Genomic DNA, 57,059 nt, shown 5'->3' with positions numbered 1-57,059 from the left:
CAACGCGGTCGCCTTGTCGGGGCGGCGCGGCCGGGGGCCTCGTGCGCTGCGCGGTCGCGCTGTCGGTGCCGTGCGGCATGATGCGCGATGTGACTCAGCGAACTCGACGGCTCATGCTCCTCGACACGGCGTCCCTCTACTTCCGGGCCTATTTCGGCGTCCCGGAGTCCGTGAAGGCTTCGGACGGCACTCCGGTCAACGCCGTGCGCGGACTGCTCGACTTCATCGCCCGCCTCGTCCAGGACCACCGGCCGGACGACCTTGTCGCGTGCATGGACGCGGACTGGCGCCCGCACTGGCGCGTCGAGCTCATCCCGTCGTACAAGGCGCACCGCGTCGCCGAGGAGGTCGCGCAGGGCCCGGACGCCGAGGAGACCCCCGACACCCTGGCCCCGCAGGTGCCGGTCATCGAGGCCGTCCTCGACGCGCTCGGCATCGCCCGCGTCGGCGTCGAGGCGTACGAGGCGGACGACGTGATCGGCACCTTCGCGGCCCGCGCCACCGGCCCGGTGGACATCGTCACCGGCGACCGCGACCTCTATCAGCTGGTGGACGACAAGCGCGGTATCCGCGTCCTCTATCCCCTGAAGGGCGTCGGCACCCTCCAGACGACGGACGAGGCGTGGCTGCGCGAGAAGTACGGCGTGGACGGGCCCGGCTATGTGGACCTCGCGCTGCTGCGCGGCGACCCGAGCGACGGCCTGCCCGGCGTGCCCGGCATCGGCGAGAAGACGGCGGCCAAGCTCCTGGACGCGTTCGGCGACCTGGCCGGGATCATGGCCGCCGTCGACGACCCGAAGTCGAAGCTCACGCCGTCGCAGCGCAAGCGGCTCGACGAGTCCCGCGCGTATGTGGCGGTCGCGCCGAAGGTCGTGCGGGTGGCGCAGGACGTGCCGCTGCCGGAGGTGGACCTCGCACTCCCCCGCGAGCCGCGCGACCCCGCCACCCTGGACGAGCTGGCGGCCCGCTGGGGCCTCGGCGGCTCACTGACGCGACTGCTCTCCATCCTGGACAACACCTGAGGTGTTAGCTTAGGTAAGCCTAAGTAATTGAGGATCATCAGGGGAGGCCGTCGCCATGACAGAACGTCCGGCACGCAAAGCACCGAAGGCCCATGTCGCGCAGGTCGTGCGCACGGAGCGGCTGACCCCGCACATGCAGCGCGTGATCCTCGGCGGCGAGGGCCTCGCCGAGTTCACGGCGGGCGAGTGCACCGATCACTACGTGAAGCTGCTCTTCGCCGCCGAAGGCGTCACTTACCCGGAACCCTTCGACATACAGCGCATCCGCGAGGAGTTCCCGCGCGAGCAGTGGCCTGTGACGCGGACGTACACCGTGCGCTGGTGGGACGCCGAGACCCGCGAGCTGGCCCTCGACTTCGTCATCCACGGCGACGAGGGCCTCGCGGGACCGTGGGCGCGCGACGTCGAGCCGGGCGCCACGGTCCGCTTCCTCGGCCCCGGCGGCGGGTACGCCCCGGACGCGGCCGCCGACTGGCACCTCCTGGCAGGCGACGAGAGCGCCCTCCCCGCCATCGCCGCCGCGGCCGAAGCACTGCCCCCGGGAGCCGTCGCCCGCATCTTCATCGAGGTCGAGGGCCCCGAGGAGGAGCAGAAGATCGCGACGGACGCGGAAATCGTCTGGCTGCACCGCGGCGACCGCCCGGTAGGCCGCCTCCTGGTCGAAGCCGTCCGCGCACTGGAGTTCCCCGAGGGCGACCTCCACGCCTTCGTCCACGGCGAGGCAGGCTTCGTGAAGGAACTGCGCCGCTACCTCCGCATGGACCGCGAGGTACCCCGCGAGCGCCTCTCCATCTCCGGCTACTGGCGCCTCGGCCACAACGAAGACGGCTGGCAGGCCTCGAAGCGCGAGTGGAACGCCCAGGTGGAGGCGGAGCAGGAGCGGGCGTAACCCCGTTTCGCGGGGTGCCGCGTGAGCGAGCCCGTACCCGGCCGGCGGGCCGGCCGCCGTCGGGGGCCGCCGCCGGCAGGCGCGTCTGCGCCCCTGGGACAGCCGACTCCCGTCACCCCGGCGGGGGCGCCTCCCCGGGAGATGCCGCGTCACGGTGACGCCGTCGGCCCGTCGTCCCTGATCCGGGCATGCAAATGCATGTCGTGCCAGCCGTCCTCGTGCAGCAGTGCGCTCCGTTTCGTGCCCTCCGGTGCGAAACCCGTTTTGAGGGCCACCCGGCACGACGCCTCGTTCGCCGTCGAGTGGGTCAACTCCAGGCGGTGCAGGCCCACTTCGTCGAAGGCCCAGGCCGTGAGTGCCGTGACGGCGCGTGGGGCGATACCCAGGCCGCGTGCCGACGGCATCGTCCAGTACGCGATCTCCGCCTGGCCGTCGCCGAGGACGATGCACCGCAGGGCGACCCGGCCGACGACCTCGCCGGTGCCTGCGTCGGCGACCGCCCAGTACGCGTCGCGCTCGTCCGCCCAGGCCTTGCGCCAGCCCTCTATCCAGCCCCGCGCCTCGCTCTCCGAGTCGGCCACGCGCGCGTGCCAGCGCTGCATCACGGGGTCCTGGAACGCCTCGTACACGGCGGGCGCGTCCTCCGTCTCCCAGGGACGGACGACCAGGCCGCCCCCCGCGACGGGAAGCGTCGGTTGCGGGCGGCGGGCGAGGGTGCCGGCCGCGACGATGTCGGAGATCTTGAAAGGCATGGGCGCATCGTGCCAGTGGGGCCCAGGTGACGGCAGTGGATTTCCGGGGCGCACATGAGCCCCCGGATCCCGCACCCGCGCGCCCGGCACACCATCCGCCCCCGAAGCCCCACGAACACACCCCGCCACCACCGCCCGCCCCCGTGACCTGCGCCGTCCCCCCTCGTACGCCGCCCCGTACGCTGACCCCCTGATGACACGCAAGCCCCGCATCCCGCCCGCCCCGCTCCCCCAGCGCGACGGCGTCGACCCCACCCGGGTCAGACTGCCGGCCGACGGGACGTGGCCCACCGTGCGCGACCACCTCGTGGAGCGGCTCGCGGCGGGGCCGGGCGTCATCGACGCGATGCTGCGGGACGGCAGGATCGTCGGCGAGGACGGCGCACCGGTGTCCCCCGACGCGCCCTACGCACCGGGAGCCTTCGTCTGGTTCCACCGGGACCTCCGCCCGGAGGTCCCCGTGCCGTTCCCCCTCGACATCGTCCACCGCGACGAGCACATCGTCGTCGTGGACAAGCCGCACTTCCTCGCGACGATGCCGCGCGGCAGCCACGTCACCCAGACCGCCCTCGCCCGGCTGCGCAAGGAGCTCGGCATCCCGACGCTCGGCGCCGCACACCGCCTGGACCGGCTGACCGCCGGACTGCTCCTGTTCACCGTGCGGCCCGAGGAACGCGGCGCGTACCAGACGCTGTTCAGCGACCGCCGCGTACAGAAGGAGTACGAGGCCGTGGCCCCGTACGACCCGGACGTACCGCTCCCGCGGACCGTGCGCAGCCACATCGTCAAGGAGCGCGGAATCATCGCGGCGTACGAGGTTGCGGGCGCGGCGCCGAACAGCGAGAGCCGGATCGAGCTCGTCGAGCACCGCGCCGGCCTCGGCCGCTACCGCCTCACCCCGCACACCGGCCGCACCCACCAACTCCGCGTCCACATGAACGCGTTGGGCCTGCCGATCCTCGGCGACCCGGTCTACCCCGTGGTGGCAGGACCCGTGCCGCCGGACGACTTCCGGCGGCCCCTGCAACTCCTGGCGCGCGTCCTGGAGTTCACGGATCCGGTCACGGGCGTCGCCCACCGCTTCGTCAGCGGGCGGACTCTGAGCGCCTGGTCGGCGTACGACACCTGGGCGCGGTAGCCGTCAGTAGCCGCGCCACCAGCTGAGGAAGCGCTGCCAGACCCCCTTGGGCCGAGCGGCCTCGGGGCTCGCGGCCGGAGCGGCGGCCGCCGGCCGGGCCGCAGGGGCAACGGCCTCCGGCTTGCGCGGCGGCGGGGACGACACCTGCCAGTCCCTGCGCGGCGCCGGCATCTGCGCCGAGGGGCGGGCCGTCACGTCCTGCGGGGGTCGCGGCGCGAACTTGACCGGCAGCTCCACCAGATGCCGGGACATGATCGACGCCGTCCACCGCAACTCGCTCTCGTCGATGTCCAGTTCGACGTCCGGCAGCCGCATCAGGAGCGCGTCGACACCGGTGTCCGCGATGGCGCGGCCGATGTCCTGGCCCGGACACTCGTGCGGCCCGCCGCCGAACGCGAGGTGCGAGCGGTTGCCCTGCATGTTGGCGGCGAGATCGGGCCGTACGACCGGATCGACGTTGCCCGGCGCGATGCCCATGATCAGGCCGTCGCCCGCCCGGATCCGCTGCCCGCCGAGCTGCGTGTCCTGCTTGGCGAAGTAGCCGATCATCGCGCTGAACGGCGGCTCGTCCCACAGCGACTGCTCGACCGCCTCGGGGACCGTCATCTGGCCGCCGCTGAGCTGGGCGCGGAAGCGCGGGTCGGTGAGGACCATCCGCAGGACGTTCGCGATGAGGTTGGCGGTGGCCTCGTACGCGGCGATGAGCACCAGGCGCAGATGCGCGCCGACCTCGTCGTCCGTGAGCTGCGCCGGATGCGCGATGAGATTGCTGGTGAAGTCCTCCTCGGGGTTGGCGCGGCGCCGCGCCACGAGCCCCATCAGGACCTCCATCACGTACGCATTGCTGGCGATGGCGGTGTCGGTGCCCTTGATCATGTCGCGGGCCGACTGCACCATGCGCTCGTTGTACTCCTCGGGCATGCCGAGGACGTGGCACATCACCATCATCGGCAGATGCTCGGCGAACCGGCTGACGAGGTCGGCGCGGCCGTCCTGGCAGAAGTCGTTGAGGAGGTGGTTGGTGTAGCGGTTGATGTAGCGGCGGATGCCGCGGTGGTCGATGCCCGACATGGCGCCGGTGACCGCGCCGCGCAGCCGCTGGTGCTCGTCGCCCTCGACGAAGCTGCACATCGGCTGCCAGGTGAAGACGGGCGCGAGCGGGTGGTCGAGCCCCGCCGAGCCGTCCTGCACCGCCCGCCAGCGGCGCGAGTCGCGCGTGTACTGCGAGGGGGTGCGGACCATGTGGAGGTTCTCGCTGTGGCCGAGCACCGCCCACATCGGCACGTCGTTGTGGATCAGGACGGGCGCCACCGCGCCGTGCTCGGCGCGCAGCTTCTCATACAGGCCCGCCAGGTCGGCGTCCGCCTCGGGGCCGTACAGCCGGCGCAGGCCGCCGGGGCCGAGTCCGTGGGCGGGACAGCCGACGGGGGGCTCGGCGGCCGGGTCGCCGGTGCCGGGCCAGGAGGGGGAGGCAGGAGTCGTCACGGTCGTCGCTCCGGGTTTCGCTGAAGGGGTCCGGGTTGCTGGATACGGGGGTGCGGGTGCGGTCAGACGCGGGTCGCCGTCAGGGAGTGGAGATAGCGCATCAGGGTCATCAGGACGTCCCGGCTGGACTCCCTGCGGCGGGCGTCGCACGCCATGATCGGCACGGCCGGTTCCAGGTCGAGCGCCCTGCGGAGCGTCTCGACCGGGTGGACGGGCGCGTCCGGGAAGTCGTTGACGGCCACGACGAACGGCACACCGCGCTCCTCCAGGCGGCCGATCACGTCGAAGCTGACCTCGAGGCGGCGGGTGTCGATGAGCACGACCGCGCCGAGCGCGCCTTCGAAGAGGCCGTTCCACAGGAACCAGAAGCGTTCCTGGCCCGGGGTGCCGAAGAGGTAGAGGACGAGCTCCTCGGAGATGCTGATGCGCCCGAAGTCCATCGCCACGGTGGTGGCCGTCTTGGACTCGGAGCCGTAGTTGTCGTCGACCCCGATGCCCGCCTGGGTCATGGTCTCCTCGGTGGTCAGCGGGCGGATCTCGCTGACCGAGCCGACCATCGTCGTCTTGCCGACCCCGAAGCCGCCCACGATCACGACCTTCACGGCGGCCGTGGCGGTGTGCGGCAGGACGTCCTCACTGCGCGGGCCGGAGATCGTGTCGGTGGTCTCAGAGTTTCTGAAGTCCATGCATCACCGCTTCGAGGAGGGATCGGTCGGGGAGCGCGGAGCGGACGATGGGGGCGCGCGCCTGGACGAGCTCGGTCGCCAGTAACTCCGTCAGGACGACGGTCACGACGCTGAACGGCAGCGCCATGTAGGCCGAGAGCTCGGCGACGGACAGCGGAGTCGTGCACAGCCGCAGGATCGCGGAGTGCTCCGGCTGCGCCATGGGGGACGCCTCGCCCTGCGCGACGATCAGGGTGACGAGGTCGAGCGGGGCCCGCTCGGAGTCCTCGCCGGTGAGGATGTACAGCCGCTCCGGGTTCTCGGGGCTGCGGCGCTCCCGCTGCGGGGGCGTGCCGTGGTCCGGCGGGCCCGCGCCCCGCTCCGAGCCGTGGGAGGAGTCTTGCGGAGGAGTCATACGGCCTGCCCGTCACGCCTGGGCGGACTCGTCAGGTGCGCCCCGATACGGACGACGAGGTCGCGCATGCGGGTGCCGATGAGGCCCGCGTCGACGGTCTCGTCGGCGAGCACGGCGAGGTAGGCGCCCGCGCCCGCTGCCATCAGGTAGAAGTAGCCGCCGTCGATCTCGATGATGACCATCTTCATGCCGCCGTCGCTGTGCGGGATCTCGGTGGCGACGGCGGCGGCGAGGGACTGGAGCCCCGCGCAGGCCGCGGCGATGCGGTCGGCCGCGTCGGGGTCGCCGCCGTAGCGCGCGATGCGCAGGCCGTCGGCGGAGAGCACCACGATCTGCCGGGTCTGCGGCACCCCGTCGGCGAGTTCCTTCAGCATCCAGTCGAAGTTGGCGCGTTGCTGGATCACTGCCAGTCCCTCTCGTCGGCGCTGCCGTGGTTGTTCTGCGGAGGCACCGGATCGGGGCCGTCCGGCTGGTCGTCTCCCTTGACGCCCTTCATGAACGCCTCGATCCACAGGCCCGGTTCGGGATCGTCCCGCTTGGGCGCGGGCGGGGGCGGCGCGGTGGCGGCGGCGTGGGCCTCGGCGATCCGCTGGGCCTCGGCCTCCTGGGCGTACCGCTCCTTGAGGGAGATCTTGACGCGGCTGCGGCGCTGCGGCAGGCCGCCCGAGGTCCACTCGGTGACCTCGGGGACGTCGTCCTCCACGGTCGCGGTCGCGGTGAGCGGGGAGCGCAGCGGCGGGCCCGCGGTGACGACGCGCGGCTTCTTGCGGCGGATGTTGCGGGCGGGCTCCTCGATGGTCCGTCCCGCGTTGTCCACGCGCGGCACGGCGGAGGCGCCGATGCCGTGGGCGAGGCCGGGCGCGGGCCCGGTGGTCATCATCTCGCGCGGCACGATGAGCACCGCGCGGACCCCGCCGTACGCGGACTGCCGCAGGGAGACCTGGAGGTTGTACATCTGCGAGAGGCGGCCGACGACGGCCATGCCGAGGCGGGGCGTCTCACCGAGGTCGTTGAGGTCGATGCCGGCCTGTGCCTGGGCCAGCATGCGCTCGGCGCGGGCCCGCGCCTCCTCGCTGAGGCTGACGCCGCCGTCCTCGATCTCGACGGCGATGCCGGTCTGCACCTCGACGGCGGTGACGTGCACCTTGGTCTGCGGGGGCGAGTACCGGGTGGCGTTGTCGAGGAGCTCGGCGCAGGCGTGGATGAGCGGCTCGACGGACGTGCCGTGGATGGCGACGTCGGCGATGGAGTGCAGTTCGACGCGCGGGTAGTCGAGAATCCGGGACATCGCGCCGCGCAACACGCTGAACAGCGGTACGGGCTTGGGCCACTGGCGGCCGGGGCGGGCGCCGCCGAGCACCGCGATGGAGTCGGCGAGCCGGCCGATCAGGGCGGTGCCGTGGTCGATGCGCAGGAGGTCGTCGAAGACCTCGGGGTTGCGGCCGTGGAACTCCTCCATTTCGCGCAGTTCGGCGGCCTGCTGGTGGACGATCGACTGGACGCGCCGGGCGATGTTGACGAAGGCGCGCTGCGCGGACTCGCGCATCGCTTCCTCGTGGTCCAGGGTGTCGAGGACGGAGCGCAGCAAGTCGCGCTGCGAGTCGGGGAGTTCGCGGTAGGCCTCGCTCTTGTCGACGACGTTGCGGATCACTTCGGCGGGCGCTTCGCCCTGCCGCAGCCGCCAGACCGCGTCGGGCAGGATCTCCCGGCCGAGGCGGACGGTCTCGTCGTCGTGGGACGCGACGCGCCGTTCGAGGTTGGCGAGTCGCTGTGCGTACTGCGTGCGCTGCCTCCGGATGGTCCGGCCGCGGCGTACCGCCTCGGCGCCGACCGCGACGACCATGAGGGTCGCGACGGCGCCGCACCAGCCGACGGCGGTCCTGGCCGGCTCCGCCACCGAGGCGACGGCGGCTCCGGTCGCCGCCGCCATCAGCATGGCGGGCAACAACAACACGCGCGCGTAAGGGACTTCTCGGCCACCGGGAGGCGATTGAACACTCACCATGTATGCCCTCTGAACACTCGTCTTGGGGGATATGACGTCTTTAGGGGATGACGGAACATGTTTTTGGGGATGACGAAACGAACGATCGGAAGATTTGGGAACAAGCGCGCGAATAATGCCGCAACTCGTTTCAACTCGCCGCGCTCCGGGCGAGCTTAGTCCGCCGAAATCATCGCCGAGTCATATTCGGCAACCCCCTGCAAAGGGCTCGTCGAGGGGCATACACTCTGCCCTTTTGCACGCGTCGCAACCCTTCGAACACATGGAGTAACGCCGAGAGGGCATACGGAACGGGCGCGTCCGCCGACCGGTCGGTCGAGGAACGCGCCCGTGTTCAGCCGCTGAGGCGGCCCGTCTTCAGCCGCTGCCGCGGTCTCAGCCCACCGAGCTGTACGCCACGACGCCGCGCAGGAGTTGGTCGACGGCCTTGCGGGCGTTCTTCGCGACCGTGCTGCCCTCGCGCGGCGCCGCCGCGGAGATCTGGCCGAGGACGTCGATGACCTGCTTGGACCAGCGCACGAAGTCACCGGCCGGCATCTCGGCCTCGCGCAGCACCTCGTCGAGGCCCTTGTCGCTCGCCCACATGTACGCCGCCCAGGCGAAACCGAGGTCGGGCTCGCGCTGCCCCACACCCTCGGTCTGGCTGATCTTGAACTCCTCCTCGAGGCCGTCGAGCCGGCCCCAGATGCGCACCATCTCGCCCAGCGCCGCCTTCGCCGCACCGGACGGCAGCTTGGGCGCGAGCGCGTCGTCGCCGACTCGCGACTCGTAGACCAACGCCGAGACGCACGCGGCCAGTTCCGCCGGGTTCAGCCCCTCCCACACGCGGGCGCGCAGGCATTCGCTGGCCAGCAGGTCCAGCTCGCCGTACAACCGGGCGAGCCGTTTGCCGTGCTCGGTGACCTCGTCACCGCGGAGGTAGTCGAGCTCGGTGAGGAGCGCGACGATACGGTCGAAGGTGCGGGCGATGGTGTTCGTCCGCCCCTCGATGCGGCGCTCCAGCTGCGCGGTGTCGCGCTTGAGGCGGTGGTACCGCTCGGCCCAGCGGGCGTGGTCCTCGCGCTCGTCGCAGCCGTGGCAGGGGTGGGCGCGCAGCTCGGTGCGCAGCCGTGCGATCTCCTGGTCGTCCGCGGCCGCCGCGCGCCCCTTGCGGTGCCGGTCGGGGACGATGTGCCCGGCCTTGGTGCGCAGCGCGGACGCCAGGTCGCGGCGGGACTGCGGCGAGCGGGCGTTGAACGACTTGGGGATGCGCATCCGCTCAAGCGCCTCGACGGGCACCGGGAAGTCCATCGACGCGAGCCGCTTGACCTGCCGCTCGGCGGTGAGCACCAGCGGCCGCGGCCCGTCCACGTGGTCGAACCCGCGGTGGCCGTTGGCCCGCCCGGCGGGCAGACCCGGGTCGAGGACGAGCGCGAGGCCCGCGTACTTCCCCGTGGGGACGTGGATGACGTCCCCCGGCTTGAGCTTCTCCAGCGCGGCGGCGGCAGCGGCCCTGCGCTGGGCGGCGCCCTGCTTGGCGAGCTCCGTCTCGCGGTCCTTGAGCTCGCGGCGCAGCCGCGCGTACTCCTCGAAGTCGCCCAGGTGGCAGGTCATGGAGGCGTGGTAGCCCTCCAGGCCCTCTTCGTTCTTCTGCACCTGGCGGGAGATCCCGACGACCGACTTGTCGGCCTGGAACTGCGCGAAGGACGTCTCCAGGAGCTCGCGCGAGCGGTGCCGCCCGAACTGCTCGACCAGATTCACCGCCATGTTGTACGACGGCTTGAAGCTGGAGCGCAGCGGATACGTCCGCGTGCCCGCGAGGCCCGCCAGATGCTCGGGGCTCATGGCGCGCTGCCAGAGCACCACGGCGTGGCCCTCGACGTCGATGCCGCGGCGACCGGCACGGCCGGTCAGCTGTGTGTACTCGCCCGGGGTGATGTCGGCGTGCTGCTCGCCGTTCCACTTCACGAGCTTCTCGAGGACCACGCTGCGCGCGGGCATGTTGATGCCGAGGGCGAGGGTCTCGGTGGCGAAGACGGCCTTGACGAGGCCGCGCACGAACAGCTCCTCGACGACCTCCTTGAAGGTGGGCAGCATGCCCGCGTGGTGCGCCGCGATGCCGCGCTCCAGCCCCTCCAACCATTCGTAGTAGCCGAGGACATGGAGGTCCTCGTTCGGAATGGAGCTCGTGCGCTCCTCGACGATCTCGCGGACGGTCATCCGCGCCTCGTCGTCGTTCAGCCGGAGGCCCGCGTACAGACACTGCTGCACCGCGGCCTCGCAGCCCGCGCGGCTGAAGATGAACGTGATCGCGGGCAGCAGGCCCTCGGCGTCGAGCCGCTCGATGACCTCGGGGCGGCCCGGCGTCCAGATCCGCGACCGCTGGCGGCGCTCCCGCTCGCGGTCGGCCTCGCGGATCATCTTGCCCTTGCGGCGGTCGCGGGGGTTGTACGAACGGCTGGCCTCCATGCGCGCCATGCGCGTGAGGTCCGGATTGACCGCCTTCTTGTGGCCCTCGCCCTCCTCGAAGAGGTCGTACATCCGACGGCCGGCCAGGACGTGCTGGAAGAGGGGCACGGGCCGGTGCTCGGAGACGATCACTTCTGTGTCGCCGCGGACGGTGTCGAGCCAGTCGCCGAACTCCTCCGCGTTCGACACGGTGGCCGAGAGGGAGACCAGGGTCACCGACTCCTGGAGGTGGATGATCACTTCCTCCCAGACGGCGCCGCGGAAGCGGTCCGAGAGGTAGTGCACCTCGTCCATGACCACATAGCCGAGGTTCAGCAACGACTGCGAGCCCGAATACAGCATGTTCCGCAGGACTTCGGTGGTCATGACGACCACCGGGGCGTCGCTGTTGACGCTGTTGTCGCCGGTGAGCAGGCCGACCTTGTCCGCGCCGTACCTCTTGGAGAGGTCGGCGTACTTCTGGTTGGAGAGCGCCTTGATGGGCGTGGTGTAGAAACACTTCTTGCCCTGGAGCAGGGCGAGGTGCACGGCGAATTCGCCGACGATCGTCTTGCCCGAGCCGGTGGGGGCGGCCACGAGCACGCCCTTGCCCGCCTCCAGCGCCTGGCAGGCCTCGATCTGGAAGGGGTCGAGGCCGAATTCGTACATCTCGCGGAAGGACGCGAGTGCGGTGGCCTGCTCGGCAGCGCGCTTGCGCGCCGCCGCGTACCGCTCGGCCGGTGAGAGGTCCTCTGTCATCGTGCTTTCGAGACTACCGGCCACCACTGACAACGGACGATCATTATCGTCGGCTCATGTGGCCAGGACCCGCACCGCCCCCGGCACGCACTCGGCGCTCAGCGGCAGCGCGCCGAGCGGCTCCCCGTCGGCGTACCCGGTGACGCCGGGCGCGGACAGCTCCACCGCGGCGGCCCGGTACACGGTGACCTTCGGATGGTCGAGGTGCGTGCCCCGGTAGACCCGCGGGAAGACCTTCAGCAGCGTCGTACGGCTGCAGCGGCCGACCACGGTGATGTCGAAGAGACCGTCGCCCAGGTCGGCACCGGCGCAGATCCGCATGCCACCGCCGTACGACGATCCGTTGCCGACCGCGACCAGCGTGGCCTCGACTTCGTGGACGTCACCGCCGTCCAGGGTGATGCGGTACGGGATCGGCTTGAGGGCGGCCAGCTCGGCGACCATCGCGAGGTCGTACTTGAAGCGCCCCGTGGGCCACCGCATCCGGTTGCCCCGGTCGTTCACGCGTGAGTCGAAGCCCGAGGCGAGCACCGTCCCGAACCAGGTCCCGCCGGACCTGCCCAGGTCGACATCGCGGGTGCGCGCCCCCTTGAGCGCCTCCGCCACGACCTCCCCCGCGGCGGCGGGATCGCGCACCGGGAGGCCGAGTGCCCGCGCGAAGTCGTTGCCGGTCCCCACCGCGATCACCCCGAGCGGGGTGCCCGTCCCTGCGACGGCCTGCAGCGCGAGGCTCGCCATGCCGTCGCCGCCGACGGCTATCAGCGCGCCCGTGCCGCCGTCGACGGCATCGCGGGCCCGCCGCAGCGCGTCGGGGGCGTCCTCACCGATGACGGTTCGCACGGAGAAGCCGCGGGCCCGCAACGCGGAAGCGGCCGGCTGCGCCGCGTGGGCGCCCCGGCCGCGGCCCGCGGTGGGATTGACGAAGAGGGTGATCTCGCTGGTCACGGCCGGACCCTACAAGGTCAGGTCACGTCATCGAAACCGTTCACACGATGATCGGCCCGACCGGTGCCCGCCTGTTCCGGCAGCGCCTGCGGCGACCGCACCGATTCCACCTCGCCGACGGCCTCGGGCGTGAGGTCGATGTCGGAGGCCTCGTCGTCGTCGAGCTCGGCGTCCGGGTCGTTGCGACGGCGGCGGGCGTCGTTCAGGAAGGAGATGCCGACGGCCATGAAGTACAGGACGACGATCGGTCCCGCGAGCGCGATCATGCCGACGGGGTCGGTGGTCGGGGTCGCCACGGCGCCGAAGATGAAGACGCCCATGACCACGCCGCGCCACCACGTGAGCATGCGGCGGCCGGTCACCATCCCGGTCATGTTGAGCATCACCAGGAGCAGGGGCAACTCGAAGGAGATGCCGAAGACGAGGACCATCCTGACGGTGAAGTCGAGGATTTTGTCCATCGGCAGCAGGTTCTCGGCGCCGTCGGGCGTGATGCCGAGCAGGACGCGCATGCTGACCGGGAGGATCGTGTACGCCAGCCAGGCGCCACCGAAGAAGAGCGGCACGGCGGCGGAGACGAACCAGTAGGTGTACTTCCGCTCGTGCTTGTGCAGGCCGGGCGCGACGAACGCCCACAGCTGGTACAGCCAGACCGGGCTCGACACGATGATGCCGACCATGAGGCTGACCTTCACCGTGGTGGTGAAGGGCGACAGCAGGTCGTTGAACGTGACCTTCGCGCAGTGGCCGCCGGTCTCCTTCATGCCGGGCTCGCAGCGCGGCACCGGATCAGCCAGGAACTCCATCAGCTCCTGGCTGTAGAAAGCCGCCACGATCGATACGACCGTGATGGCGAGGAGCCCCTTCGCGAGCCGGTTGCGGAGCTCGCGCAGGTGCTCCGCGAGGGACATCCGCCCCTCGGGGTCCTTCTCCTTCTTGCGGGCAGACTTGAGCAACCCACGTCCTCATCTCGTGCGGCAGGCCGGCCGTCGTCGCCGGCCTTGGATCAGCGCTGCGTCGTGCGGTCGGTCGGCTCGGTGACCGGGCGCGAGCTGGTCACGTCGCCGGGGGCAGCCTGGATCGTGCGCTTCTGGAGGGCCGGGTCGCTCGGCGGGTCGGCCGGGGCGGCGGCGTCGTCCTTGCTCTCGGACTTCATGGCCTTGGCCTCGCTCTTGAGGATGCGGGCCGACTTGCCGAGGGAGCGCGCCATGTCGGGCAGCTTCTTGGCTCCGAACAGCAGGACGATGATGACGAGGATGAGAATGATCTCGGTGGGGCCGAGCCTACCCATAGCTGTATACCTTCTTCACCGAGGCGACAGGAGTCTGGTTGCCCGGCAGACCGGACATACATCCGATCTCCCGCGCTGACAGCGATCGTAACCCCCCGGGGTAAACGCTCGGCAATCCCCGCGCATACTCCGAGTGCGGCCCCCGCCTCGATCCCGGGCCGTGTCCGCAGCGTACCCGCCCCCCTCGGGGAGTTGACAGGTCGCGGACGCTAAAGAGCCCCTCGTCCCGCATCGGCCACACGGGCCGCCGCCTTCTCCAGGTCCTCCGCGGCCCGGTTGATCTTGCGTGTGGTCTCGGTCACTTGACGCGCGAGGCGCTGCGCCTCCACGAAGACCTTGACCGCCAGTACGCCGAGGACGGCGAGGCCCAAGAAGCCCGCCGCGATCGCGAGCATCGCCCAGAACATGCGCCGAGCCTAGACGGTCGAGTGCAGGCGCAGCGTCCGCACCCCGCCGCGGGTGAGGAGTTCGACGATGCGCTCCCCCGCGGGCTTGCGCACCGCGGCCCCGCACTCGGGGCAGGTGAAGGAGTAGAAGGTGGTGCGGCGGCTGGCGCCGATCGCGAGCCGCAGTGCCCCGGCGGAGAGCTCGAAGCGCGCGCGGCAGTCCGGGCAGGCGGCCGTGAAGAAGACGGGGGCGGGCCGCGGCTGCGCCGGAACCCCGGGCAGCCCGGACATCGTCGGTGTGCTCAACGCCCATGCTCCTGACTGTCGTGGTCCCTCTCGTACGCCGCCACGTCGCTCTCGTACGTCTCGGCATCCCTGTCGTACGCCTCGAGGGCTTCCCGTGCCGCCTGCCGTGCGCTCTCCGCGAGCTGTACCGGGGAGACGATCCGGCCGTCCCTGCCGAGCCGCAGCGCGAGCCGGCGCAGCGAGGCGGGCTCGGGGGTGCGCAGCGTGATCCGCAGACCGCCGTCGGGCAGCTCGTCGGCGCTGTCGTGCGGGTAGTACTCGGCGACCCAGCGGCCGCCGGGTCCCACCTCGACGACGACCTCCGGGTCCTCGGCGGCGGGCTGCACGAGGCCTTCGGAGAGGTCGCGCAGCTCCACCTCGGGCGGCGCGGACGGCTCGTCGAGGATCTTGATCTCGGCGACGCGGTCGAGGCGGAAGGTGCGCCGCGCCTCGGAGCGCCGGCACCACGCCTCCACATAGGTGTGGCCGACGCTCACCAGGCGGATCGGGTCGATCTCGCGCTCGGTGACCTCGTCGCGGGCGGGCGAGTAGTAGCGGATCCAGAGCCTGCGGCGCTCGGAGATGGCCCGGTCGACGTCGGCGAAGACGCCGCCCTCGGACTCGAAGGTCACCGAGAGGCGCGAGCTGGCGCCCGCCGCCTCGCCCGCCGCGGTCTCCAGCTTCGCGGTGGCGCGCAGCAGCGCGAGGCGGTCGCTCTCGCGCAGGCCGGGCAGCGTGGCCACGGCGCGGGCGGCGACGAGGAGGGCGGTCGCCTCGTCGGCGGCGAGCCGCAGCGGGGCCGCGACGTCGTCGGGGTTGTGCCACCAGATGCGGTCGCCGTCGGTGTCGATGTCGAGGAGGTCGCCGCCGCGGAAGCTGGTCCCGCACATCGGCAGCACGTCGAGGTCGGAGATCAGCTCGTCCGTGGTGATGCCGAAGGCGCGGGCGACGTCGCCGACGTGGGCGCCGGGGCGCTCGCGCAGATAGGTCACCAGCGACAGCATCCGCCGCGTCTGGTCGATGGCGTTCGAGGCCATTGGTCTTCCGTTCCCCTCAGCCCTTGGCCACGGCGCGCAGCCGGTCCACGACGTCGGCCCGCAGCTCGGCGGGCTCCAGGACCACCACGTCGGGCCCGAACTCCACCAGCCAGGCATCGAGCCCGTGGCCGTACGGAATTTCCAACTCCGCCCAGCCGTCGCCCAGTTCCCGCACCGCGACGGCCTTGGCCCGCAGCGGGTAGCCGGCGTCCGTGCGCAGCCGGATCAGGGCCGTGCGGTCGGCGGTCTCCCCGGCCCAGCTCGCGACGGTCTCACGGACCGTGACGACGTCCGGGACGTCCGCCGTGTACTTCCCCGCGCGGGCACGCACCTTGCCGGTGATCCGGGAGAGCCGGAAGACCCGCTCGGCGCCCCGGTCGCGGTCCCAGCCCGCGAGGTACCAGTGACCGCGCCAGCACTCCAGCGCCCAGGGCTCGACGTGCCGCTGCTCGGGGCGGGCGGCGGTGGCCTTGCGGTAGTCGAAGACGACGGGGCGGCGGTCCCGGCAGGCGAGCATCAGCGGCTCGAAGGACGCCTCGTGCGCGGGGATGCGGGGCTCCAGGGCGCTGTGCGCCCCATAGGGGTCCACGCCCTCGGGCAGGCCGGCGGCGCGCAGCTTCTGCAGGGCGCCGCTGGCGGCCCCGGCGAGCCTGGCCTGCTGCCAGACCTTGGCGGCCAGGCCGAGGGCCGCGGCCTCCTCGGCGTCGAGGGTGATGGGCGGCAGGCGGTTGCTGTCGCGGCGGGCGAGGTAGCCGACCTCGCCCTCGAGGTTCTCGACGGTCTCGATGACCAGGCCGAGCTCGCGCAGATCATCCTTGTCGCGCTCGAACATCCGATTGAAGGAGTCGTCGGATCCGGCCGCCCGGCCTCCCGCGCCGAAGGCCTCGACGTAAGCCTCGATGGAGTCCCGAAGCTCGCGCTTGCTGAGCGGCCGCCGGGTCCCGAGCAGGCACAGCGCAAGATTCATCAGCCGCTCGGCCTTGGCAATGGCCATCGACGCCCTTTCTCGGCTGTTCAGATTGTGCTTCCGACCGATGACCGTACCGCCCCGGGGTGTCCGGGCAAAAGCCGAGGGCCCATGCCAGACAGACATGGGCCCAAGGCGAAAGGATCAGGTCAAGGACGTCCTCAGACGGAGACCAGGTCGCAGACGAAGATCAGCGTCTCGCCGGGGGCGATGCGGCCGCCGCCGGCGCCGCGGTCGCCGTACGCCAGGTGGGCCGGGATGGTCAGCTCGCGCCGGCCGCCGACCTTCATGCCCTGCACGCCCTGGTCCCAGCCGGAGATGACCTGGCCGGCGCCCAGCTGGAACTCCAGCGGGTTGCCGCGGTTCCAGCTCGCGTCGAACTCCTCGCCCGTGCTGAAGGCCACGCCCACGTAGTGGACCTTGACGAAGTCGCCCGCCTTGGCGACCGGCCCGTCACCCTCCCAGATGTCCTTGATCTGCAGATCGGCCGGCGGCTCGCCGACGGGGAAGTCGACCTCGGGCTTGTCAATGCTCACGAAAATGCTCCTGCTTGATACGAAAGGTCAGCTCGGACAGTCTGACATCCCCGAAGGCTCAGGCCTTCGCGAGGATGTCCACGCAGAAGACCAGCGTGGAGTCCTTCTTGATCGAGCTGCCCTGCGGGGGCTGGTCGCCATAGCCCAGCTCCGGCGGGATCACGATGAGGACGCGGCTGCCGACCTTCTTGCCGGTCAGACCCTGCGCCCAGCCCTTGACGACCTGCGCCAGCTGGAACTGGGCGAGCTGACCGCTCTTGTACGAGGAGTCGAACTCCTTGCCGTCGGCCCAGAGCACACCCTTGTACTGGCAGAGGAGGCTGTCGGTCTCCTTGACCTCGTCGCCGTCGCCCTCCAGGACGTACGAGGAGACGAGCTTCTTGGGGGCGTCGGTCTTCGGGACGTCGATCGAGGGGGCCTTGCCGTCGGTGTTCGTGCCGACCTTGGGCAGGTCCTTGTTGGACTGCGCGACCTCCTTGCCCTTCGCCGAGCTCTTGGAGTTGAAGGTGCCGACGAGGTCGACGACGAACACCAGCGTGTCCGAGCCCTTGATGCCCGCCTGCTTGTTGCCCTCCTCGCCATAGCCCATCTTCGGGGGGATGGCGAGCTCCACGCGGCTGTCGAGCTTCTTGCCGACCAGGGCCTGGTCCCAGCCCGGGATGACCCGGCCGACGCCGATCGGGAAGACGGTGGGGTTGCCCCGGTCGTACGAATTGTCGAAGACCTTGGCCGTGGCCCAGATCTGGCCGAGGTAGTTGGCCTGCAGATAGTCGCCCTTGACGACCTTCTTGCCCTTGCCCTCGATCAGGGTCTTGACGGCGAGGTCCGAGGACGGCTTGCCCTTGCCCTTGGCGACGGTCGGCTTCTCACCGAACTTGTCGCCCTTCGTGATCTCGGGCAGCGGCCCGTCCACGATCTTCGCGGTCGGCGGGGCCGACGTGGCGTTCGTCGGGCTGTCGGTGGGCTTGGACTTGGCCTTGTCGGGCTTGTCGTCACCACAACCTGCCAGCGTGAGCAGGCCGGCCGGGACGGCAAGGAGAAGGGAGCGTCGGCGCACGGTGGGGGCCTCGTATCGGTCGATCTTGTGGGTTGGCGTGCGCGCAACTCTACGGCGTGAGAAGGGCGCCGCACGAGGAACGTACGGCGCCCGTGTTGCGTTCCCGCAACGTCACCCGATTCCCTCGGGTCCCTCGCGATCCGGAGTTCACATGCCGGCGATGAGCTTCTCCACCCGGTCGTCCACGGACCGGAAGGGGTCCTTGCACAACACGGTGCGCTGCGCCTGGTCGTTGAGCTTGAGGTGGACCCAGTCGACCGTGAAGTCGCGGCGCTGCTCCTGGGCTCGTCGGATGAAATCACCGCGCAGCCGTGCGCGAGTGGTCTGCGGCGGCACCGACTTGCCCTCGAAGATCTTCAAGTCGTTGCAGATGCGGGCGGCTTGACCCTTCTTCTCCAGGAGGTAGTACAGCCCTCGACGACGGTGGATGTCGTGGTACGCGAGGTCTATCTGCGCGACCCTCGGGTGCGACATGGTCATGTTGTTCTTCGCGCGGTACCGCTCGATGAGCTTGTACTTCATGACCCAGTCGATCTCGGTGCCGATGCGGTCGAGGTCCTCGCTCTCGATCGCGTCCAGCGTGCGGCCCCACAGCTCCAGGACCTGCTCGACGGTGCCGGTGCGGATGCCCCGGCGGTCGACGAAGTCCACCGCCTTCTCGTAGTACTCGCGCTGCACTTCGAGAGCCGAGGCCTCACGGCCGCTGGCCAGGCGCACCTTACGGCGGCCCGTGATGTCGTGGCTCACCTCGCGGATGGCCCGGATCGGGTTCTCCAGAGTGAGGTCCCGCATCACCGTGCCCGCCTCGATCATGCGCAGCACGAGGTCGGTGGCGCCGACCTTGAGGAGCATGGTCGTCTCGGACATGTTCGAGTCGCCGACGATGACGTGGAGCCTGCGGTAGCGCTCGGCGTCCGCGTGCGGTTCGTCGCGGGTGTTGATGATCGGCCGGGACCGGGTGGTCGCGGAGGACACCCCTTCCCAGATGTGCTCGGCCCGCTGGCTGACGCAGTACACGGCGCCGCGCGGAGTCTGCAGCACCTTGCCCGCGCCGCACAGCAGCTGCCGGGTGACGAGGAACGGAATGAGGATGTCCGCGAGCCGGGAGAACTCCCCGTGACGGGCCACCAGATAGTTCTCGTGGCAGCCGTAGGAGTTTCCCGCCGAATCGGTGTTGTTCTTGAAAAGGTAGACGTCGCCCGCGATTCCCTCCTCGTGCAGGCGGCGCTCGGCGTCGACGAGCAGGCCCTCCAGAATGCGCTCGCCCGCTTTGTCGTGGGTGACCAGCTCGGTCACGTTGTCACATTCGGGCGTTGCGTATTCCGGATGTGACCCCACGTCGAGATACAGGCGGGCGCCGTTCCGCAGAAAGACGTTGCTGCTGCGGCCCCATGACACGACACGGCGGAAGAGGTAGCGCGCCACCTCGTCAGGAGACAGGCGGCGCTGTCCCCTGAACGTGCATGTGACGCCGTACTCGTTCTCCAGCCCGAAAATGCGGCGGTCCATGACTGAACATTACGCCTGATGCCCGGCACTGAAACCGGGTTCGGCAGCACCGTTTCGATCATTTTCCGATGAACCCGCAACAACCCCGGATTCCACGGCCGGTACGAGTACCCGCGCCGTGGCCAGCAGAACCAGCAGCGCCGCCACCCCCGCGAGCCCCGGCACCGCGAAACCCCACGCCGTACCACCCCACTCGACCACCGGCCCCGCCGCCGCCGTCCCCAGCGACGCCCCGACCGTGAACGTCGTCACGAGCCACGAGAACGCCTCCGTGACCGTGCCCCGCGGAGCGTGCCGGTCCACGATGATGAACGCACACGCGAGCGCCGGCGCGAGGAACACACCGGCGAGCGCCGTCAGCGCCGTCATGGCCACCGCCCCGGGCGTCAGCACCAACGGCCAATAGCAGACCGCCAACAGCGCCACCAGGACGCTCAGCCTCCGCTCCGGCACACCGGCCCACTGCCGCGCCCCGTACACGGAACCGCCCACGAGCGCGCCGAGCCCGAGCGCCGCCATCATCCAGCCGTACACCGCGTCACCGCCGTGCACGTCCGCGTACGAGACACCGGCGACGGTGATGGAGCCGAGCGCCATGCCGATGAAGAGGAACGCGCCGAGGAGCGCGAGGAGCCCGGGCGAGCGCAGGGCACCGAGCCAGTGCGCCTCCCGCGGCGCCGAGCGCCACGCGCGTGAAGGCCGGGACACCACTACGGAGAGGGCACCGAGCACGCCGATCACATTGACGACGAGCAGCGCCACCTGCTCCGACCACAGGGCCACGCACCCCGTGATGAGCAACGGCCCGACGGTGAACATGACTTCCTGGGCGATGGCGTCCATGGCGTACGCGGTGTGGACCTGCTCCTCCTTGCCGAGGACGCTCGGCCACAGGGCACGCAGACCACCCTCCAGAGGCGGCGTGAACAGACCGGCCGCCCCCACCGCCACATACGCCAGGGCCAACTGATCCGGCCCCGTGAAGGCGAAGACCGCCATGCCGAGCCCGGAGAGCAGCGCGGCGGGCAGCTGGACCCGCGGCTGCCCGTACAGGTCGACGAGGCGCCCGAGCAGCGGCTGCCCCACCGCGTTGGCCACGCCGTACACCGCGGCGAGCGCGCCGGCCAGGCTGTAGGTGCCGCCCTCGGCCCGGATGAACAGCACGATGGCGATCGCCGCCGTGGCGTTCGGCAGCCTGCCCACCAGCGTCCCGGCGAGCAGCCGTGTCGCGTAACGCGTCCTGAGGATCTCCGCGTATCCCGCCGCCATGCTCTCCCGCCCTCCCCCCGCACGCCGAGCCGGGGTTTTACGTATAACGTCCGGCGTCATACGTACCATGAGCGCTGTACGCGGGTCCACCGCGACCCCACGCCGCGGGTCACCCCGTGACGCGGCACGAACCGGGAGGTGTCAGTGGCCGGACCGCTGCAGGAGACCGGGGCCACCCGCCCCACCAGCCGCGACGTCGCACGCGCGGCCGGGGTCTCCCAGGCCACCGTCTCCCTCGTGCTCGGCGACAAATGGCGCGGCCGCGTCGCCGAACCGACCGCCGAACGCGTCCGCACCGCCGCACGCGACCTCGGCTACCGCCCCAACCTCGCCGCCCGCAACCTCCGCCTCGGCAGGACCAGGACAGCCCTCCTCGTCGTCCCCGAACTCACCAACGAATTCTTCGCCCACGTCTACACCGGCGTCGCCCGCATCGCCGCCCGCCACGGCTTCGGCGTGGTCCTCTACCCCTCCCCCGACGGCATCGGCCCCGCCCGCGACCCCTTCGCCTCCGCACGCGCCTCCCTCGACGGCGTACTGGCCTCCTCCATGGCCTCCGACGCCCTCGCCACCATCCGCGGCGACGACCTCCCCCTCGTCATGCTCGACAGCGACCCCGCGGGCAGCCTCGGCGCCACCACCGTCAACCTCGACCTCGCCGACGGCATGCGCCGCGCCACCGAACACCTCCTCGGCCTCGGCCACCGCGACTTCCTGCACCTCGCCGCCGACGTCGACTCCTGGACCTTCGACGTCCGCGCCGAAGCCCTCGACCGCACCCTGCGCGGCACGGACACCGCCGTACGCCGCGCCGCCGCACCCCTGAACGTCGCGGGCGCCCGCGTCGTCGCCGAAGCCGCCCTCTCCGCCCCGGGCCCCCGGCCCACCGCGGTCGTCTGCGACGACGACTTCCTCGCCGCCGGAGTCTGCAAAGCCGCACACCGCCTCGGCCTGCGCATCCCCGAGGACGTCTCGGTCACCGGCTTCGACGACCTCACCCTGGCCACCGCCGTCGAACCGGAGCTCACGACGGTCCGGCTGCCCGCCGAGCGGTTCGGCGAGCGCGGCATGGAGTCCCTCGTCGCCGTCCTGGAAGGCCGCAGCCCCGACGCCACCCCGCTCCCCGTCGAGCTGGTCGTCCGCGGCTCCACCGGACCCGCCCGCTGACGGCCGCCCCACACACGAACGCGCCCCGTGTTCCGGCCGTCGGCCGGAACACGGGGCGCGCCCGCGAGCGAACTACTCGACGTCACCGCCGGACTTCGGCGTCGGCCCGGCGTCCTCGTCCGTGTCGGTCGCCGCGTCCGTCGCGCCGCCCTCGTCGAGCAACCGCGACAGCTGACGCCCCACGATCCGCTTGAACTTCCGCTGCTGCGGCCGCGTCCGGTCCAGGATCGCCACCTCCAGCCGCTCCGCGGGGATCTCCCGCTCGCTGCCGTTGGTGTCGCGGGACAGCGCCTGCACCGCGAGCTTGAGCGCCTCGGCCAGCGTCATCCCGTCCCGGTGCCGCTGATCGAGATATGTGCTGATCTGCTCGGCATTGCCACCGACCGCGACCGAACCGTGCTCATCCACGATCGAACCGTCATGCGGCAGTCGGTAGATCTGGTCACCGTCCGGTGTCGTACCGACCTCGGCGACGACCAGCTCCACCTCGTACGGCTTCTCCGCGTTGCTGGAGAAGATCGTGCCGAGCGTCTGCGCGTAGACGTTGGCGAGGCCACGGGCCGTCACGTCATCGCGGTCGTACGTATATCCACGGAGGTCGGCGTAGCGAACGCCGCCGATCCGCAGATTCTCGTACTCGTTGTACTTGCCGGCGGCCGCGAAGCCGATCCGGTCATAGATCTCGCTGAACTTGTGCAGCGCACGGGACGGGTTCTCGCCGACGAACACAATGCCGTCGGCATACTGCATCACGACAAGGCTGCGGCCACGGGCGATGCCCTTCCGGGCGTATTCCGCCCGGTCGGCCATGGCCTGCTGGGGTGAGACATAGAACGGCGTCGACACCGGATCCGTCCCTTTCTGTCAAAAAACTTCAGTCAGTGGCGAATTCGGAGCGATCAGAGCAGAGCGGCGCGCGGGCCGTCCGGCTGCTCGAGACGCTTCTCCAGGATCGCGCGCGCGATCGCGGAGGACTCGTCGTCCGTCAGCCTCCGGAACCCCTCGTCGGAGATCACGGTGACGATCGGGAAGATCCGGCGGGCCATGTCCGGGCCACCGGTCGCCGAGTCGTCGTCGGCGGCGTCGTACAGCGCCTGGACGACCAGGGTCGTCGCCTGCTCCTCGGTGAGACCGTCGTGGTAAAGCTTCTTCATCGCACCGCGCGCGAAGACCGAACCCGAACCGGTCGCCGCGAAGCCGTGCTCCTCCGAACGCCCGCCCGTCACGTCGTACGAGAAGATGCGGCCCTTCTCGCGGTCCACGTCGTACCCCGCGAAGAGCGGCACCACGGCGAGGCCCTGCATGGCCATGCCGAGGTTGCTGCGGATCATCGTGGAGAGGCGGTTCGCCTTGCCCTCGAGGGAGAGCGTGGCGCCCTCCACCTTCTCGAAGTGCTCCAGCTCCAGCTGGAAGAGCTTCACCATCTCCACGGCGAGACCCGCCGTACCGGCGATGCCCACCGCCGAGTACTCGTCGGCCGGGAACACCTTCTCGATGTCGCGCTGCGCGATGACATTGCCCATGGTCGCCCGCCGGTCACCGGCGAGGACCACACCGCCGGGGAACGTCGCGGCCACGATGGTCGTGCCGTGCGGCGCCTCGATGACGCCCTTGGTGGGCGGCAGTTGACGGTTGCCGGGCAGGATCTCCGGCTGGTGCTCGGACAGGAAATCCATGAACGACGACGAACCAGGCGTCAGGAAGGCAGCTGGTAGACGCCCGGTGCTACGAGGATTGGCTTCCACGAGTTTCCTTCCAGGTAAGCGGTGGCTCGGCGGGTCCTGTCGGGGTCGTCCCCCAACTTGCCGATGCCCGAGTTGCAGTTGAAGCACAGTACGCCACGGACTTTACCCGTCTCGTGACAGTGATCCACATGGACTGCGGGGGCACTGAGACAGATCACGCAGAGCCCCATCTGGGAGGCGATCATCTCGTCGCGTTCGGCCATGGTGAGGCCGTATTTGCGCTTGAAATAGCTCTGCTGGTTCCGGTCAGCCCGGCACGTCTTGCAGTAGCTCGCGTAGCAGTCCGAGGTCGTCGCGTTGAGCTCCCACTCAGAGTGAGCCTTGACTGTCGCGCACTGAGGGCAACGCTTATGCCCAGGTGGTACTTCCACCTTGTCCCGGACAGTCTTACCCTTGGCCGCCTGACGTTGCCGGTAGTACTCCGCAGAGCACTCTCGGCAGTACGCCTGAAGTCCATCACGCATGGACTTGTTGCTCGCGAAGGCTGCTCGCGGCAGCACCCGACCACACCGCGAGCACCCCCTCTCGTCGAGCATTTCGGACATTGAGGTCATTCGCCACCTTTTTGCACAAATGACCTCACAAAGTCCTCAGCATTCTCCTCGAGTACATCGTCAATTTCGTCAAGAACCGAGTCGACGTCGTCGCTCAGCTTCTCCTGCCGCTCCTTGAGGTCCTCCGAAGCCTGCGCGTCCTGCGTCTGCTCCTCGGTCTCCTCGGTGGGACGCGTCGCCTTCTGCTGTCCGCCGCCGGTGTCCTTGGTCGCCATCTACCTCACCCCGCTCGCTCGGTTAGACGTTCTTGATCAGACCCTACGCTTCAGGTCCGACATCGGCCCCGCAGTTGCTTCAACGTGCGGGACCCACCTCTGTGATTCCCCCGTCGATGACCTTTCAGCCGCCCGAGAGGACCCGAACCAGGTCCTCTGCCGTGCGGCAGCGGTCCAGGAGCTCCTTGACGTGGTTCCGGGTGCCGCGCAGGGGCTCCAGCGTGGGCACCCGTTGCAGAGAGTCACGGCCCGGGAGGTCGAAGATGACCGAGTCCCAGGACGCCGCGGCCACGTCGTCCGCGTACTGCTCGAGGCAGCGGCCGCGGAAGTACGCGCGTGTGTCCTCGGGCGGCTTGCCGATGGCGCGCTCGACGTCCGCCTCGTCGAGGAGCCGCTTGATCTTGCCGCGGGCCACCAGCCGGTTGTAGAGGCCCTTCTCGGCCCGTACGTCGGCGTACTGGAGGTCGACCAGGTGGAGCCGGGCGGCGTCCCAGTCGAGGTTGTCGCGGCGGCGGTAGCCCTCCATGAGCTCGCGCTTGGCGACCCAGTCCAGCTCTCCGGAGAGGCTCATCGGGTCGCTCTCGAGACGGCCGAGGACGTCCTCCCAGCGGGTCAGCACGTCCTTGGTCTGCTCGTCGGCATCGGAGCCGTACCGCTCCTCGACGTACTTGCGGGCGAGCTCGAAGTACTCCATCTGGAGCTGCACCGCGGTGAGTGAGCGGCCGCTGCGGAGCGTGACGAGGTGCTTGAGCGACGCGTCGTGCGAGACCTGGTGCAGGGTGCGCACGGGCTGGTCGACCGCGAGGTCGACGTTGATGAAGCCGTCCTCGATCATCGCGAGGACCAGGGAGGTCATGCCGAGCTTGAGGTACGTCGAGATCTCGGAGAGGTTGGCGTCACCGATGATCACGTGCAGCCTGCGGTACTTCTCCGCGTCGGAGTGCGGCTCGTCCCGGGTGTTGATGATGGGCCGCTTCAGCGTCGTCTCCAGGCCGACCTCGACCTCGAAGTAGTCGGCGCGCTGGCTGAGCTGGAAGCCGTGCTCGTGGCCGTCCTGGCCGATGCCGACGCGGCCGGCGCCGGTGACGACCTGCCGGGAGACGAAGAAGGGCGTCAGGTGCCGCACGATGTCCGAGAAGGGGGTCTCCCGCTTCATCAGATAGTTCTCGTGCGTGCCGTAGGAGGCGCCCTTGTTGTCGGTGTTGTTCTTGTAGAGGTGGATCGGCTGGGCGCCGGGGAGCTGGGCCGCGCGGTCGGCGGCCTCGGCCATGATCCGTTCGCCGGCCTTGTCCCACAGGACCGCGTCCAGCGGGTTGGTGATCTCCGGTGAGCTGTATTCGGGGTGCGCGTGGTCCACGTAGAGGCGCGCTCCGTTGGTCAGGATGACGTTGGCGAGGCCGATGTCCTCGTCGGTCAGCTGGCTGGAGTCGGCGGCCTCGCGGGCGAGGTCGAATCCCCGCGCGTCCCGCAGCGGGTTCTCCTCCTCGAAGTCCCAGCGGGCGCGCCGCGCCCGGTGCATCGCCGCGGCGTAGGCGTTGACGATCTGGGACGAGGTGAGCATTGCATTGGCGTTGGGGTGGCCGGGGACGGAGATGCCGTACTCCGTCTCGATGCCCATTACTCGCCGTACGGTCATGCGGCCCTCCTTGCCCGGCGGCGCTCCCGTTCGGGAACGGCGCTCAAGTACCGCTGTTGCTCCGGTGCGTGTGCGGTGCCCGTCCCCGCACTGCGCGACTCGGCGGTACCGAAGAGCCTAGAACGCCTTTGCGCTGGTGGGGAGATCATTGCCTTCATTGAAAAACAGACGGCTGCGGGTACCCGTGAAGGACACCCGCAGCCGTCCTGTGTTCTACAGGTATTGACCGGTGTTGGCCACCGTGTCGATGGAGCGTCCGGTGTCCGCGCCCTGCTTTCCGGTGACAAGGGTGCGGATGTACACGATCCGCTCGCCCTTCTTTCCGGAGATCCTGGCCCAGTCGTCGGGGTTGGTGGTGTTGGGCAGGTCCTCGTTCTCCTTGAACTCGTCGATGCAAGCCTGGAGGAGGTGAGCGACCCTGATGCCCTTCTGGTTCGCTTCGAGGAAGGCCTTGATGGCCATCTTCTTGGCGCGGCCCACGATGTTTTCGATCATGGCGCCGGAATTGAAGTCCTTGAAGTAGAGGACTTCCTTGTCGCCGTTGGCGTACGTCACCTCGAGGAAGCGGTTCTCCTCGGATTCCGCGTACATCTGCTCGACGACGGACTGGATCATGCCCTGGACGGTGGTGCGCCGGTCGGCGCTGTGCTCGGCCAGGTCGTCGGCGTGCAGCGGGAGGCGTTCGGTGAGGTACTTGGCGAAGATGTCCTTCGCCGCCTCGGCGTCCGGGCGCTCGATCTTGATCTTGACGTCGAGTCGTCCGGGCCGCAGGATCGCGGGGTCGATCATGTCCTCGCGGTTGGAGGCGCCGATGACGATGACGTTCTCCAGGCCTTCCACGCCGTCGATCTCGGCGAGCAGCTGGGGGACGATGGTGTTCTCCACGTCCGAGCTGACGCCGGATCCGCGGGTGCGGAAGAGGGATTCCATCTCGTCGAAGAAGACGATGACGGGGGTGCCCTCGCTCGCCTTCTCGCGGGCACGCTGGAAGACCAGGCGGATGTGGCGCTCGGTCTCGCCGACGTACTTGTTGAGGAGCTCGGGGCCCTTGATGTTGAGGAAGTAGCTCTTCCCCGCGGGCTGGCCGGTCACCTCGGCGACCTTCTTGGCAAGGGAGTTGGCGACGGCTTTGGCGATCAGTGTCTTGCCGCAGCCGGGGGGCCCGTACAGCAGGACGCCCTTGGGCGGCCGCAGTTCGTGCTCCTTGAAGAGGTCGGGGTAGAGATAGGGGAGCTCGACGGCGTCCCGGATCATCTCGATCTGGCCGCCGAGGCCGCCGATCTTCTCGTAGCTGATGTCGGGGACTTCTTCGAGGACGAGCTCTTCGACTTCGCTCTTGGGGATGACTTCGTAGACGTAGCCGGAGCGGGGTTCGAGAAGGAGGGCGTCGCCCGGGCGGATGGTGACGTCGAGGAGGGGTTCGGCGAGCCGCACCACTCTCTCTTCGTCGGTGTGTCCGACCACCAGGGCCCGGTCGCCGTCCTCGAGGATTTCCTTGAGGGTGACGATGTCGCCGACGCTCTCGAACTCCATGGCCTCGACCACGTTGAGCGCTTCGTTGAGCATTACTTCCTGGCCGCGCCTGAGCTCTTCGAGCTCCACGCTCGGGCTGACGTTCACCCGGAGCTTGCGGCCCCCGGTGAAGATGTCCGCCGTGCCGTCCTCGTTCGCCACGAGGAAGACTCCGAAGCCGGCCGGTGGCTGTGCGAGCCGGTCGACTTCCTCCTTGAGGGCCACGATCTGGTCGCGGGCCTCACGGAGCGTGTTGGCGAGCCGCTCGTTCTGTGCGGATACGCCGGCCAGGTTGGTCTGCAGCTCGACGATCCGCTCTTCGAGAATCCTCGTATGACGCGGAGAGTCGGCGAGCTTGCGTCGCAGGACGGCGATTTCCTGCTCGAGATAGGCAACCTGACCGGCGGGGTCCTCAGACCCTCGCCCCGGCCGGATGCCGCGGTTGATGTCGTCGTCGTGGGCTGCCACGGTCCTCACCTCCTCCAAGGGGAGCTGGACGCTTCCAGACCCTACCTGGGTGGGTGTCGATTGAAACCCCTAGATCACAAAGACAGTGGGGGTGTGTCCGATCTTCACCCTTGCGCTCTCCCTCACGCCAGAGGAATACCCACCCAACAACATCGGAAAGCGGGCGGTTGTATCGTCGAACTGTTCAACACCCGTCAGGGCTGGCCCGACTTGCTGTATTTTCGGGCCGCCCGGCGCAGCGACCGGCAGGAGAGATGACCGTGCGGCACGAGGCCGAGACCGGCAGTGAGGGCGATCCGCTGGAGGTCTGGATCGACCAGGACCTCTGTACCGGGGACGGCATCTGCGCGCAGTACGCGCCGGAGGTCTTCGAGCTGGACATCGATGGTCTGGCCTATGTGAAGAGCGGCGACGACGAGCTGCTGCAGGCCCCCGGGGCCACAACGCCCGTGCCCTTGCCGCTCCTGCGTGACGTGGTGGATTCGGCCAAGGAGTGTCCCGGCGACTGCATCCATGTGCGGCGTGTTTCGGACGGTGTCGAGGTCTACGGCCCCGAGGCGGCCTGATCCGGCCGCCGCCGGGGCGTCATACGCCGCGTGCCTCGGCGGGTGCCGTCCGCTCGAACGTCCCGTCCTGCCATTGCCACTTGGCCTTGTCCTGCTTGTCGGGGCAGCAGCGGGGGACGTCGGGGGTGGAGTAGCCGAGGAGGGTGGCGGTGACCGCGCCGTCACGCAGGGCGAAGTCGCTGACGGTGAGCCGGTCCTTCGGGTCGACGAGTGTCGCGACGACGCGGGGCTTGCCCGCCGCCGGCCTGGTGATCACATAGACGCCGTCGGGCGGGGTGCCCGATCCGGCCTTGCAGTGGACGACCGCCACCGTTTCGGGTCGGCCGTCGCCGTCGAGGTCGCCGGTGGCCTTCTTCTTCACGACGGGCTCGACGGGGCCGCAGGCGATCGGGAAGTCGACGGCGGTCGGGTCGGGTGCGGGGGCTGGGGCCGGGGCGGCCGCGGCGGCTCTCGGGTGCGGCTCCGGGCCCGTCTGCACTGCGGTCGCGGGGTCGGGCTGCAGGACGGCGGCGCCGGCGACGACGGCGGCCAGTACGGCCGCGGTGGCGAGCCAGTGGACGGGACGGGTGGTGGTGTGGGCCGGTTCCGGGACGGCGGGGTGCTGCACGAGGAAGTGTCTCCTGTGAGGGCTGTGCCGGCGGGGGGTGGCCAGCATCGTGCCATACGTCACAGCGAGGTGGAACACCGGGGTCGCGGTGACGGTCCGGTGGTTCTCGCGGCTCTTCCGGTACGGGCTGGTGTCCTCTCAACGAAACGGCGCCGCCGCCGAGTTCCCTGGTCGGTCAGGGAACTCGGCGGCGGCGCCTGCTCATTGGGCGGGTCCCGTGGCGCGAGTCAGCGCGGGGAGCCGCCGTCGGCGTTCGGGCCGGAGTAGTCCTCGCCGTAGGCGCCCTTGGCGGGGCGGCGGCGGCGCATGGGGGGCTCCACGCCGTCCGCGAGGCGACGAGCGGTGAGGAGGAAGCCGGTGTGCCCGATCATGCGGTGGTCGGGGCGGACGGCGAGGCCTTCGATGTGCCAGTTGCGGATCATCGACTCCCAGGCGGTCGGCTCGTTGAAGCCGCCGATCTCGCGGATGGACTCGACGGTCCTGGCGAGCTGGGTGGTGGTCGCGACGTAGCAGCAGAGGATGCCGCCGGGGACGAGTGCCTTGGAGACGGCCTCCAGGCACTCCCAGGGGGCGAGCATGTCGAGGATGACGCGGTCGACCTCGGTGTCGCTGAGGTTGTCCTGGAGGTCGCCGACGGTGAGCTGCCAGGCGGGGTGGGGGCCGCCGAAGTAGCGCTCCACGTTCTGCTGGGCGATCTCGGCGAAGTCCTCGCGGCGCTCGTACGAGTGCAGCATTCCCTGGTCGCCGATGGCGCGCAGCAGGAAGCTGCTGAGCGAGCCGGAGCCCACGCCCGCCTCGACGACGCGCGCGCCGGGGAAGATGTCGGCGAAGGCCAGGATCTGCCCCGCGTCCTTGGGGTAGACCACGGCGGCGCCGCGGGGCATGGACAGGACGTAGTCGGGGAGCAGGGGTCGCAGCGCCAGGTAGGCGACGTTTCCCGTGGTTCGGACAACACTGCCCTCGGGAGCGCCGATCAGCTCGTCGTGGGGGAAGGAACCCTTGTGGGTGTGGAAGTTCTTCCCGGCCTCGAGCGTGAACGTGTAGTGGCGTCCCTTGGGGTCGGTGAGCTGGACCTGGTCCCCGACCTTGAAGGGCCCGCGACGGCGGGCGGCACCGGTCGGTTCGGACATGTGACCAGCCTACCGGCCGCGGCGGGAAGCTCGGACCACCGCTTTGGGAGAGCGGTGCTCAGGAGGGGCGGGCCATGGCCTTGACGAAGGCGCGCTCGACGTCGGCGGCGGAGAGGACTCCGTAGATCTCGCCGGACTCCTCGACGACGAGGTATTCGGTGGCGGGGGTGGCCCGGAGGGTGTCGAGGAGCTCTTCGCCCGTGAGCTCGGCGGAGATGCGCATGCCTTCGGTGATGTCCTGGGCGAGGCCGCCGACGCCGACCCAGGGGCGGCGGTGCTGGGGGACGGAGACGATGGCCGCCTCGCGGACGACGGCCATGGGGTCGCCGTCGGCGTCGACGACGACGAGGGCTCGGGCGCCGGCGTCGTTGGCCCTGCGGAGTGCTTCGGAGAGCGGGGTGTCGCTCTCGACGGGGACGGCGCGGCGGGTCAGGGTGCGGGCGCGCAGCTCGGGCAGGTGTTCGCGCAGTCGGGCCATGCGGAGGCTGTTTCCGGCGCCGGTCCAGATGATCGCGGCGAGGATCGCGGCGAGCAGGGCGTCGGTGACGGTGTTCATGCCGCCGATGTCCTCCGGTTCGCCGCCGAGGGCGCCGGACTGGTTGAGGAGGGGCAGTCCGATGAGGACGGAGATGGCGAGGGCGCGGCCGACCCAGGCGGCGGCGACGGTGCCGCTCATCGGCTTGCCGGTGATCTTCCAGACAACGGCGCGCAGCATGCGGCCGCCGTCGAGGGGCAGGCCGGGGAGGAGGTTGAAGGCGGCGACGATGAGGTTGGAGATCATCAGGCCGGCGAGGAGCACGCCGGGCACGGTGCCGGGTTCGACGGCGCGCATGCCGGCGTAGAAGATCCCGGCGAGGACGAGCGAGAGGAGGGGGCCGACGAAGGCGAGGACGAACTCGCGGCCGGGGGTTTCGGACTCCTTCTCGATCTCGGAGACGCCGCCGAAGAACTGGAGCTGGATGCGGCGGACCGGCAGCTTGAAGCGGAGGGCAGCGACGGTGTGGGCCAGTTCGTGGACGAGTACGGAGGCGTAGAAGGCCACGGCGAAGAAGAGGGAGACGAGGTAGCGGGCGCCGCCGAGCTCGGGCAGGACGCGGTCGAGCTGGCCGCCGAAGACCCAGGTGATGAGGGCGGCGACGAGGAACCAGCTGGGTGCCACGTAGACGGGCACGCCGAACGGCCTGCCCATGAGCAGTCCGCCGCCGGGGCCCTTCTGTGCCTTGGGGGGCACCGGGGTTCCCTTGCCGGGGGGCGGCGTGGGCGGGGCGCTGGGGCGCTGGGGTTCGGTGGGCGGTTCTTCTCGCGGTGCCTTGGTGAGGGATGTGCCGCTCTCGCCGTGCCGGGGCTTTTCCGGCTCGTGGGCCGTGTCCGTGTCCGTGTCGGCCGGACGCGTCGGCTCACGGGAGCCGGTGGCGTCTTTCGGCCGCAGGCCCTCGGTGCCGTCGGACTGCGGCCCGCCGCTCCTGCCGCTTTCGTCCACGATGTCCCCTCGTTCGAAGCGTCCCTCGCCCGGTATGGCGCGGTTACCCGCACGATCATGCAGGGTGAGACGGTCTGTCGTCGATGGTATGCGGCTGTTGTCAGTGGTGGGTCGTAGGGTCTGTCCTCATGGAAACCAGCACCGACGGTGCCGCGGCGGCCGTGCGCCCGGCGTCCCTGTCGCCCTCGCGCGCGGGCGATTTCATGCAGTGTCCGCTGCTGTACCGGTTCCGGGTGATCGACAAGCTGCCCGAGAAGCCGAGTGAGGCGGCGACCCGGGGCACCCTGGTGCACGCGGTGCTGGAGCGGCTCTTCGACGCTCCGGCGGGTGAGCGCACGGCGCCGCGCGCCAAGTCGCTCATTCCGGGTCAGTGGGACCGGCTGCGGGAGGCGAAGCCCGAGCTGACGGAGTTGTTCGCCGACGATCCGGAGGGCGAGCGCATGGCGCGCTGGCTGTCGGACGCGGAGAAGCTGGTGGAGCGCTGGTTCACGCTGGAGGATCCGACGCGTCTGGAGCCCGCGGAGCGGGAGCTGTTCGTGCAGGCCGAGCTGGCGTCGGGGCTGAAGCTGCGCGGCATCATCGACCGGGTGGACGTGGCGCCCTCGGGTGACGTCCGCATCGTGGACTACAAGACGGGCAAGGCCCCGCGTCCGGAGTACGCGGAGGGCGCGCTGTTCCAGATGAAGTTCTACGCCTTGGTGGTGTGGCGGCTGAAGGGTGTGGTGCCGCGCCGCCTCCAGCTCGTCTATCTGGGCAGCGGTGACGTGATCACGTACGACCCGGTCGTGGCGGATCTGGAGCGGGTCGAGCGCAAGCTGCTCGCGCTGTGGGAGGCGATCGAGCTGGCGACGGAGACGGGGAACTGGCGGCCGAGGCCGACCAAATTGTGTGGTTGGTGCGATCACCAGGCGGTCTGTCCTGAATTCGGGGGGACTCCCCCGCCGTATCCGCTTCCTGTGAGGGCGCCCGAGTCCGCGGAGGGCGGGCAGGGCAGAATGGGCGCGGACTAGCTGAAGGAGAGACACGTGGCCATCCGCGTCCTACTGGTCGATGACCAGCCGCTGTTGCGCACCGGGTTCCGGATGATTCTGGAGGCCGAGCAGGACATCGCGGTCGTCGGCGAGGCCGGAGACGGCCTGCAGGCTCTCGACCAGGTGCGGGCCCTGCAGCCCGATGTGGTCCTGATGGACATCCGCATGCCGCGGATGGACGGTGTGGAGGCGACCCGGCAGATCACCGGTCCCGGCCGGGACGGCCCGGCGAAGGTGCTGGTCCTGACGACCTTCGACCTCGACGAGTATGTGGTGGAGGCGCTGCGCGCCGGTGCCAGCGGCTTCCTCCTGAAGGACGCGCCTGCGAATGAGCTGGTGCAGGCGATCCGGGTGGTCGCGGCGGGCGAGGCGATGCTCGCGCCGAGCATCACGCGCCGGCTCCTCGACAAGTACTCCGCGCACCTGCCGTCCGGCGACGAGCCGGTGCCGGACACCCTGCACACGCTCACCGAGCGCGAGGTGGAGGTCCTCAAGCTGGTCGCGCGCGGCCTGTCGAACGCGGAGATCGCGGCGGACCTCTTCGTCAGCGAGACGACCGTGAAGACGCATGTCGGCCATGTGCTGACGAAGCTGGGCCTGCGCGACCGGGTGCAGGCCGCGGTGTACGCGTACGAGAGCGGTCTGGTGCGCCCCGGCGCGCAGTGACCGGGACCCGATCGTGAGAACGGCGAAGGTGGCCGCCCCTCGGGGGGCGGCCACCTTCGCCGTTGTGGTCATGCGTCGGGCCGGTCAGCCCTTGCTGATCTCCCAGAAGCGGAAGACCGTGGACGCGTCGAGGCAGGACTCCAGGCCGTAGACGCTGTCGCGGACGACGGCGTACTGCTTGGCCTGCCAGACCGGCAGGACGGGCAGCTGCTCGGCCACGATGTCCTGGAGCTCGCCGTACTGCTTGTCGGTCTTGGTGCGGTCGCTCTCCGTCGCGGTGCCGGGGATGATCTTCCCGGTGATGGTGCTGTTCTCGAAGTGGTTGCCGAGGACGTTGCCCTTGCCGAAGAACGGCTGCGTGAAGTTGTCCGGGTCCGGGTAGTCCGGCACCCAGCCCTTGACGTAGACGCCGTACTTGCCGGCCTCGATGTCCTTCTCGTACTGGTCGAACGCGACGGACTTCACCTGGGCGTCGAAGAGGCCGGAGGCGTTGAGCTGCTTGGCGATGGCCCGCAGCTCCTGGTCGGTGGCCGGGCCGTAGCGGGTCGGCGTCGACCAGAGCGTCAGCTTGACCTTGCCCTCGATGCCGTCGGAGCGCAGCGCGGCGGCGGCCTTGGCGCGCTGCGGGCGGGCGCCGTAGGTGTCGAAGAAGGCCGTGTTGTGGCCGCCGATGCCGGCGGGGACGATCGAGTACAGCGGCGTGGCCGTGTCCTGGTAGACCTCCTTGACCAGGGCGTCCCGGTCCAGGAGGTACGCCATGGCCTTGCGCACGCCGAGCTTGCCGGCCACCGGGTCCTTCATGTTGAAGACCAGGTGCTGCACCTCGGCGCTGGTGCCCTCGACGATGTCGACGTCCTTGGAGGTGTCCCGCTCGATGTCCGCGATGTCCGCGGCGGCGAGGCCTCGGTAGGCCAGGTCGATCCGGTCCTCCAGGAGCGCCTTCTTCAGGCCCTTCTGGTCGCCGTGGAAGAACTTGATGGCCACGCCGTCGTTCTTCACCTTGGCGGTGCCCTTGTAGCCGGAGTTGACGGAGAAGACCGCCTGCTCCTTGTCGAACGAGTCGAGCTTGTACGGTCCGGAGCCGACGGCCTTGCCGTCCTCGCGCAGCCCGTTCATGTCGTACTCGCGGTGGTCCACGATGGAGCCCGCGCCCGAAGCGATCTTGCTGGGGAACGTGGCGTCGGAGTACTTGAGCTTGAAGACGACGGTCTTGGCGTCCGGCGCCTGCACCCGGTCGAGCATCGGGAACATGATCGCGGGGCCGTCGCCGTCGTTGATCTTCCGCATGCGGTCGAAGGAGAACTTGACGTCCTTCGACGTGAGCGCGTTGCCGTTGCTGAACTTCAGCCCGTCACGCAGCTCGCACTTGAAGACCTTCGCCTCGGTGTCCGTGAAGCCACAGCTCTCGGCGGCTTCCGGGGCGGGCTCGGTGGCGCCCTTGGGGAAGCTCAGGAGCGACTGGAAGACGTTGTTGAACAGGAGCCAGGAACCGGGGTCGTAGCCGGATGCCGGGTCGGTGGCGAGGACGTCGTCGGACATCCCCATCACGACCGCGTCGCCCGTGTCCCCCGCGCCACCCGATTCCGTGCCACAGCCGGTCAGCAGGGCGGCGGCGAGCCCTCCCGTGAGGGGAAGGGCCAGCCACTGGTTACGACATTTCACTTACGTGCCTTTGGTGTTGTGGTCGTTCGCTGGAACTGGAGGGGTCTCCGTGCGGAGGATCAGCCGCTGACGCCGCGGCTGAGCTCCCACAGCTGGAGGTTGGACGAGGAGTTGAGGGCCCACTCGACACCCGTGATGTCGTCGCGTGCCGCGATGTACTGCTTGCCCTGCCAGAGCGGGAGCACCGGGACGTCGTCGGCGACGATGTCCTGGATCCGGCGGATGCTCTTGGAGGCGGCGAGCCGGTCGGCCTCGCGTCGGGACGTCGGGATCAGCTGGTCGTTGATCGTGTCGTTCACGTACGGCGAGCCGAGGAAGTTGTCCTTGTCGAGGAACGGCGCGAGGAAGTTGTCGGCGTCCGGGAAGTCGGGGAACCAGCCCATGCCGTACGCCGCGTACTTGCCGTTGCGCTCGGCCGCGCGGAAGGTGTTCCACGGCACGCCCTTGATGGACACGTCGAACAGGCCGGAGTCGTTCAGCTGCTTGCGCAGCAGCTCGAACTCCTTCTTGGTGCCCGGGCCGTAGTGGTCGGTGGTGTAGTGCAGCGTCATCTTCACCGGGGTGGAGATGTTCGCCTTGTTCAGCAGGGCGCGGGCCTTGGCCGTGCTCGGGTTGCCGTACTTGTTGAAGAACGAGTTGGCGTGCCCGGTGATGGTGGACGGGACCAGCGAGTACAGCGGGTCGGCCGTCGAGCCGTACACCGCGGAGGCCAGCGCGCCGCGGTCGACGAGCTGCGCCATGGCCTGACGGACGGCCTTGCTCTTGGCCGTCGGGGCGTCGGTGTTGAAGGCGAGGTAGCGGATCTCCAGACCCTGCATCTCGACCACGTCGATCTTCTTGTCCTTGGCCCCGTCGTACTGCTTGACCTGCTCCGGCGACATGGTGCGCGTCATCAGGTCGATGTCGCCGTCCTCGAGCGCCTTGCCCATGGCGTCGGTGTCGGCGAAGTTGCGGAGCTCCACCTTGTCGCTCTGGACCTTGAACGCGCCCTTGTAGTGGGGGTTCTTGGTGAACACCGTCTTGACCACGCGGTCGTTCTCGACCTCGGCCTTCGCCGTGTAGGGGCCGGAGCCGTCCACGTCGAAGCCGTCCCGCAGCTTGTTCTTGCTGTAGTGGTCCTTGCTGATGATGCCCGCGGTCGGCGTGGCCAGCTTGAACGGGAACGTCGCGTCCGGGGTCTTGAGGTGGAAGACGATGTCGCGGTCGCCCTGGACCTCGATCTCGTCGACGTTCGCCACCAGGCCGTCGGAACCGCTGGGGTACTTGATCTTGATGTCGCGGACCCGCTCGATGGAGAACTTCACATCGGCGGCCGTCAGCGGCTCGCCGTCGGAGAACTTCAGCCCCTTGCGCAGGGTGCAGGCGTAGCGCTCGTTGCCCGTGTCGGTGAAACCGCACTGCTCGGCGGCCTCGGGCTGCGGGTCGCCGCCGCCGCGCGGCATCGCCATCAGGGTCTGGACGGTCTGGCGCAGGATGTTCCAGGAACCGGCGTCGTAGGAGTACGCCGGGTCGAAGGGCGCCGGCACCTCCTTCGAGATGGCGAACGTGTCCGTGGTGCCGGCGGTGACCGGCTTGTCGCCGTCTCCGCCGTCCGAACCACCGCACGCCGCGAGCGCGGGGGCGAGCAGACCAATGACAGCCGGCAGCACCAAAGTCTTGCGGTTCATGCTCGACGTTCTCCAGAGCTCTTGAATCCCGTGAATCCCGCAACGCGGGGTGTGGGTTGATGGGGCACGGGGGGTGGGGCGATGTTCTCGCGACGAGATTAGTCCGCACCAGATGAGCTTCGGAGGGGGCATGAAGCGTGTATCAATCACGCTGCGAAACCGGGCGTGGACACACCGATAACCCGACACCGGAAGGTTTCGTGCACGCTCCCACCAATCGGGACACAACGTCACGCCACCCGGCACCCCGGAGGGGCTCCCTGCACACGCCGGTCCCGCTGTCGACCCCCGCTGGAGTGGGAAACGTCACAGCCGACAACGGGGGTTCCGGCGGGAGCTGTCAGAGAGTCATCAGGCCTTGCAGGAAAGGCAGGTTGACGTGTTCGAGGGAGGGGACGACCGTCCGGCCCGCGGCGGCGAGGATGGGGGCGACCGAAGGCACGGCCACCACTCGGCAACCCGCGGCCTCCGCCGAGGCGACGCCCGTCGCGGTGTCCTCGATGACGGCGCATCTGGCGGGGTCCACGCCGAGCCCCCGGGCCGCGAGGAGGTACGGGTCGGGGTGGGGCTTGGTGCGGGCCACCTCGTCGCCCGCGACGGTGAGTTCGAAGTGGTGGGCGCCGACCGAGTCGAGGACGCGGTCGATGATGCGGCGGTGCGAGGCGGACACCAGGGCCATCGGCACGTCGTGCGCGGCGAGTTCGGCGAGCAGGCGGGCGGCGCCCGGCATCAGCGGCAGGGAGCGGCCTATGCGGTCCTCGAAGCGGTCGTTGAGCAGCACGGTGAGCTCGGCGATCGTGATGTCGGCGCCGGTGGCCTCGATGAGGAAGCCGGCGCTGCGCGTCATGGGGCCGCCGACGACGACGTCGCGCCAGGCCTCGTCGAGTGCGTGGCCGAGGGACGCGAAGACCTCGACCTCGGCGTCCCACCAGAAGCCCTCGGTGTCGACGAGCGTTCCGTCCATGTCGAGCAGCACACCCTGCAGCGCGGAGCCTTCGGCCGTTCGGGTGCCGAGCGCGGGAACCGTACTGGTCATGCGACCACACCTTCCATGAGGGACGAGAAGGCCGGTCGCCTCCTTGTGACGGGAAGGCAACCGGCCTGCACTGGACCGACCAGTGTACGACTGCGCCGGATCAGCGCGCGTTGAAATATTTCGCCTCGGGGTGGTGGATGACGATCGCGTCGGTGGACTGCTCGGGGTGGAGCTGGAACTCCTCCGAGAGCTGTACGCCGATCCGCTCGGGCTGCAGGAGCTCGGCAATCTTCGCGCGGTCCTCCAGGTCGGGGCAGGCGCCGTAGCCGAGTGAGAAGCGCGCGCCGCGGTACTTCAGGGCGAACATGTCCTCGACGTCGGCGGGGTCCTCGCCGCCGAAGCCGAGCTCGGCGCGTACGCGGGCGTGCCAGTACTCGGCGAGGGCTTCGGCGAGCTGGACGGACAGGCCGTGCAGTTCGAGGTAGTCGCGGTAGGAGTCGGCGGCGAACAGCTCGGCGGTCGCTTCGCCGATCTTCGAGCCGACGGTGACCACCTGCAGCCCGACGACGTCGGTCTCGCCGGACTCCTCCGGGCGGAAGAAGTCGGCCAGGCAGAGCCGACGGCCGCGGCGCTGGCGCGGGAAGGTGAAGCGGGTGCGCTCCGATCCGTCGTCATTGAGGAGGATCAGGTCGTCGCCCTTGGAGACGCACGGGAAGTAGCCGTAGACGACGGCGGCTTCCAGCAGGTTCTTGGTCTGCAGCTCGTCCAGGAGACCGCGCAGGCGCGGCCGTCCCTCGCTCTCGACGAGCTCTTCGTACGTGGGTCCGGTGCCGGTGCGGGCCTGCTTGAGGCCCCACTGGCCCTTGAACAGGGCGTCCTCGTCCAGCCAGGAGGCGTACTCCTTGAGCTGGATGCCCTTGATGACGCGGGTGCCCCAGAACGGGGGCGTGGGCAGCGGGTTGTCGACGGCCACGTCGGAACGGGACGGGCCCTCGGGCTCGTCGACGGCCAGAGCCGGAGTGTCGCGCTTGGCGACCCGGCGCTGCTTGAGTTCGGGCAGGCTCGCCCCCGGCACGCCGCGCTTGACCGCGATCAAAGCGTCCATCAGGCGCAGACCCTCGAACGCGTCGCGCGCGTAGCGCACTTCGCCCTCATAGATCTCGTGCAGATCCTGCTCCACGTAAGCACGCGTGAGAGCCGCCCCGCCGAGGATGACGGGGTAGTCGGCGGCCATCTTGCGCTGGTTGAGCTCCTCCAGGTTCTCCTTCATGATCACCGTGGACTTGACCAGCAGCCCCGACATGCCGATCACATCGGCCTTGTGCTCCGCGGCCGCGTCCAGGATCGCCGCGACCGGCTGCTTGATACCGAGGTTGACCACGTTGTAGCCGTTGTTCGACAAGATGATGTCGACCAGGTTCTTGCCGATGTCGTGCACGTCGCCGCGCACGGTGGCCAGCACGATGGTGCCCTTGCCCTCCGCGCCCTCGACCTTCTCCATATGCGGCTCAAGGTGAGCGACCGCGGTCTTCATCACCTCGGCGGACTGCAGCACGAAAGGCAGCTGCATCTGCCCGGAGCCGAACAGCTCCCCCACAACCTTCATGCCCTCCAGCAGAATGTTGTTGACGATGTCCAGCGCCGGAGTGTCCTGCAGGGCTTCATCCAGGTCGGCTTCCAGGCCGTTCTTCTCGCCGTCGATGATGCGCCGCTGCAGCCGCTCATCCAGCGGCAGCGCCAGGAGTTCCTCGGCCTTGCCCGCCTTCATCGACTTCGTCGAGACACCCTCGAAAAGCTCCATCAGCTTCTGCAGCGGGTCATAGCCCTCGGCGCGGCGGTCGTAGATCAGGTCGAGGGCGGTGCTCACCTGCTCGTCGTCGAAGCGGGCGATCGGCAGGATCTTCGAGGCGTGCACGATCGCGGAGTCCAGGCCGGCCTTGACGCACTCGTCCAAAAAGACGGAGTTGAGCAAGACACGGGCGGCCGGGTTGAGCCCGAAGGAGATGTTGGACAGGCCCAGGGTGGTCTGCACCTGGGGGTGGCGCTTCTTCAGCTCCCGGATCGCCTCGATGGTGGCGATACCGTCGCCCCGGGATTCTTCCTGGCCGGTGCAGATGGTGAAGGTCAGGGTGTCGATGAGGATGTCCGACTCATGGATGCCCCAATTGGTCGTCAAATCCTCGATGAGGCGTTCGGCGATGGCGACCTTGTGCTCGGGGGTGCGGGCCTGGCCCTCCTCGTCGATGGTCAGCGCGATCAGCGCCGCCCCATGCTCCTGGGCCAGCGCGGTGACCTTCGCGAAGCGGGATTCGGGGCCGTCGCCGTCCTCGTAGTTGACGGAGTTGATGACCGCGCGCCCGCCCAGCTTCTCCAACCCTGCCTGGATGACGGGGACCTCGGTGGAGTCCAGCACGATGGGCAGGGTGGAGGCGGTAGCGAACCGCCCGGCCAGCTCGGCCATGTCCGCCACCCCGTCACGGCCCACATAGTCCACACACAGATCCAGCATGTGCGCGCCCTCACGGATCTGGTCGCGGGCCATCTCCACACAGTCGTCCCAGCGGCCCTCCAGCATCGCCTCACGGAACTTCTTCGACCCGTTCGCGTTCGTCCGCTCCCCGATCGCCATATACGCGGTGTCCTGACGGAAAGGGACCGTCTGGTACAGCGACGCGGCGCCCGGCTCGGGGCGCGGGTCGCGCGGGGCCGTCTCGACACCCCGTACCCGCTCCACGACCTGCCGCAGGTGCTCCGGCGTCGTACCGCAGCAGCCGCCCACCAGCGAGAGGCCGTACTCGCGGACGAAGCTCTCCTGCGCGTCGGCGAGCTCAGGCGCCGTCAGCGGATAGTGGGCGCCGTCCTTGCCGAGGACCGGCAGGCCCGCGTTCGGCATGCAGGAGAGCGGGATGCGGGAGTGGCGGGCGAGATAGCGCAGGTGCTCGCTCATCTCGGCCGGGCCCGTGGCGCAGTTCAGGCCGATCATGTCGATGCCCAGCGGCTCCAGCGCGGTCAGCGCGGCCCCGATCTCCGAGCCCAGCAGCATGGTGCCGGTCGTCTCGACGGTGACCGAGCAGATCAGCGGGAGGTTCGCACCGGTGGCGTCCATGGCGCGGCGGGCGCCGAGGATGGCGGCCTTGGTCTGGAGGAGGTCCTGGGTGGTCTCCACCAGGAGCGCGTCGGCGCCGCCGGCGATCATGCCTTCGGCGTTCGTCTGGTAGGCGTCGCGCAGGACGGTGTACGGGGCGTGGCCGAGGGTCGGCAGCTTGGTGCCGGGGCCCATGGAGCCGAGGACCCAGCGCTGCTGTCCGGTGGAGGCGGTGAACTCGTCGGCCACCTCGCGGGCGATGCGGACGCCCGCCTCGGACAGCTCGAAGTTGCGGTCGGCGATGTCGTACTCGCTCAGGGCCGCGAAGTTGGCGCCGAAGGTGTTGGTCTCCACGCAGTCCACGCCGACGGCGAAGTACTCCTCGTGCACGGAGCGCACGATGTCGGGGCGGGTGACGTTCAGGATCTCGTTGCAGCCCTCGAGCTGCTGGAAGTCGTCGAGCGTCGGGTCCTGGGCCTGGAGCATGGTGCCCATCGCGCCGTCGGCCACCACCACGCGGGTGGCGAGGGCCTCGCGGAGGGCGTCGGCTCGGGTCCTACTCTCGGACGAAACAGGCGTGGGCTGCGACGACGGGGTTGGCGACGAGGCCATGAAAGAGCTCCCTGGAGTGCGACGGCTGTCGGCTTTGCGCCTTCTGGCTGGAGGGCGCACTCGGTCAGGGTAGCCGGGACCAAGGTCCCTTTGGGAAGGAGTCCACGAGACGGACGGGCGTGGCGGGCTTGGCCGGTTCAGGTGCTTGACATGGGGAGTGGGGGCAACACGTGCTGTCGACGCATTAGCGAGAGGTCGACAACGACCGATAGTGTTCAGCATTGTCGAACGTCGAGTTGGATCAAGGGGACGGAGGTCGGGGCTGCGATGGCACGCAACATCCAGTCGCTCGAAAGGGCCGCGGCGATGCTGCGGCTGCTCGCGGGCGGCGAGCGACGGCTCGGCCTCTCCGAGATCGCCTCCGCCCTCGACCTGGCCAAGGGTACGGCGCACGGCATTCTGCGCACTCTGCAGGCGGAGGGATTCGTCGAGCAGGACTCCGCGTCGGGCCGCTACCAGCTGGGCGCCGAGCTGCTGCGTCTCGGCAACAGCTATCTGGACGTGCACGAGCTGCGGGCCCGCGCCCTGGTGTGGACGGACGACCTGGCCCGGTCCAGCGGTGAGAGCGTGCACCTCGGGGTGCTGCACCAGCAGGGCGTGCTCATCGTCCACCACGTCTTCCGGCCCGACGACAGCCGCCAGGTCCTGGAGGTGGGGGCCATGCAGCCGCTGCACTCCACGGCGCTGGGCAAGGTCCTCTCCGCGTACGACCCGGTCGCGCACAACGAAGCCGTCGAGGCGGAGCGGCAGACCTTCACCGTGCACACGGTGGCCGACGCCGAGGGCTTCGAGGGCGTCCTCGACATCACGCGCGCGCGTGGGTACGCGGCGGACATCGAGGAGACCTGGGAGGGCATCGCCTCCGTAGCGGCCCCCATCCATGACCGGCGGCGCATGCCGGTCGGCGCGGTCGGCGTCACCGGGGCCGTGGAGCGTGTCTGCAAGGACGGGGAGCTGCGGCCCGAGCTGATCGCCGCCGTGCGGGACTGCGCGCGCGCCGTGTCCAGGGATCTGGGCGCCGGGCGCTTCTAGCTCCCGCCGGCCCGCAGGGCCCTTTCGGGGCTCCGTCACACCACCTCCGCCACACCGCTTCGGAGCTGCGGCGCACCCTCTCCGGCTGCGCGATCATCGATAAGGCGGAACGATCAATAACGATCGTGTTTTCAATAACAGAACCCTTGACGGGCGAGTAACCCCGGGGTGAGACTCGCGTCCATCGGTCGGCATTGTCGAACACCTACCGGCATTACGCGCTAGAGTGTGACAAGGCCAAGGGCCGGCAACGACCTCACCTGAGGTCGCGGACCACCGGAGGGACCCGGGGTTCGCCTTCCCCTGGACGAAGGACAAAGGAGTCGCGGGTGTCCAGCTCCGACATCTTCATCGGCGAGACCATCGGTACCGCCGTGCTCATCCTGCTCGGCGGTGGCGTGTGCGCCGCCGTCACGCTCAAGCGCTCGAAGGCCAAGGACGCCGGCTGGCTCGCCATCACCTTCGGGTGGGGCTTCGCCGTACTGACCGGCGCCTACCTCGCGGGGGGTGTCTCCGGCGCCCACCTCAACCCGGCGGTCACGCTCGGCCTCGCGATAGAGGGCGGCACCAAGTGGAGCGACGTACCGCTCTACCTGGCCTCGCAGCTGCTGGGCGCGATGATCGGCGCCTTCCTGGTGTGGGTCACCTACCTGGGCCAGTTCAAGGCCCACCTCACCGACCCCGAGGTCCTCGCGGCGCAGCCGGTGGAAGACGGCATGGTCGACCAGAAGGCCGCCCCGTCGGCGGGCCCGGTGCTCGGCATCTTCTCGACGGGCCCCGAGATCCGTAACTACGTCCAGAACGTGCTCACGGAGATCATCGCCACGGTCGTCCTGGTGCTCGCCATCCTGACGCAGGGCCTCAACGACGGCGGCAACGGCCTCGGCACCCTCGGCGCCCTGATCACCGCCCTCGTCGTGGTCGGCATCGGCCTCTCGCTCGGTGGCCCCACGGGCTACGCGATCAACCCGGTCCGTGACCTCGGCCCCCGCATCGTCCACGCCGTGCTCCCGCTGCCGAACAAGGGCAGCTCGGACTGGTCGTACGCCTGGGTGCCGATCGTCGGTCCGCTGATCGGCGGCGCCATCGCCGGCGGTCTCTACAACGTCGCGTTCAAGTAGGCGTTCAAGTTGACCCGCCACAGCGACCGATGACCGCCACAGACGCTTGAGAGCCGTCAGAAAAGAATTCTGGAGCACACCGTGACCGACGCACACACCGCAGGCCCCTTCATCGCGGCCATCGACCAGGGCACCACGTCCAGCCGCTGCATCGTCTTCGACAAGGACGGCCGGATCGTCTCCGTCGACCAGAAGGAGCACGAGCAGATCTTCCCGAAGCCGGGCTGGGTCGAGCACGACGCGACCGAGATCTGGACCAACGTCCAGGAGGTCGTCGCCGGCGCCGTCGACAAGGCCGGCATCACCCGCGACGACATCAAGGCGATCGGCATCACCAACCAGCGTGAGACCACGCTGCTGTGGGACAAGAACACCGGCGAGCCGGTGCACAACGCCATCGTCTGGCAGGACACCCGCACCGACGCGCTCTGCAGAGAGCTCGGGCGCAACGTCGGCAAGGACCGCTTCCGCCGCGAGACCGGCCTGCCGCTGGCCTCGTACTTCGCGGGGCCCAAGGCCCGCTGGCTGCTCGACAACGTCGAGGGCCTGCGCGAGCGCGCCGAGGCGGGCGACATCCTCTTCGGCACCATGGACTCCTGGGTCATCTGGAACCTGACCGGTGGAGTCGACGGCGGCAAGCACGTCACCGACGTCACCAACGCCTCCCGCACCATGCTGATGAACCTCCACAAGATGGAGTGGGACGAGCGCATCTGCGAGTCCATCGGCGTCCCGAAGCAGATGCTGCCGGAGATCCGCTCCTCCGCCGAGGTCTACGGCGAGGTCACCGGCGGACAGCTCGGCGACCTGCTCGGCGGCATCCCCGTCGCATCCGCGCTCGGCGACCAGCAGGCGGCCCTGTTCGGCCAGACCTGCTTCGCCGAGGGCGAGGCCAAGTCCACGTACGGCACCGGCACCTTCATGCTGATGAACACCGGTGACAAGGCCATCAACTCCTACTCCGGGCTGCTGACCACCGTCGGCTACCAGATCGGCGACCAGAAGCCGGTCTACGCCCTGGAGGGCTCCATTGCCGTCACCGGTTCGCTGGTGCAGTGGATGCGGGACCAGATGGGCCTGATCAACTCCGCCGCCGAGATCGAGACGCTCGCGTCGTCGGTCGAGGACAACGGCGGCGCCTACTTCGTACCGGCCTTCTCCGGCCTGTTCGCCCCGTACTGGCGCTCCGACGCCCGCGGTGTGATCGCCGGTCTGACCCGGTACGTCACCAAGGCGCACATCGCGCGCGCCGTCCTGGAGGCCACGGCCTGGCAGACCCGTGAGATCACCGACGCCATGACGAAGGACTCCGGCGTCGAGCTCGCGGCCCTCAAGGTCGACGGCGGCATGACCTCCAACAACCTGCTGATGCAGACCCTCTCGGACTTCCTCGACGCGCCGGTGGTGCGCCCGATGGTGGCCGAGACGACCTGCCTCGGTGCCGCCTACGCCGCCGGTCTCGCCGTCGGCTTCTGGTCCTCGACCGACGAGCTGCGCGCCAACTGGCGGCGGGCCGCGGAGTGGACCCCCCACATGGACGCGGGCACCCGCGACCGTGAGTACAAGAGCTGGCTCAAGGCCGTCGAGCGGTCCATGGGTTGGCTCGATGAGAGTGGCGAGGAGTAAGACATGACCACCCTGCAGAGCGTCCCTGCCCTCGGGACGCATCCGGCTGCCGGCCTCAACCCGAGCCGCGCCGAGACCCGGGAGCAGCTTTCCAAGGCGACGTACGACCTCCTGGTGATCGGCGGCGGAATCCTGGGCATCTCCACCGCCTGGCATGCCGCGCAGTCGGGACTGCGGGTGGCCCTGGTGGACGCCGGTGACTTCGCCGGCGCCACCTCCTCCGCCTCCTCCAAGCTGCTCCACGGCGGTCTGCGCTACCTGCAGACCGGTGCGGTGAAGCTGGTCGCGGAGAACCACTTCGAGCGTCGCGCGGTGTCCCGTCAGGTGGCCCCCCACCTGGCGAACCCGCTCACCTTCTACCTGCCCGTCTACAAGGGCGGTCCGCACGGCGCGGCCAAGCTGGGCGCGGGCGTGTTCGCGTACAGCGCGCTGTCCGCGTTCGGCGACGGCGTCGGCCACCTGCTGTCGCCCTCCAAGGCCGCGCAGGACGTGCCGGAGCTGCGCACGGACAATCTGAAGGCCGTCGCGGTCTACGGCGACGACCAGATGAACGACTCCCGCATGGCCCTGATGACGGTCCGCGCGGCCGTCGAGGCCGGTGCCGCCGTCCTCAACCACGCCGAGGTCACCGGGCTGCGCTTCACCAAGGGCCGGGTCACGGGCGCGGAGCTCAAGGACCGCATGAGCGGCGACGAGTTCGGCGTCAACGCCCGCCTCGTGCTGAACGCGACCGGCCCGTGGGTCGACCACCTGCGCAAGATGGAGAACCCGGACGCGGCGCCCTCCATCCGCCTCTCCAAGGGCGCGCACCTGGTCCTCAAGCGCACCGCCCCGTGGAAGGCCGCGCTGGCCACGCCGATCGACAAGTACCGCATCACGTTCGCCCTGCCCTGGGAGGACATGCTGCTGCTCGGCACCACGGACGAGGAGTTCGAGGGCGACCCGGCGGACGTGCGCGTCACCGAGGCGGACACCGCCCAGATCCTCGACGAGGCCGCGTTCTCCATCCGCGACCAGCAGCTGTCGCGCGACCTGATCACGTACTCCTTCGCGGGCCTGCGGGTGCTGCCCGGCGGTCCCGGCGACACGTCGAAGGCCAAGCGCGAGACGGTCGTCACCGAGGGCCGCGGCGGCATGCTGTCGGTCGCCGGCGGCAAGTGGACCACCTTCCGCCACATCGGTCGTACGGTGATGAAGAAGCTGGAGGCCCTGCCGGGGCACCCGCTCGGCGACGCCTACGAGCCGATCTCCGAGCTGCCGAAGAAGCTGCCGCTGCCCGGCATCGCCAACCCGCGTGCCGTCGCCCACCGTCTCCTCGTGGACGGTCCGGCGCCCGGCCCGCGCATGGCCGCCGACACCGCCAAGCACCTGGCGACGCACTACGGCTCGCTCTCCTTCGACATCGCCCGGCTGGCGAACGAGAACCCGGAGCTCGCCGAGCGCGTCCACCCGGACGCCCCGGAGATCTGGGCCCAGGTCGTCTACGCCCGCGACAACGAATGGGCCGAGACGGCGGACGACGTGCTGCGCCGCCGTACGACGCTGACGATCCGCGGCCTGGCCACGGACGAGGTGCGGGGCAAGGTCGAGGACCTGCTGGGCAAGAAGGCCTGACGGTCCATCGGCAGTACGTAGTCACGTAGTAAGGGGCGGCCTCCATGGAGGCCGCCCCTTACGCGTCCACGCACTGGGACACCCTGTGGCGAGCCGGGGCCGGGAGCTACCATCCCGGGAACACCCGTCCGACCTGCCCTGGAGTGCTCCATGACTCTCCTGACGACCTGGCCGGAGGCCGGGCCCGACACCGTCGTCCGCCGCACCTCGGACCCCGCCGAGATCGCCGCCGCCCTCGCACCGATAGGCGTGCGGTTCGAACAGTGGCCGGTGCGCGAGGACGTCCCGGCCGACGCCGACAGCGACACCGTCTTCGCCGCGTACCGCACGGAGATCGACAAGCTCAACGCCGAAGAGGGCTTCCGGACCGTCGACGTGGTGGCGCTGCATCCCGACGGGTCTCCTGAGTGGCCCGCGAAGGCGGCCGCCGCCCGCCAGAAGTTCCTGGCCGAGCACACGCACGACGACGATGACGAGGTGCGTTTCTTCGTCGCGGGCGCCGGTATCTTCTACCTCCACGTGAACGGCGAAGTGCACGCCGTGTACTGCGAGAAGGGCGACCTGCTCGGTGTGCCGCGCGGCACCACGCACTGGTTCGACATGGGCACGTCCCCCGCGTTCACGGCGATCCGCTTCTTCCACGAGGAGGACGGCTGGATCGGGAACTTCACCGGCAGCCCGATCGCGGACCGCTTCCCCGACTTCGACGAGATCCACGCGGGGTACGCCGCGTGACGGATCACGACCTGGGCCCCGTGGACGCCGTGGTGCTCGACATCGAGGGCACGACGAGCGCCACCGGGTTCGTGGTGGACGTGCTGTACCCGTACGCGCGCGAGCGGTTCGGCGAACTGCTCGCCTCGCGGGGCGACGAGCCCGAGGTGGCGCGGGCCGTCGCGCAGGTGCGGGCCGAGATCGGTGAGCCGGAGGCCGACGCCGGGCGCGTGGAGAAGGTGCTCGGCGAGTGGGTCGACGCCGACCGCAAGGCGACTCCGCTGAAGACGCTCCAGGGCGTCCTCTGGTCGGAGGGCTTCGCGCGCGGCGAGCTCGTCTCGCACTTCTATCCGGACGTCATCCCGGTGCTGCGGCGCTGGCACGCGGACGGGGTGCGGCTGTATGTGTACTCGTCCGGTTCGGTGGCGGCGCAGCGGGCGTGGTTCGCGCACTCCGCGGAGGGTGACCTGCTGGGGCTGGTCAGCGGCCTGTACGACACCGAGAACGCGGGGCCGAAGCAGGAGGCGGACTCCTACCGGGCCATCGCGGCGTCCACCGGGGTCGCCCCCGGGGGGCTGCTCTTCCTCTCCGACCGGCCCGGCGAGCTGGACGCGGCGCGGGCCGCGGGCTGGCGGACGGTCGGTGTGTGCCGGGCCGGGGAGCCGTACGCCGACGCCGACTTCGGCGCTCATCCGCGGGTGTCGGCCTTCTCCGAGATCAGTCCTCTTGCCGCCACTCCTGACCCTGGGAGCAGTTCATGACCGAGACCTCCACCGACGTCACCGCCGCGGAGCTGGCGGAGGCCGGGGCCGTGCTGGCCGGGGAGGCGGCGCGGTTCGCCTCCTTCGGGTGGATGCGGGGGACGTCCGGGAACCTGTCTCTGGTCCTCTCCCGGGACCCGCTCCGGCTCGCCGTGACCGCCAGCGGGCGGGACAAGGGTGAACTCACGCCCTCCGACGTGGTGTTGACGGACGGCGAGGGCGCGGCTGTCGGGCCGGGGCGGCCGTCCGCCGAGGCCGCCCTCCACGCGCGCGTGGTGCGGCTCACCGGGGCGGGTGCCGTGGTGCACGTCCACACGGTGGCGTCGGTCCTCATGGGGCAGCGCTCCCCCGCCGGCATCCCCTTCGACAACCTGGAGATGCTCAAGGGACTCGGGCATCCGACACACGAGGTGTCGGTGACGCTGCCCGTGATCGCGAACAGCCAGGACATGACCGAACTCGGGGACCGCCTCGAGGCGGCCCTCCGGCCCGGAATGCCGGCGGTGGTCGTCGCGGGCCACGGGATCTATGTGTGGGGCGCGGACCCGCGCGAGGCGCGGCATCGGGCCGAAGTCGTGGAGTGGCTGCTGGAGCTGGCGGCGGCTCGGGGTTGAGGGGGCGGGGGCAGGCTTTCGGGCGCGGGCGGCGGATCGGTCGGCCGACCGGGTTCCTGGGCGCCGCCCCGGGCCCTCCCCTCCTCAGGCGCCGAGGAGGCCTGACTTGCCCGGTAGGTCCCCGGTCGTCACCTCCAGTACGCCGCGCTCCGTGACGAGTGCCGACACCAGGGTGCCGGGTGTCACGTCGAATGCGGGGTTGTGGCCGCGGGAGGTCGCGGGGGCCGTGCGGGCGCCTGACCATTCCAGGACCTCGTCCTCGCTGCGGAGTTCGATGGGGATGTCGTCGCCCGTGGCCGTCGTGAGGTCGACCGTCGTCGTGGGTGCCGCCACCATGAAGGGGATGCCCGCGTGTGCGCACGCGAGGGCGATGCCGACCGTGCCGACCTTGTTGGCCGTGTCGCCGTTGGCCGCCACGCGGTCCGCGCCGACGATCGCCGCGTCGACCTCGCCGCGCAGAATCGTGCCCGCGGCCGCGCCGTCCGCCTGGACGTAGTGCGGGATGCCTTCCTGGGCGAGTTCCCAGGCCGTCAGGCGGGCCCCCTGGAGGAGCGGGCGCGTCTCGTCGGCGTACACCGTTTCGAGCCGCCCCCTGGCGTGCAGTTCGCGGATGACGCCGAGCGCCGTTCCCCAGCCGGCCGTGGCGAGGGCGCCGGTGTTGCAGTGGGTGAGGATCCGCAGCGGCCGGTCCGCGGCGGCCGGCACGCGGGCCAGGAGCCAGTCGGCGCCGTGCGCGCCCATCGCGTGGTTGGCCGCGAGGTCCTCCTGGACGATCGCGTCGGCCTCGGCGCGGACCGCGGCCATCCCCTTGTCGACGAAGGGCCGCACCCGGTCCACGCACACCATCAGGTTCACCGCCGTGGGCCTGGCCTCCCGGATCCGCGCCACCTCGGCGTCGAGGCGAGGCCGGTCCCAGCCCTCGCGTTCGGCCTGCGCCATCGCCAGCGCGACCCCGTACGCGCCCGCGGCGCCGATCGCGGGGGCGCCGCGCACGACGAGCCGGACGATCGCGTCGACCAGGCCGTCGACCGTCGTGACGGCAAGCCGCTCCAGGGCGTGCGGGAGCGCCGTCTGGTCGATGAGGGAGAGGGCCGGGGCGGCGTCGCCCTCCGCCTCCATCCACGTCACGGCGCGCAGATCCTGGCTGTTCATGGGCTCAACTCCGAAGGAAAGGGGGCGATTCGGCCACGGGAGGAGGGGTGCCGTCACCGTACCTGACGTGCTCGAACCACATTTCGAGACGTTCGTGCGGCTGTCCGAAATCCGGTGTTACTCTCGCCGCCACCCAGGACAGATCGATCCGATCCACGGTGCGAGGAGGACAGCCATGGCCGCGAAAGCCGACGCGATGCGCTGCCCCGCCGTGTCCTGCGGCCGCCGAATGCGCCGCTGCCGGCCGTGTCTCCGCTGTTGCCGCTGTTGCCGCTGAGCGACACCGCTCGCACCCGTACGACTCTCCTGTCACCGCCCCGGCCGCCCCCGGGCACCTCCACGAAGGCGATCCCATGCCCCTGCTGTCCCTGCGTACGCGTACGTCCCTGAGACTCACCGCCGCGGCCGTCGGCGCCGCCCTCCTGGCCACGGGCTGCAACGCCGCCGCCAAGAACGGGGGTTCGGGCAAGAACGGGGACGGCGGCGGAAGCGGCAAGTCGTTCATCCTCGTCACCCCCGACCCCGTCGCCCAGAACGAGTTCCTCAAGCTCGCCGTCTCCGGCGTGAAGGCGGCGGCGACGGCGCACGACGGCTCGCAGAAGGTCTTCCAGAGCAGCGACACCGACTCGCGGCAGCAGAACGTCGCCTCCGCCGTGGACGCGGCACCTGACGTCGTCGCGCTGGTCGGCTTCGAGTTCGCGGACATCGTGGCGCAGCAGGCCGAGGCCCACCCGAAGCAGCAGTTCCTGCTCGTCGACGCGTGCACGAAGAAGACGTACGAGAACGTCACCTGTGCCGTCTTCCGCGAGCACGAGGCCGTCTTCCTGGCCGGCGCCGAGGCCGGTCTCCTGACGAGGAGCAAGAAGGTCGGCGCCGTCGACGTCCTCGACACCCCGCAGTTCCGGCGGTACAGCGAGCCCTTCGCGGCGGGTGCGCGGAAGGTGCGGGCGGGCGTCGGTGCCCGGACGCTGTTCGTCGGCGGGCAGTCGCCGTTCAACGACGCGGCGCGCGCCAAGGACCAGGCGGCGACGCTCGCCTCGGGCGGCGTCGACCAGGTGATGGCGGCGGCGGCCGCGGGCAACACGGGCGTCTTCCAGGCGGCGAAGTCCGCGAAGGGCAAGGGCTTCCGGGCGTACGGCGTGGACGCCAACCAGTGCCTGACCAGCCCCGGTGTCGTCGTCGACAACGTGCTCAAGAAGACCGATGTCGCCGTGGAGAAGGGCATCGGCCGAATCCTCGACGGCAAGGGCGGCACCACCGTGTCGTACGGCCTCAAGGAGGGCGGCATGTCGCTGACCGGCCTGGAGCCGGGGCTCGCCGACTCCAAGTGCCTGATCGCGGAGCCCGCCAACAAGGACGTGCTGAAGCGCGTCGAGAAGCTGCGCGACGACATCGCCGCCGGAAAGCTGACCGTCGATGACCCCGCCGCCTGAGGACACCGGCGCCCCGTTCGCCGTCGAACTGCGGGGCATCACCAAGGAGTTCCCCGGCACGCTCGCCAACGACCGGGTCGACCTGACCGTGCGGCGCGGTGAGATCCACGCCCTGATGGGGGAGAACGGCGCGGGCAAGTCCACGCTGATGTCCGTCCTGTACGGGCTGACGCGTCCGGACGCCGGGCAGATCCTGCTCGACGGGCGCGAGGTGTCCTTCGCGAGCCCGAGCGAGGCGATCGCCGCGGGCCTGGGCATGGTGCACCAGAGCTTCAAGCTGTTCCCCTCCTTCACGGTCGCGGAGAATGTCGTGTACGCCGCCGAACCGCGGCGTTTCGGCCTCGTCGACCGGGCGGAGGCGGTCCGGCGGGTGGGTGCGCTGGCCGCGGAGCACGGGCTCGCCGTCGACCCCGCGGCGAAGGTCGGGGACCTGCCGGTGGGCGTGCGCCAGCGCGTGGAGATCCTCAAGCTCCTCCACCGCGGCGCCCGCACCCTCATCCTCGACGAGCCGACCGCCGTCCTGACCCCCGCGGAGGCGGACGCGCTCTTCGGTGTCCTCCGCTCCCTCGCGGACGAGGGCCGTACCGTCCTCCTCGTCACGCACAAGCTGCGCGAGGTCATGGAGGGCAGCGACCCGGTGACGGTGCTGCGCGACGGGCGGGTCGCGGCGCGCCTGCGGACGAGCGACACGAGCGCGGACGGCATCGCGGCGGCCATGACGGGACGCGCGGTGGAACTGGACCGGGTGCATCCGTCGGGCTCGCCGGGCGGCACGGTCCTCGCCGTCGACGGTCTGACGGCGGACGGGGTGCGCGACGTGTCGCTCACCGTCCGCGCCGGGGAGATCGTCGGCATAGCGGGCGTCGCGGGCAACGGCCAGTCCCAACTCATCGAAGCTGTCACCGGGTTGCGGCCGACCGTGGCGGGCCGGGTCACGCTCGCCGGGCACGACGTCACGGACGCGTCGGCCGCGGAGCGCCGGGCCGCGGGCCTCGCATACGTCCCCGAGGACCGCGCGGCCGTCGGCACGGCACCGGCCGCGACGATCGCGGAGAACCTCGCCATGGGCCACCACCGGGGGCACGGCCTGCTGCGCCCCGGCCGACTCCGCGAGCACGCGCGCGTGCTCGTCGAACGGTTCGGCATCAAGGCGGCGTCGCCCGGGCACGCGGCGGGCTCGCTCTCCGGCGGCAACCTGCAGAAGCTCGTCATCGGACGCGAACTGGCCCACGCATCCCCGCTGTTGATCGTCGAGCAGCCCACCCGCGGGGTGGACATCGGCGCCGTCCAGACCATCCACGACCACCTGGTCGCACACCGCGACGCGGGCCACGCGATCCTCCTCGTCTCCGCCGAGCTCAGCGAGATCCGCGGCCTGTCGGACCGGGTCCTCGTGATGTACGAGGGGGAGATCGCGGCCGAGTTCACCCGCGAGGAGGCGGACGAGCGGCGGCTGGGCCTCGCGATGGCGGGCGGCGCGCCGACGGGCTCCCCCGACTCCCCCGGCTCTCCTGCCGAGGCAGCCACCCCGCCCGCCGCACCCGCGCCCCTCAAGGAGACCCCCTGACATGACCGTCGAGAGCCCCTCCAAGGGACGCTCCGTCGCGGGGCGCACCCTGCGCTCCGTCGCGGACGGTGCCCTGCGCTCCCCCGCCCTCCACTCCGTCGTCGCCGCCGTCCTCGTCGGGGCGCTCTTCCTCGTCGGGACCGGGGCCGATCCCCTCGGGGCGTACGAGTCCGTCGTCAGCGGCTCGCTCGGGCCCGACGGGATCGGGTCCACGCTGACCACCGGGACCAGCATCCTCGGCCTCGCCGTCGCGCTGGCCGTGCCGATGCGGGCGGGCCTGCTGAATTTGGGCGGCGACGGACAGCTGGTGCTCGGCGGGATCGCCGCCGCGGCCACCGGCCTCCACGTCCCGCTGCCCGCGCCGCTCGCCGTCGTGGCCGCGCTGCTCGCCGGCATGCTGGCGGGCGCCGCCTATGCCGCGCTCGCCGCGCTCTGCCAGAACCGGTTCGGTGTGCCGCTGCTGGTGAGCAGTCTGCTGCTCAGCTATCCGGCGATGTCCTTCGCCTCGTACCTCGCGCGTTTCCCGCTCAAGGAGGAGGGGTCGAGCCTGCCGCAGACCCGGCGGCTCCCGGAGGGCGTGGAGCTGCCCGCCTTCGGCTCGTCGACGGTCACGGTGGGGCTCGTGCTCGTCGTGGTCGCCGCGGGCGTCTTCGTCTTCACGGACGCCCGCACGGCCACCGGTTACGAGATCCGCATGACGGGGCTCAACCCGCGCTTCGCGGCGTACGCGGGCGTCGACGGGCCTCGGCTCACGCTGCGGCTCATGGCGGTTTCCGGAGCCGTCGCCGGGCTCGTCGGCGCGATCGGCGTGCTCAGCTTCCCGTACCGCTTCATCGACGGTTCGCTGACCGCGGCCGACGGGCACACCTGGACCGGTCTGACGGCCGCGCTCCTCGCCTCCGCCGCGCCGGTGGGGACGGCGGTCGCCGCGCTGTTCTTCGCCGCGCTCGACGTCGGCGGCCTCGCCATGGAGCGGGCCACGGAGGTGCCGCGCGAGCTGACGCAGGTCCTCCAGGCCGTCGTCATCGTCTTCCTGGCCGCGCGCCTCCAGTTCACCTGGCGACGTGCCAAGAAGTCCGTACGCCCCGAGGGGGACCTCTGATGTCCGTCGACTCCGCGCTGTTCCACTCGGCGCTCCTCGCGCTCACCCCGATCCTGCTCGCGGCGCTCGGCGGCGCGATCTGTGAACGGGCGGGCGTGTTCAACATCGGGCTCGAAGGCATGATGCTGATCGGCTGCTTCAGCGCGGTCGCGGGCAGCTGGTTCACCGGCAGCGCCTGGCTCGGTGTCCTGTTCGCGGCCCTGTCCTCCGCCGCGTACGCGATGATCCTCGCCGTGGGGACCATCACTCTGCGGGGCGACGCCGTCGTGCTCGGCGTCGCGCTCAACCTGCTCGCGGTCGGCCTGACCGGCTTTCTGCTGCGGACCGTCTTCGGCGTCCAGGGCACGTTCTCCGACCCGGACCTCGCAGGCCTCGGCGGCGTCGACCTCGCCTTCCTCGGTCCCGTCCTGTCCGGGCACTCGCCTCTCGTCTACATCTCGTGGGCGGCCGTCGCCGTCGCCGCCGTGTTCCTCGCGCGCCATCCGTGGGGGCTGCGGCTGCGCGGGGTCGGCGAGGCGCCGGACGCGGCGGCGACGCTGGGGGTGAGCCCGGCGAAGTACCAGTACGCCGCCGTGCTCGCCGGCGGCCTGCTCTGCGGTCTCGCGGGCGCCCAACTCGCCCTCGGCAACGTCACGTTGTTCTCGGAGAACATGACGGCGGGGCGCGGCTGGATCGCCGTGGTCGCCGTCATGCTGGGCCGCGCCCGGCCGCTCGGGGTGCTGCTCGCCGGGCTGCTCTTCGGTGTCGCGGAGGCGGTCGGGTTCCGGCTGCAGGGCAACGGTCTGCCGCAGCAGGCGACCGACGCCGCCCCCTATGTGGTGACCCTGGTCGCCCTCTTCCTGTCCACGGCGCGCCGCAGGTCCACGGCGCGCGGCAAGCGCTCGCAGCGCCCCAAGTCTCTGGTAGGAGCATCCTCATGACGTCGCTCATCGACGCACTGCCCGTCACCCGTGTGCCCCGCGCAGGCCTGCCCGCGCAGGCGGTCGTCGTCGGCGACCCGGGCCGCGCGGCCGCCGTCGCCGACCTCCTGTCCGACGCGAAGGAGGTGTCGTACCACCGCGAGTACCGCACCTTCACCGGCACCTGGCAGGGCACTCCGGTCGTCGTCGCCTCGCACGGCGTCGGCGCGCCCGGCGCGATCCTCCTCTTCCAGGAGCTCGCGGAGGCGGGCGTCACCACGATCCTGCGGCTCGGCACGGCGGGCGCGATCCGCCCCGGCATCCGCGACGGCGACCTGGTCATCGCGGACGCGGCGGTGCGCGACGACGGGGTGACGCAGCAGCTGATCCCCGCCGAGTACCCGGCGTTCTCCGCGCCGGAGGCGGTGCTCGCCCTGCAGCGCGCGGCACGGTCGGCCGGTGCGCCGCACCACCGGGGCGTGGTGTGGACGCGGGCCGCGTTCCAGCCGGGGTTCCTGCCGCTGCCCGGCGAGGCGTACGCGGCCGCCGGGATCGCCGCCATCGAGATGGAGCTGTCCGCGCTCCTCGTCTTCGCCTCGACGCACGGTCTGACCGCGGGCGGCGCGCTGGTCGTGGACGGCGCGAACGCCGACGAGCTGGTCGACAAGGAGGCGCCTTTCTCGACGGGGGCCTACGACCCGCACCGCGACGTGGTCGCCGACGGGGTCGACCGGGGCGCCCGGATAACCTTGGACGCGCTGCGCCTGCTGGCCACGGCCGAACGCTGAACCATGGAGAACGGAACCGATGCAATCCACTGATCTGCCGGCCCAGGACCGCGGCGGCTCCATAGACCTGCTGGTGCACGGCGGCGACGTGCTGACCGTCGACGCGGCGGGCACCCTCGTGACCGACGGCGCGGTCGCCGTCCGCGGCGGCCGCATCGTGGAGGTGGGCCCCGCCGACCGGCTGCGCGCCGCGTACGAGGCGGCCGAGGAGATCGACGCGCGCGGCTGCCTCGTCCTGCCGGGCCTCGTCAACACGCACACCCATCTCGCGATGACGCTGCTGCGCGGCATCGCCGACGACGTCACGCTCCAGGGCTTCCTGGCCCGGGTGATCCCCCGCGAGGCCGAGCTGCTGTCGCCGGACACGGTGACGGCGGGCATCCGCGGCGCCATCGCCGAGTCCGTGCGCGGCGGCGTCACCACGGCGCTCGACATGTACTGGTTCCACGAGGCCGCCGCGGACGCGGCCCGCGACGCCGGATGGCGGCTACTCACGGGACCGACGTTCATGGACGTGCCGGAGCCGCCGGACGGCCGCCCCTACGGCGAGCGGCTCGGCTGGGCGGCCGCGCACCTGAAGGCGCACGCCCCGGCGCCGGGCACCCGCCCGGTCGTCTTCGCGCACTCCGCGTACACCCTGAACCCCGAGCAGCTCACGGCGATCGCGGCGCTCGCGCGGGAGCACGGCGCGCTGCTGCACCTCCACGCGGCGGAGAACGCGGGCGAGGTGGCGACCGTCACCGAGCAGCACGGCATGCGCCCGGTGGAGCTGCTCGACTCACTGGGCGTGCTCGGCCCCGACACGCTGCTCGCGCACGCCGTCGACCTGACCGACGCGGAGATCGCGACGCTGGCCCGCACGGGCACGGGCGTCGCGCACTGCCCGGTGTCGAACCTGAAGCTGGGCTGCGGCATCGCGCGCGTGCCCGAGCTGCTCGACGCGGGCGTCACGGTGGGCCTCGGCACCGACGGCGCCGTGAGCTCCAACACACTGGACCTGCTCGGCGCGGTGCAGGTG

Annotated in this window: 52 protein-coding genes (1 of these 52 cut by a window edge); 20 read left to right on the top strand and 32 right to left on the bottom strand. The window is 70.4% G+C overall.

Annotation, left to right across the window (positions count from 1 at the left end; all coding sequences use genetic code 11):
- Positions 1-113 precede the first annotated feature (113 nt).
- Together ACZ56E_RS20875 and ACZ56E_RS20870 are read left to right on the top strand one after the other, a co-directional pair.
- A complete protein-coding gene (locus ACZ56E_RS20875; protein WP_471216415.1) occupies positions 114-1,022 on the top strand; it encodes a 5'-3' exonuclease in 909 nt (302 codons plus the stop codon).
- A gap of 55 nt (positions 1,023-1,077) precedes the next feature.
- A complete protein-coding gene (locus ACZ56E_RS20870) occupies positions 1,078-1,911 on the top strand; it encodes a siderophore-interacting protein (RefSeq protein ID WP_471216097.1) in 834 nt (277 codons plus the stop codon).
- 149 nt (positions 1,912-2,060) lie between these two features.
- Here ACZ56E_RS20870 and ACZ56E_RS20865 read toward each other — a convergent pair whose 3' ends face one another.
- Complete coding sequence (locus tag ACZ56E_RS20865; protein ID WP_471216095.1) at positions 2,061-2,663, bottom strand: GNAT family N-acetyltransferase; 603 nt, start codon at positions 2,661-2,663, stop codon at positions 2,061-2,063.
- Positions 2,664-2,856: 193 nt separating this feature from the next.
- On the opposite strand from ACZ56E_RS20865, the gene ACZ56E_RS20860 reads away from it, so the two are divergent.
- A complete protein-coding gene (locus ACZ56E_RS20860; protein WP_471216093.1) occupies positions 2,857-3,801 on the top strand; it encodes an RluA family pseudouridine synthase in 945 nt (314 codons plus the stop codon).
- 3 nt (positions 3,802-3,804) lie between these two features.
- Here ACZ56E_RS20860 and ACZ56E_RS20855 read toward each other — a convergent pair whose 3' ends face one another.
- The 17 genes from ACZ56E_RS20855 to ACZ56E_RS20775 form a co-directional block, all read right to left on the bottom strand.
- The gene (locus tag ACZ56E_RS20855; RefSeq protein ID WP_471216091.1) at positions 3,805-5,286 is read right to left on the bottom strand and encodes a cytochrome P450; all 1,482 of its coding nucleotides are present in this window, start codon (positions 5,284-5,286) and stop codon (positions 3,805-3,807) included.
- Positions 5,287-5,348: 62 nt separating this feature from the next.
- Positions 5,349-5,972: a GTP-binding protein gene (locus ACZ56E_RS20850; RefSeq protein ID WP_468611696.1), complete on the bottom strand. Its 624-nt coding sequence runs from the start codon at positions 5,970-5,972 to the stop codon at positions 5,349-5,351.
- Positions 5,953-6,366, bottom strand: coding sequence for a DUF742 domain-containing protein (locus tag ACZ56E_RS20845; RefSeq protein WP_468611697.1), 414 nt, complete (start codon positions 6,364-6,366; stop codon positions 5,953-5,955). Before ACZ56E_RS20845 ends, ACZ56E_RS20850 begins: the two co-directional genes overlap by 20 nt.
- Positions 6,363-6,770, bottom strand: coding sequence for a roadblock/LC7 domain-containing protein (locus ACZ56E_RS20840; RefSeq protein WP_362327567.1), 408 nt, complete (start codon positions 6,768-6,770; stop codon positions 6,363-6,365). Before ACZ56E_RS20840 ends, ACZ56E_RS20845 begins: the two co-directional genes overlap by 4 nt.
- Complete coding sequence (locus tag ACZ56E_RS20835; RefSeq protein WP_468611698.1) at positions 6,767-8,371, bottom strand: ATP-binding protein; 1,605 nt, start codon at positions 8,369-8,371, stop codon at positions 6,767-6,769. Before ACZ56E_RS20835 ends, ACZ56E_RS20840 begins: the two co-directional genes overlap by 4 nt.
- Before the next feature lie 375 nt (positions 8,372-8,746).
- Entirely contained in the window at positions 8,747-11,557 is a 2,811-nt protein-coding gene (locus tag ACZ56E_RS20830) for a DEAD/DEAH box helicase (RefSeq protein ID WP_471216088.1), read from the bottom strand.
- A 54-nt stretch (positions 11,558-11,611) separates the two neighbouring features.
- Positions 11,612-12,502, bottom strand: coding sequence for a diacylglycerol kinase (locus ACZ56E_RS20825; protein ID WP_471216086.1), 891 nt, complete (start codon positions 12,500-12,502; stop codon positions 11,612-11,614).
- 17 nt (positions 12,503-12,519) lie between these two features.
- A complete protein-coding gene (tatC, locus tag ACZ56E_RS20820; RefSeq protein ID WP_471216412.1) occupies positions 12,520-13,413 on the bottom strand; it encodes a twin-arginine translocase subunit TatC in 894 nt (297 codons plus the stop codon).
- A gap of 95 nt (positions 13,414-13,508) precedes the next feature.
- The gene (tatA, locus tag ACZ56E_RS20815) at positions 13,509-13,793 is read right to left on the bottom strand and encodes a Sec-independent protein translocase subunit TatA (protein ID WP_468611701.1); all 285 of its coding nucleotides are present in this window, start codon (positions 13,791-13,793) and stop codon (positions 13,509-13,511) included.
- A gap of 209 nt (positions 13,794-14,002) precedes the next feature.
- Positions 14,003-14,200: a hypothetical protein gene (locus ACZ56E_RS20810; RefSeq protein WP_468611702.1), complete on the bottom strand. Its 198-nt coding sequence runs from the start codon at positions 14,198-14,200 to the stop codon at positions 14,003-14,005.
- A 9-nt stretch (positions 14,201-14,209) separates the two neighbouring features.
- Positions 14,210-14,470, bottom strand: coding sequence for a CpXC domain-containing protein (locus tag ACZ56E_RS20805; RefSeq protein ID WP_362993733.1), 261 nt, complete (start codon positions 14,468-14,470; stop codon positions 14,210-14,212).
- A gap of 11 nt (positions 14,471-14,481) precedes the next feature.
- The gene (locus ACZ56E_RS20800; RefSeq protein WP_471216079.1) at positions 14,482-15,501 is read right to left on the bottom strand and encodes a helix-turn-helix transcriptional regulator; all 1,020 of its coding nucleotides are present in this window, start codon (positions 15,499-15,501) and stop codon (positions 14,482-14,484) included.
- Between the two features lie 16 nt (positions 15,502-15,517).
- The gene (locus tag ACZ56E_RS20795; RefSeq protein ID WP_468611704.1) at positions 15,518-16,495 is read right to left on the bottom strand and encodes a helix-turn-helix transcriptional regulator; all 978 of its coding nucleotides are present in this window, start codon (positions 16,493-16,495) and stop codon (positions 15,518-15,520) included.
- A 134-nt stretch (positions 16,496-16,629) separates the two neighbouring features.
- Entirely contained in the window at positions 16,630-17,004 is a 375-nt protein-coding gene (locus ACZ56E_RS20790) for an FKBP-type peptidyl-prolyl cis-trans isomerase (protein WP_398311216.1), read from the bottom strand.
- A gap of 58 nt (positions 17,005-17,062) precedes the next feature.
- Complete coding sequence (locus tag ACZ56E_RS20785; protein WP_471216075.1) at positions 17,063-18,061, bottom strand: FKBP-type peptidyl-prolyl cis-trans isomerase; 999 nt, start codon at positions 18,059-18,061, stop codon at positions 17,063-17,065.
- A 147-nt stretch (positions 18,062-18,208) separates the two neighbouring features.
- A complete protein-coding gene (gene pafA / locus ACZ56E_RS20780) occupies positions 18,209-19,570 on the bottom strand; it encodes a Pup--protein ligase (RefSeq protein WP_055567245.1) in 1,362 nt (453 codons plus the stop codon).
- A 9-nt stretch (positions 19,571-19,579) separates the two neighbouring features.
- Positions 19,580-20,839 carry an MFS transporter gene (locus ACZ56E_RS20775; RefSeq protein ID WP_471216073.1) on the bottom strand — a complete coding sequence of 420 codons (1,260 nt, stop codon included), beginning with the start codon at positions 20,837-20,839 and terminating at the stop codon, positions 19,580-19,582.
- 144 nt (positions 20,840-20,983) lie between these two features.
- On the opposite strand from ACZ56E_RS20775, the gene ACZ56E_RS20770 reads away from it, so the two are divergent.
- Entirely contained in the window at positions 20,984-22,006 is a 1,023-nt protein-coding gene (locus tag ACZ56E_RS20770) for a LacI family DNA-binding transcriptional regulator (RefSeq protein ID WP_471216071.1), read from the top strand.
- A 72-nt stretch (positions 22,007-22,078) separates the two neighbouring features.
- Here ACZ56E_RS20770 and prcA read toward each other — a convergent pair whose 3' ends face one another.
- The 6 genes from prcA to arc all read right to left on the bottom strand — a co-directional run bounded on the left by prcA (position 22,079) and on the right by arc (position 28,136).
- Positions 22,079-22,852, bottom strand: a complete 774-nt coding sequence (gene prcA / locus ACZ56E_RS20765; protein WP_471216069.1) for a proteasome subunit alpha — start codon at positions 22,850-22,852, stop codon at positions 22,079-22,081.
- Between the two features lie 53 nt (positions 22,853-22,905).
- Entirely contained in the window at positions 22,906-23,751 is an 846-nt protein-coding gene (prcB, locus tag ACZ56E_RS20760; protein ID WP_471216065.1) for a proteasome subunit beta, read from the bottom strand.
- A complete protein-coding gene (locus ACZ56E_RS20755) occupies positions 23,703-24,296 on the bottom strand; it encodes an endonuclease VII domain-containing protein (protein ID WP_471216063.1) in 594 nt (197 codons plus the stop codon). Before ACZ56E_RS20755 ends, prcB begins: the two co-directional genes overlap by 49 nt.
- Before the next feature lie 5 nt (positions 24,297-24,301).
- On the bottom strand, positions 24,302-24,520 hold the full coding sequence (locus ACZ56E_RS20750) for a ubiquitin-like protein Pup (protein WP_150219625.1): 219 nt from the start codon (positions 24,518-24,520) through the stop codon (positions 24,302-24,304).
- A gap of 124 nt (positions 24,521-24,644) precedes the next feature.
- The gene (gene dop, locus ACZ56E_RS20745) at positions 24,645-26,156 is read right to left on the bottom strand and encodes a depupylase/deamidase Dop (protein WP_471216060.1); all 1,512 of its coding nucleotides are present in this window, start codon (positions 26,154-26,156) and stop codon (positions 24,645-24,647) included.
- Positions 26,157-26,369: 213 nt separating this feature from the next.
- Complete coding sequence (gene arc, locus ACZ56E_RS20740) at positions 26,370-28,136, bottom strand: proteasome ATPase (RefSeq protein ID WP_362993692.1); 1,767 nt, start codon at positions 28,134-28,136, stop codon at positions 26,370-26,372.
- Between the two features lie 254 nt (positions 28,137-28,390).
- Between arc and ACZ56E_RS20735 the strand changes: the two genes are divergently transcribed.
- Positions 28,391-28,702: a ferredoxin gene (locus ACZ56E_RS20735; RefSeq protein WP_398311240.1), complete on the top strand. Its 312-nt coding sequence runs from the start codon at positions 28,391-28,393 to the stop codon at positions 28,700-28,702.
- Between the two features lie 19 nt (positions 28,703-28,721).
- Here ACZ56E_RS20735 and ACZ56E_RS20730 read toward each other — a convergent pair whose 3' ends face one another.
- The 3 genes from ACZ56E_RS20730 to ACZ56E_RS20720 form a co-directional block, all read right to left on the bottom strand.
- A complete protein-coding gene (locus ACZ56E_RS20730) occupies positions 28,722-29,309 on the bottom strand; it encodes a hypothetical protein (protein WP_471216058.1) in 588 nt (195 codons plus the stop codon).
- A gap of 227 nt (positions 29,310-29,536) precedes the next feature.
- Positions 29,537-30,439, bottom strand: a complete 903-nt coding sequence (locus ACZ56E_RS20725) for a tRNA (adenine-N1)-methyltransferase (protein ID WP_055567236.1) — start codon at positions 30,437-30,439, stop codon at positions 29,537-29,539.
- A gap of 58 nt (positions 30,440-30,497) precedes the next feature.
- Positions 30,498-31,919 (bottom strand): site-2 protease family protein, encoded by a 1,422-nt coding sequence (locus ACZ56E_RS20720; protein ID WP_471216054.1) that lies wholly within the window; start codon positions 31,917-31,919, stop codon positions 30,498-30,500.
- A 128-nt stretch (positions 31,920-32,047) separates the two neighbouring features.
- Between ACZ56E_RS20720 and ACZ56E_RS20715 the strand changes: the two genes are divergently transcribed.
- Both ACZ56E_RS20715 and ACZ56E_RS20710 read left to right on the top strand, forming a co-directional pair.
- Entirely contained in the window at positions 32,048-32,929 is an 882-nt protein-coding gene (locus ACZ56E_RS20715; RefSeq protein WP_362993702.1) for a RecB family exonuclease, read from the top strand.
- Between the two features lie 15 nt (positions 32,930-32,944).
- Complete coding sequence (locus ACZ56E_RS20710; RefSeq protein WP_098241447.1) at positions 32,945-33,616, top strand: response regulator; 672 nt, start codon at positions 32,945-32,947, stop codon at positions 33,614-33,616.
- A gap of 84 nt (positions 33,617-33,700) precedes the next feature.
- On the opposite strand, the gene ACZ56E_RS20705 is transcribed toward ACZ56E_RS20710, so the two are convergent.
- The 4 genes from ACZ56E_RS20705 to metH all read right to left on the bottom strand — a co-directional run bounded on the left by ACZ56E_RS20705 (position 33,701) and on the right by metH (position 41,618).
- On the bottom strand, positions 33,701-35,278 hold the full coding sequence (locus ACZ56E_RS20705; protein ID WP_468611716.1) for an ABC transporter substrate-binding protein: 1,578 nt from the start codon (positions 35,276-35,278) through the stop codon (positions 33,701-33,703).
- A 59-nt stretch (positions 35,279-35,337) separates the two neighbouring features.
- Positions 35,338-36,945 (bottom strand): ABC transporter substrate-binding protein, encoded by a 1,608-nt coding sequence (locus ACZ56E_RS20700; protein ID WP_468611717.1) that lies wholly within the window; start codon positions 36,943-36,945, stop codon positions 35,338-35,340.
- 340 nt (positions 36,946-37,285) lie between these two features.
- Positions 37,286-37,981: an HAD family hydrolase gene (locus ACZ56E_RS20695; protein ID WP_468611718.1), complete on the bottom strand. Its 696-nt coding sequence runs from the start codon at positions 37,979-37,981 to the stop codon at positions 37,286-37,288.
- 100 nt (positions 37,982-38,081) lie between these two features.
- The gene (gene metH, locus ACZ56E_RS20690; protein WP_471216046.1) at positions 38,082-41,618 is read right to left on the bottom strand and encodes a methionine synthase; all 3,537 of its coding nucleotides are present in this window, start codon (positions 41,616-41,618) and stop codon (positions 38,082-38,084) included.
- A 267-nt stretch (positions 41,619-41,885) separates the two neighbouring features.
- On the opposite strand from metH, the gene ACZ56E_RS20685 reads away from it, so the two are divergent.
- The 7 genes from ACZ56E_RS20685 (at position 41,886) to mtnB (ending at position 49,100) form a co-directional block, all read left to right on the top strand.
- Positions 41,886-42,650, top strand: a complete 765-nt coding sequence (locus ACZ56E_RS20685; protein WP_471216043.1) for an IclR family transcriptional regulator — start codon at positions 41,886-41,888, stop codon at positions 42,648-42,650.
- Between the two features lie 329 nt (positions 42,651-42,979).
- Positions 42,980-43,771, top strand: coding sequence for an MIP/aquaporin family protein (locus ACZ56E_RS20680; protein ID WP_468612035.1), 792 nt, complete (start codon positions 42,980-42,982; stop codon positions 43,769-43,771).
- An 81-nt stretch (positions 43,772-43,852) separates the two neighbouring features.
- A complete protein-coding gene (gene glpK, locus ACZ56E_RS20675; RefSeq protein WP_468561522.1) occupies positions 43,853-45,397 on the top strand; it encodes a glycerol kinase GlpK in 1,545 nt (514 codons plus the stop codon).
- A gap of 3 nt (positions 45,398-45,400) precedes the next feature.
- Complete coding sequence (locus ACZ56E_RS20670; RefSeq protein WP_471216034.1) at positions 45,401-47,011, top strand: glycerol-3-phosphate dehydrogenase/oxidase; 1,611 nt, start codon at positions 45,401-45,403, stop codon at positions 47,009-47,011.
- Positions 47,012-47,161: 150 nt separating this feature from the next.
- On the top strand, positions 47,162-47,746 hold the full coding sequence (locus ACZ56E_RS20665) for a 1,2-dihydroxy-3-keto-5-methylthiopentene dioxygenase (RefSeq protein ID WP_471216032.1): 585 nt from the start codon (positions 47,162-47,164) through the stop codon (positions 47,744-47,746).
- Positions 47,743-48,486, top strand: a complete 744-nt coding sequence (gene mtnC, locus ACZ56E_RS20660) for an acireductone synthase (RefSeq protein ID WP_471216029.1) — start codon at positions 47,743-47,745, stop codon at positions 48,484-48,486. The genes ACZ56E_RS20665 and mtnC overlap by 4 nt, the downstream gene beginning before the upstream one ends.
- A complete protein-coding gene (mtnB, locus tag ACZ56E_RS20655) occupies positions 48,483-49,100 on the top strand; it encodes a methylthioribulose 1-phosphate dehydratase (protein ID WP_471216026.1) in 618 nt (205 codons plus the stop codon). The genes mtnC and mtnB overlap by 4 nt, the downstream gene beginning before the upstream one ends.
- Before the next feature lie 84 nt (positions 49,101-49,184).
- Here the strand turns inward: mtnB and mtnA are convergent, their stop codons facing one another.
- Positions 49,185-50,252, bottom strand: a complete 1,068-nt coding sequence (gene mtnA, locus ACZ56E_RS20650; RefSeq protein WP_471216024.1) for an S-methyl-5-thioribose-1-phosphate isomerase — start codon at positions 50,250-50,252, stop codon at positions 49,185-49,187.
- A 353-nt stretch (positions 50,253-50,605) separates the two neighbouring features.
- On the opposite strand from mtnA, the gene ACZ56E_RS20645 reads away from it, so the two are divergent.
- The 6 genes in view from ACZ56E_RS20645 to ACZ56E_RS20620 are tightly spaced (at most 19 nt apart) and all read left to right on the top strand, a layout consistent with a single transcriptional unit that may run on beyond the window.
- Complete coding sequence (locus tag ACZ56E_RS20645; RefSeq protein ID WP_471216022.1) at positions 50,606-51,685, top strand: BMP family ABC transporter substrate-binding protein; 1,080 nt, start codon at positions 50,606-50,608, stop codon at positions 51,683-51,685.
- Entirely contained in the window at positions 51,669-53,252 is a 1,584-nt protein-coding gene (locus ACZ56E_RS20640; RefSeq protein WP_471216019.1) for an ABC transporter ATP-binding protein, read from the top strand. The genes ACZ56E_RS20645 and ACZ56E_RS20640 overlap by 17 nt, the downstream gene beginning before the upstream one ends.
- Position 53,253: 1 nt before the next feature.
- Positions 53,254-54,354, top strand: coding sequence for an ABC transporter permease (locus ACZ56E_RS20635; protein ID WP_471216017.1), 1,101 nt, complete (start codon positions 53,254-53,256; stop codon positions 54,352-54,354).
- Complete coding sequence (locus tag ACZ56E_RS20630) at positions 54,354-55,274, top strand: ABC transporter permease (RefSeq protein WP_471216015.1); 921 nt, start codon at positions 54,354-54,356, stop codon at positions 55,272-55,274. The genes ACZ56E_RS20635 and ACZ56E_RS20630 overlap by 1 nt, the downstream gene beginning before the upstream one ends.
- Entirely contained in the window at positions 55,271-56,041 is a 771-nt protein-coding gene (locus ACZ56E_RS20625) for a nucleoside phosphorylase (protein WP_468612048.1), read from the top strand. Before ACZ56E_RS20630 ends, ACZ56E_RS20625 begins: the two co-directional genes overlap by 4 nt.
- A gap of 19 nt (positions 56,042-56,060) precedes the next feature.
- Positions 56,061-57,059, top strand: the 5' portion of a protein-coding gene (locus ACZ56E_RS20620; RefSeq protein WP_471216013.1) for an amidohydrolase. The gene runs 387 nt beyond the window's last position; the window shows 999 of its 1,386 coding nt (coding positions 1-999); its start codon is at positions 56,061-56,063; its stop codon lies beyond the right edge, outside the window.

The sequence above is a fragment of the Streptomyces sp. NPDC039480 genome (genome assembly GCF_055597165.1).
The sequence above is the reverse complement of the archived record's forward strand: the minus strand, read 5'-3'. Positions and strand labels throughout refer to the sequence as shown.

Coding starts and splice junctions, on each gene's coding strand:
- ACZ56E_RS20875 (WP_471216415.1), top strand. CDS start 114: ATGCTCCTCGACACGGCGTCCCTCTACTTCCGGGCCTATTTCGGCGTC.
- ACZ56E_RS20870 (WP_471216097.1), top strand. CDS start 1,078: ATGACAGAACGTCCGGCACGCAAAGCACCGAAGGCCCATGTCGCGCAG.
- ACZ56E_RS20865 (WP_471216095.1), bottom strand. CDS start 2,663: ATGCCTTTCAAGATCTCCGACATCGTCGCGGCCGGCACCCTCGCCCGC.
- ACZ56E_RS20860 (WP_471216093.1), top strand. CDS start 2,857: ATGACACGCAAGCCCCGCATCCCGCCCGCCCCGCTCCCCCAGCGCGAC.
- ACZ56E_RS20850 (WP_468611696.1), bottom strand. CDS start 5,972: ATGGACTTCAGAAACTCTGAGACCACCGACACGATCTCCGGCCCGCGC.
- ACZ56E_RS20845 (WP_468611697.1), bottom strand. CDS start 6,366: ATGACTCCTCCGCAAGACTCCTCCCACGGCTCGGAGCGGGGCGCGGGC.
- ACZ56E_RS20835 (WP_468611698.1), bottom strand. CDS start 8,371: ATGGTGAGTGTTCAATCGCCTCCCGGTGGCCGAGAAGTCCCTTACGCG.
- ACZ56E_RS20830 (WP_471216088.1), bottom strand. CDS start 11,557: ATGACAGAGGACCTCTCACCGGCCGAGCGGTACGCGGCGGCGCGCAAG.
- tatC (WP_471216412.1), bottom strand. CDS start 13,413: ATGTCCCTCGCGGAGCACCTGCGCGAGCTCCGCAACCGGCTCGCGAAG.
- tatA (WP_468611701.1), bottom strand. CDS start 13,793: ATGGGTAGGCTCGGCCCCACCGAGATCATTCTCATCCTCGTCATCATC.
- ACZ56E_RS20810 (WP_468611702.1), bottom strand. CDS start 14,200: ATGTTCTGGGCGATGCTCGCGATCGCGGCGGGCTTCTTGGGCCTCGCC.
- ACZ56E_RS20805 (WP_362993733.1), bottom strand. CDS start 14,470: ATGTCCGGGCTGCCCGGGGTTCCGGCGCAGCCGCGGCCCGCCCCCGTC.
- ACZ56E_RS20800 (WP_471216079.1), bottom strand. CDS start 15,501: ATGGCCTCGAACGCCATCGACCAGACGCGGCGGATGCTGTCGCTGGTG.
- ACZ56E_RS20795 (WP_468611704.1), bottom strand. CDS start 16,495: ATGGCCATTGCCAAGGCCGAGCGGCTGATGAATCTTGCGCTGTGCCTG.
- pafA (WP_055567245.1), bottom strand. CDS start 19,570: ATGGACCGCCGCATTTTCGGGCTGGAGAACGAGTACGGCGTCACATGC.
- ACZ56E_RS20775 (WP_471216073.1), bottom strand. CDS start 20,839: ATGGCGGCGGGATACGCGGAGATCCTCAGGACGCGTTACGCGACACGG.
- ACZ56E_RS20755 (WP_471216063.1), bottom strand. CDS start 24,296: ATGTCCGAAATGCTCGACGAGAGGGGGTGCTCGCGGTGTGGTCGGGTG.
- ACZ56E_RS20750 (WP_150219625.1), bottom strand. CDS start 24,520: ATGGCGACCAAGGACACCGGCGGCGGACAGCAGAAGGCGACGCGTCCC.
- dop (WP_471216060.1), bottom strand. CDS start 26,156: ATGACCGTACGGCGAGTAATGGGCATCGAGACGGAGTACGGCATCTCC.
- ACZ56E_RS20735 (WP_398311240.1), top strand. CDS start 28,391: ATGACCGTGCGGCACGAGGCCGAGACCGGCAGTGAGGGCGATCCGCTG.
- ACZ56E_RS20725 (WP_055567236.1), bottom strand. CDS start 30,439: ATGTCCGAACCGACCGGTGCCGCCCGCCGTCGCGGGCCCTTCAAGGTC.
- ACZ56E_RS20715 (WP_362993702.1), top strand. CDS start 32,048: ATGGAAACCAGCACCGACGGTGCCGCGGCGGCCGTGCGCCCGGCGTCC.
- ACZ56E_RS20700 (WP_468611717.1), bottom strand. CDS start 36,945: ATGAACCGCAAGACTTTGGTGCTGCCGGCTGTCATTGGTCTGCTCGCC.
- ACZ56E_RS20695 (WP_468611718.1), bottom strand. CDS start 37,981: ATGACCAGTACGGTTCCCGCGCTCGGCACCCGAACGGCCGAAGGCTCC.
- metH (WP_471216046.1), bottom strand. CDS start 41,618: ATGGCCTCGTCGCCAACCCCGTCGTCGCAGCCCACGCCTGTTTCGTCC.
- ACZ56E_RS20685 (WP_471216043.1), top strand. CDS start 41,886: ATGGCACGCAACATCCAGTCGCTCGAAAGGGCCGCGGCGATGCTGCGG.
- ACZ56E_RS20670 (WP_471216034.1), top strand. CDS start 45,401: ATGACCACCCTGCAGAGCGTCCCTGCCCTCGGGACGCATCCGGCTGCC.
- ACZ56E_RS20665 (WP_471216032.1), top strand. CDS start 47,162: ATGACTCTCCTGACGACCTGGCCGGAGGCCGGGCCCGACACCGTCGTC.
- mtnB (WP_471216026.1), top strand. CDS start 48,483: ATGACCGAGACCTCCACCGACGTCACCGCCGCGGAGCTGGCGGAGGCC.
- mtnA (WP_471216024.1), bottom strand. CDS start 50,252: ATGAACAGCCAGGATCTGCGCGCCGTGACGTGGATGGAGGCGGAGGGC.
- ACZ56E_RS20645 (WP_471216022.1), top strand. CDS start 50,606: ATGCCCCTGCTGTCCCTGCGTACGCGTACGTCCCTGAGACTCACCGCC.
- ACZ56E_RS20640 (WP_471216019.1), top strand. CDS start 51,669: ATGACCCCGCCGCCTGAGGACACCGGCGCCCCGTTCGCCGTCGAACTG.
- ACZ56E_RS20635 (WP_471216017.1), top strand. CDS start 53,254: ATGACCGTCGAGAGCCCCTCCAAGGGACGCTCCGTCGCGGGGCGCACC.
- ACZ56E_RS20630 (WP_471216015.1), top strand. CDS start 54,354: ATGTCCGTCGACTCCGCGCTGTTCCACTCGGCGCTCCTCGCGCTCACC.
- ACZ56E_RS20625 (WP_468612048.1), top strand. CDS start 55,271: ATGACGTCGCTCATCGACGCACTGCCCGTCACCCGTGTGCCCCGCGCA.